The organism is Chroococcidiopsis sp. [FACHB-1243] (genome assembly GCF_014696895.1).
GTDB lineage: Bacteria > Cyanobacteriota > Cyanobacteriia > Cyanobacteriales > Chroococcidiopsidaceae > Chroococcidiopsis.
On record NZ_JACJQX010000004.1, the window covers coordinates 1 to 56,764 of the forward strand.

The following is a 56,764-nucleotide window of genomic DNA, read 5'->3' on the forward strand; positions in this document are numbered from 1 at the left end:
TTCGCTACCACGACAACTGGTTGCGAAATTTTCTGATTGCCTCGTCCCTGAATGGTCGTGGAACCGGAAAACCGGTCAAACACAAACTAGAGTAGAACCAGTCACGTGCATCATTCCCAAAGCCAAAGCCCCATCCGTACCTGGACGCAAGGAAATATGCCAGTCTGACTGATTTGCAGTACGAGTGCGCACCGGGTCAATTGAGACTAATTTTGCCCCGTTTTTACGTGCCTCTTGAATAAATGACCATAAATGTACGTTAGTGCTGAGAGCGTTACAGCCCCAAAGAATAATGTATTTAGAATGCTTGAATGTATCGGGGTCAGTACCGTGAGTTAGTCCGCAAGTCATCATGTAAGCGGTACTGGTGCAGGAAGCGCAGAAGGTACGTTCGCTAATAGTTGCACCCAAGCGATTGAAGAAAGCATCACCCACAGTTAAGCCATTCAGCAAACCTTCATGTCCGAGATAGCTACAGGGCATAATTGCCTCAGCCCCATATTCGTCAATAATTTGCCCAAAGCGGCTGGCAATCTCATCTAAAGCATCATCCCAAGAAATGCGCTCGAACTGTCTGCTACCTTTCGCACCGACGCGCCGCATCGGATAGAGAATGCGATCGCTACTATAAACTCGATCTAGATAATCGCTCACTTTGCCGCAGAGCGTACCACGGGTAAAGGGATGGTCTGGGTTTCCTTCTACCTTAGTAGCGCGACCGTCTTCAACTGTCACCAACATCGCGCAAGTATCGGGACAATCGTGGGGACAAGCACCAAATACTACTGATTTTTCATTGGCTAACTTCTCACTGGCAGTACTAACCATAGATCTATCTCTGCTAGAGCGAATGTTTAATACAGGAGTTACGCACTTGAAAGCTAAGATCTCGATCCCCCCTGGTTCCCCCCTTAGAAAGGGGGGACTCAAAGCCCCCTTAGAAAGGGGGTTGGGGGATCGACTGCGTAAGTCCTGTAATATTTAAAGATCGAATCAGTAATTGTGTCGCGTTATTTGTAAGCAAATTTACAGTTACTTGCTTGTCTGATGGATTCTTGACAAATTTAGAATGGTAATTGGTGATTGGTAATTGGCGAGAGGTATTTTCACGCACCACTCTCCACTGTCAACTGACCCTTATCTGCATCTAAAGTTGCAGAGACACCAACTGGTAAAGCGGCGTTGCAACCATCGTGACCGAAGGGTAAATCTGAAACTATGGGAAGATTTAAATCCCCTAAGCGATCGCATAATACTTCTTCTATAGTTAAGCTGGAAATATTTGCTGGTGCTTCGCAACGGCTAAAACGTCCTAAAGCAATAGCTTTAACTTTAGTAAATGCACCGCTCAAACGCCATTGTGTCAACAGGCGATCGATCCGATACGGTGCTTCGGTAACATCTTCTAAGGCAAGAATAACATCATCAAAATTTGGTTGAATCGACGTACCCAGGAGATGAGTCGCAACAGTCAGATTTGCTGGTAGCAGCACACCCGTCACCACGCCACCACCCCAACCCGTACCCTGGAGAGGCAGTAGGGGACGACCTTCTACCCAATCAAATAATCTTTGTATAGACCAATCTGGTTCTCCTGCTAGCGTCGTCAATACAGGTGCATGAACTCCTGAAATTCCTTCTTTGCAGAGACTCCAGAGTAAAGCGGTAATGTCGGAAAAACCGATCAGCCATTTGGGTAATGATGTAGGGGCGCACAGCTGTGCGCCCCTACCAACCGTCCACGTCCAATCTTCCAAAATCCTCATTCCACCATAGCCACCCCTTGCGCAGAGAATACCGCGACATTCGGGATCTTGCCATGCATCGAGGAGTTGTTGGCGACGGCTTGCATCGGTTCCGGCTAAATATCCAAAAGTGTCGCCGATTATAGGACTAACTTTAACTTGATAACCACGCGATCGCCATATTTCTACACCCCGTTCAAATGCTACCATTTCTCTTAAAGCACCACTAGGGGCAATGACTTTTAATAAATCTCCTGGTTTTAATGGTGATGGTGGTTGGCAAATAGGCATTGCTGCATATAACGAAACTGTAGTTAGCGTAAAATATAGCTGGGAGGGATGCGATCGGGTAAATAACTAAGACAGATTTAATGGGAAGAATTATAACTGCAAAATCTCTCTAAACCACTGCTCAAACCGATCGCCTAACGCCTCTAAAGAAAATTCAGCTTCGGCTTGTTGACGACAGGTATAGCGATTAATTTCATCTAAACGCGCGATCGCATTTACCAAACCCTCTACACTATCTGGTTCGACTAAAAACCCCGTCTTCCCATCTTGAATAATTTCGGCGGGTCCCCCACGGCGATATGATATAACTGGTACGCCACAAGCTAAGGCTTCAATTGCTACATTACCAAATGCTTCTATCCAGCGGGGAGTCATTAACATTGCCCGACACTGACGCAATTCTTGCTGCATTTTTGCTGTCGAAAGAAACCCTAAATACTCAAAAGGTGCATCGGGATAAGTTTGACAAATTTGCTGCCAATAGTCTTCATCTTGAATTTTCCCCATAACTTTTAAGGGGATTTTAGCAATTTGAGCTGCGGCGATCGCATCTTCTAAACCTTTTTCTGGGGCAATTCTCGCTAGCCAAGCTAATTGGTTTTGGGGTTGAGGACAAAACTCGTATAAAGATAAATCTATACCGCTACTGAGATAATATATAGGCGCATCACTCGCCCCTACAAAAGAGAATGTTTCTCCTTGAGAAGGAGTGTAGAAACCAATCGTCCTTGGAAATTGCTCTGCAACTCGTGCCACAATTTCATCCATTGCAGCATAAATCGAACCCATACTGACGAAATGAGCAATGGGAGTTTTAAAAAATGATGTGAGATAAAATGGCAACCAATCGTAAGCAAAATTGACAATTAAATCGTACTCATTCTCTACTTGTCTTGCATATTCACACATATTCGCCAAGACAGAATTTTCCGGCATAGTAATGGGTGCATTTCTTTCCTGGTTCTGGGCAATAACTTGTAGATTACCAGGAATTTCTACAATTGGCATCGACTCAAGTTTCGACCCTTGGGGGGCAAGAATTTGCAGCGTATGCCCCCGCTTTATCATTTCTTGAGCGATATTGTACAGGCTTAATTCTACTCCACCTCCCAATCCTGTGCCGAGGGGTCCCACGGAAGTAGAGATAAATAATAGTTTCAATGGTAGTTGGTAGTTGGTAGTTGGTCATGAGTGAATAGCGCATAGCAGAGATTGTCTCTACATCCTTCTGACTCCTGACTCCTCAGTTTTAACTGTTGACTTTTAGCTTTTGACTTTCATAACTCTGATTCTTTCATAGGAACAGGTACGGACTTTGCTGTTTCCAAAACTTTTTCCGATTCGGATAGATGTGACTCTTTGGCTGTAGATTTCTGAAACAATTGTTCTAATTTCTCTCGCTGATTGACGAGATAAATACTAACTAAGGTGAGAGAAACGCCCGTCCACTGGATGGGGCTGAGAACTTCGGAGAGAATTAAGCTACTAAATAAGAGGGCAAATACAGGCGTGAGAAAGGTAAGGGCGCTAAGACTGGTAAGGTTACCGCTAGAGGCAAAGTAGAAGAATAACCCATAGGCGATCGCACTACCAAAAATCGTGGCATAACTTAGCGATATCCACCCAGATAAACTAATATCTGCCCATTGCCCAGCCTCTAACCCCGCAGAAAGAGCAAATAAGGGAATTCCACCAATAATCATATGCCATCCCGTTGCTGACACTGGATCGGCATGGCGACAGACGTAACGAATCATTACCGTACCAACAGCCATTGATAGGGCTGCGAGTAACATCAGCCATTCGCCGCTTTGGAAGAGGGCGTTTATTGTCGTCGTAGGGGCGCACAGCTGTGCGCCCGTACAGGAATAAGAAATCTCGCCAGAAAATAGGTTGAGAATTAAATCGTCTGGTAAGCCAATTAAACTAATCCCCAGTACGCCAAACATCAATCCCAGCCATCCCCATAAACCGATTCGTTCGCCAAATAACCAACTCGACATTAAAGCCACAGCTAGAGGCTGGGAGTCAATCATGACCGATCCTAAGCCCGCCCCAGTTCTAACTAAACCTTCTGCCAAAAAGCCTTGAAACAGCGATCCATCAATTAAGGCAAATACACTAATCCACAACCACGCCGCCCATCCTTTAGGCTGAGGTCTACCCATCGCCATTGCTGCACCTAATACCAATACGCCAGCAGGTAACAGCCTTACTCCTGCCATGAATAAAGGTGTCGTATGGGGGATAACGCCTTTCATTGCTACCATTGCTGTTCCCCAGAGGAAAAAGGGTGCAATTAATAGTACGGAGGCAAAGGGTAATCTTGATTCAGTCAGTTTCAGATGCATGGGGTGGCTGACAGGGGAGAAGATGACATTTCTCCGATCTTAATCGATTATGTATTTTTGTGAAGCGATCGCCACGCACTGTAACAGAAATCTACAGAGAAAAAATGTTCTATGCTTAAAGTCTAAATTGAGTTACGTCTGGTATATAACTGTACATGCTACGGCTGTTTAAAACCCCTTTTCGCAAACAAATTGCACGGCTAGAAATTACTGGGGCGATCGCGAGTGCGACGCGCAAAAGAGTTCTAGAAGCCCTCAAAACTGTAGAAGAAAGACGCTTTCCCGCCTTACTACTCCGCATTGATAGCCCTGGCGGTACGGTAGGAGACTCTCAGGAAATCTATAGTGCTTTAAAACGACTGCGAGAAAAAATCAAAATTGTTGCCAGTTTTGGTAATATCTCTGCTTCTGGCGGTGTCTATATTGGCATGGGAGCCAGTCATATTGTGGCAAACCCAGGTACGATTACGGGTAGTATTGGGGTAATTCTGCGGGGTAACAACCTAGAACGCTTGCTAGATAAGATTGGTGTTTCGTTCAAAACGATCAAATCCGGTCCCTATAAAGATATTTTGGCTTTCGATCGCGAATTGACAGAACCAGAACAACATATTTTGCAAGAATTGATCGATACCAGCTATCGGCAATTCGTTCAATCTGTGGCTGAAGGGCGCAATTTGACAGAAGAGGCTGTCAGAAGCTTTGCTGACGGACGCATTTTCACCGGACAGCAAGCTTTAGAATTAGGCGTTGTGGATCGGTTGGGAACTGAAGAAGATGCCCGTCGTTGGGCAGCAGAATTAGTCGGACTCGATCCTGAAAAAACCAAGTGTTTCACTCTAGAAGAACGCAAGCCACCATTGCAGCGATTGCTTTCTAGGGAGTCTACGGTAGCATCTGGTTTATTAACTGGGGTAGATTGGTTAGAGTTTGAGCTATCTACCAGCGGCTTACCTTTGTGGCTATATCGTCCGTAATTGAGATGATTTTGGCTGATTCTAGATCCTAGTGGCTAGCGACTAGTGACTAGATCGGAATAAGAATCTAGCCACCAACCACTAGCCACTCATCAACACAAACAACTATTTGGTTAATTTAATTTAAGGAGGAATTGAGCGTGGAGTGGCGATTAAAAGCAATTCGTGGGGCAACAACCGTTACAGAAAATACGGTGCAGGCAATTGACGAAGCCGTGACAGAAATGTTAGACGAGTTGGAGATGAAGAATCAGCTAGATCCGACTCAAATTGTCAGCGTCACTTTTACTGTCACTCGCGACCTCGATGCCATTTTTCCCGCTGCGATCGCCCGCAAGCGCCCTTTCTGGGACTGTGTAGCCATGCTTGACGTACAGCAGATGCATGTAGAAGGTAGTTTAGAACGTTGCATCCGCTGCTTAATCCACGCAAATCTTCCTGCTAATCAAGTCCAGGTTTGGCATCCTTATTTACGCAAAGCAAAGAATTTACGCCCCGATTGGAGTTCTCCCCAACGACTCGTACAACCGGAATCGGTGCAGTCTCATTTAAGGTGAAAAGACAGCTTTCAACTGCAAAATTTTTCCACGCAACGTACAAAGATTTCTACTCCCATACCCAAAGCAGTTTCATCAAAATCAAATCGCGGGTGATGGTGAGGATAAGCTAAGTTTCTGCTAAGATTAGCAGCACCTAAAAAGAAGTAACACCCTGGAACTTCCTGTAGGAAAAATGACATATCTTCACCACCCATTGTCTGACATTCCGGCACAATTCCAAGGGGCGTTTCTACAACTTTTTCAGCTTGCGATCGCACCAAATTCGCTATTTCTGAATTATTGATGACAGGCGGATACAATTGCCAGTAATCTAACTCATATGTCGCACCTTGACTTTGACAAACACCTGCAACAATTTGTTCAAATCGTTGACCAAAATAGCCATCATATTTAGGATTAAAATAACGAATTGTGCCACTCAGATGGGCTGAATCTGCAATTACGTTATGGGCAGAACCAGCATGAAATTCTCCTACTGTGACGACAGCAGAATCAATTGGATCGACATTTCGTGCCACAATTGTTTGTAAGGCATTCACAACTTGACTGGCGACGAGAATTGCATCTACTGTTTGATGCGGCATTGCACCATGTCCGCCTTTCCCCTTAATTTTGAGATCGAATAGTTCTACCGCCGCCATTAGCGCGCCGCTTCTTACTCCAACCGTACCCAAAGGTAAGTTATTCCACAGATGCAAACCGATAATTGCATCGACATCGGGATTTTTCAACACTCCCGCTTCAATCATAGGTTTTGCGCCGCCTGGTCCTTCTTCTGCTGGTTGAAAGATAATTTTTACAGTACCCGCAAAATCTTCTTGGTGCTGAGAAAGATAGTATGCTGTCCCTAATGCGATCGCGGTATGTCCGTCATGTCCGCAAGCGTGCATTACACCATCATGTTGCGACTTATAAGGCACGTCATTTTGTTCTTGGATGGGTAAGGCATCCATATCGGCGCGAATGGCTAGTAGGGGCGCACAGCTGTGCGCCCCTACAGGTTTTTTACCCTTGATTGTAGCTACGATGCCTGTTTTGGCTATTCCCGTTTGATGGTCGATGCCCCATTCTTGCAACTTTTGGGTAATAAATTCAGATGTGAGGTGTTCCCTAAATCCTAATTCTGGACGTTGATGCAGCCGCCGCCGCCATTCTACCAATTGCGCTTGCAATGCTTGAATATCCGAACGAATACGAGAGCGATCGACTGTGAGAGGATTTAAGGAAGTAGAAACCATGCTGAGTAAATAATCTTTTGGGGCAGAATTGCTGACATACCTATACTCAGTTTAAGGTGCTAGAGAGAAATCTGCATCCTGATAGTTAAGTAGTGCGATCGCGCCTTGTATTTAAGGCAGATATTTAATGCAGATACATGTATATAAGTAGTTAAGTTATTTTAGATCTCGTTTCAACTTATCTGATTTACAGCACGATGGCTTACATTGAAGTTCTTGAACAAAGCACAAATAAACTGATTTTTTGTTCTCAAGAACCAATCTGGCGGGCAGTAACGATTAGTGTGTTTTTCTTAATAGGTGGGATTTACTCCTGCTTGCTTGGTTTATTTCTTGTCAAGGATAAACATATTTCTTTAATCTTTTTAAGTATAATTTTAGAATTTCTATTTTCTATTTTTACTCTGTATTTTATCAGACGAAGTTTTGAAGTGACTCCCTGTACTTTTGACAAATCTAAAAATTGTATCTATCTACAAAAAGATGCTCGATTAAGAATGTCAAAAACACAAATAATTGAGGTTCCTTTAGAGCTAATTTTAGGAATTGAGATTGAAACTGCTAGTGGAAATGCAGCAGATTCAGAAATAAGTTACTATCCCAGGTTGATTTTGAAATCAATTTATTGGTGTATTTATCTCAGCGGATTTAATGGTGAATATCAGAATGCTATAGATTTCGCAACAGCAGTTGCTAATTTCCTCAACATACCTTATTTCTTAGTGCGATCGCCAGCACCTAGTCCAACTTTACCTCAGCAAATTTTAGAAAAAGTAGACTCAGAACTATTTTCATGGCGCTATTTACAAGAAGAAGAAATCGATCGCTTGCGACAGCACTTAAATTTATATCCTGATGATGCAGAAGCTCATCTTAGCTTAGGTTATCTACGCTACTATATTAATAAATGGCTGAATCGAAAAAAGGCAATCATCCATTTACAACAAGCAGAAAAATTATTTGAAATTCAGCACAATAGCGATCGTGCTGTTATTGCCAAGGCACTGAAAGCATATATAAGCTGGAATTAAAGCTAGTTTTGACCAAATTGCGATCGCAGTCTTTGGCGAAAATCTTTTGCTGCGGCTAAAGGGTTGGAGTTACTAAGACATTCAGCCAATAAACTAATATCTAAATTTGGTAATATTTCACTTCGTTCTATTCTTTCATAACCAAAATTTTGCTGAAACCGATCGGGCGTTTCTTCACGTAAGTAATAAAGATAGAAATTTTCATTTTGCCAAAACCAAACTTCTCGCACGCCCAATCGCCGATAAAGTTCTAATTTATTAATTCCACCGCCAGTTACTACTACTTCAATAGCTAAATCAGGAAAATCTTTTTCAGTAGCAATACAATAACTTTCATCTGGTTCTGCCCCTGCTTGGCTTTCTTCCTTGCGAAAAGTCGTAGAACCCGTGGGAAAGTACTCTGTATCAGTTTCTAAAAAGTAAATTAGTAGTAAATCTCCAATGCGAGTTTTTCCCTTTTCATGACGGCGACTGGGCGACACAATTTCTAAAACTCCATCTAAATAAGCAACCCGATAGCCAGAATTATCGCCTAAATCGGCGACTAAGGCTTCGTAATGATGCCAACTCACTCCAGTAACAATCCGTTTTTCTTCTGGATCGTCAGCCTGTAGACGTTGAGTTAAATCGTTGAGTAACACCATAGTTGAAAGTCAAAATTCAATCCTAACCCGAAACAGGCTGCGGTTCCCCCACTGCCTCCACAGCAACCGCAGTGCGATCGCGGACGTATTCAACTGCCCATAAAATAGCTTCAGGAGTTGCAGGAGAAGCCAGAGGAACGCAATCAGTATTCCCAAACGCCGCCACTGCTGCCCGAATCGCCTCCCGTACCGAAAGCGCCAACATTAACGGAGGTTCGCCGACAGCTTTACTACCATAAATTACTCCATCTTGAGCTGCCCGTTCTAGCAAATGTAAATTGAAATCTTCCGGTATTTCCCCAATTGTTGGGATTTTATACGTACTCGGTGCATAAGTGCGAATGCGTCCTTTCTCATCCCACACCAACTCTTCCATCGTCAGCCAACCCATTCCCTGCACGAAACCGCCTTCAATTTGTCCGCGATCGACCAGAGGATTTAAAGATTCTCCCACATCATGCACGATGTCAACTTGTCGTAACTTAAAGTTACCTGTAAAGCCATCTACCTCAACTTCACTTACCGCCGCCCCATATGCAAAATAATAAAACGGTCTGCCTTTACCCGTCGCATCATCCCAATAGATGTTGGGAGTGCGATAATATCCTGTAGCAGCAAGACTAATGCGATCGCCATACGCTTGTTTTGTCACTTCTTCAAAATGAACTCGCGCTGAAGGGTAAGTGCGACAATAAATCCAATCGTCAGCAAATACCATCTCTTCGGGTGTATCCAACTTTAATAACCCAGCCGCCACCACAGCCAGCCGAGATTTCAGCGTTTCGCAAGCATCTTTCACCGCTTGTCCGTTTAAGTCTGCACCGCTAGAAGCAGCCGTAGCAGAGGTATTCGGTACTTTTTCCGTACTCGTAGGCATGATCCGCAAGCGTTCGATCTTTACCCCTAACGTTTGGGCGGCGACTTGCAACATTTTAGTATGCAATCCCTGCCCCATTTCCGTACCACCGTGATTCAGTTGAATGCTACCGTCGGTGTAGATAAGGACTAATGCGCCTGCTTGGTTGTATTGCGTTTTATTAAAGGAAATCCCGAATTTTACCGGAGTAATTGCCAATCCGCGTTTTTTATAGGCACTAGCTTGGTTATACTGCGCGATCGCCTCTCTACGTGCGGTAAAATTCGAGCTATCTTTTACCTGTTGCCAAACTTTAGTAATGCGGTTATCAAAAATTTCTTGGTCGTAATGAGTGGTATTCGTTTCCCCTTCACCGTGGTAGAAATTGCGTTCTCTTACCACTTCCGGCGGTAAACCCAAATACCGCGCTACCCGATCCATAATATCCTCAATAACTACCATGCCTTGGGGACCGCCAAAGCCTCGAAATGCCGTATTAGAAACTTTATTAGTTTTGGCAATTTGTCCTTTTACTGCTAAATGGGGAATGTAATAAGCATTATCTACGTGTAACATTGCCCGCAAAAGTACGGGAGGAGATAAATCCAAACTCCAGCCACCATCGGCGTATAAATCTACATCCAAAGCAACGATTTTGCCCTCATTGGTAAAACCAACTTTATACTGTCCTAAAAATCCGTGACGCTTGCCCGTCAAAATCATATCGTGGTGACGTTTTAATTTTACCCGCGCCGGACGACCTGTTTTATATGCTGCGATCGCGGCTACACCTGCGAATGGATTTGCCTGCGATTCTTTTCCGCCAAATCCGCCACCCATTCTGATACAAGTGACGACAACTTGATTTTTAGTAATTCCCAACACGCGGGAAACAACAATTTGTGTTTCTGTGGGATGCTGGGTAGAAGCATAAACTTGATAATTACCTTCCCCATCTGGTATGACCCAACTCGCATGGGTTTCCAGGTAGAAATGATCCTGACCGTTCATTGCCATTTCACCTTCAAGATAGGAATCTACCTGCTGTAAAGCTGTTGCCGGATCGCCCCGCTTGATAACTCTCGGTTTAAGATGAAAGCTATGTGCTGCGATCGCGTCTTTTATCGTCAGAATTGGTTCTAGTGGTTCGTATTCGACGACAATCTTTTCTGCACCCAGTCTTGCAGCTTCATCGGTTTCTCCTGCTACCCAAACTACTGCTTGTCCGTAGTAACTAATTTCCGCGTCGGGAAGCAAGATTTCATCGTAGACAATTGTTCCAGTATCGTTTACGCCTGGTACATCTGCGGCTGTGATGACTGTGACGACACCATCGATTTCGTATGCGCCAGCAGGATCGATTTTTGTAATTCGTGCCTTTGCGTGGGGAGATAGTACGGGGTAGAGGGAAAGCATCCCTGCTGGTAAGCGTTGGTCATCAGTATAAATTGCTTTGCCGCTGACGTGTCCGGCGGCGCTTTCGTGGCTTCTTGTTTTCCCTACTGTCATCTCGTCCCTCTCAAGGTTATGTGATTTTGGTCGCGCAAAGACGCAGAGGCGTAAAGATAAGGAAGTCAAAAGCTAAAAGTTAAAAGTCAAAATCACTAACAACTACCCATTACCCATTACCCATTACCAATTTCCACAAAAAACTTCTCAAACAAGTTGGCAACCAACATCTTGCGATATTCGGCGCTACCTCGCAAATCTGTCAACGGCGTAAAGGCTTGTTTCAATTCTTGTTTTGCTTGTTTTACCGTCTCAGCATTCCAAGGTTTGCCAATTAACGTTGATTCTACTGCTATTGCCCTGGCTGGTGTTGCAGCAACTCCGCCATATGCGAGTCTGGCGTGTTCGATTTGGTTGCGATCGCCTAGATCGATTGTAAATGCAGCTGCGACAATACTAATATCGTCCGTGCCGCGTTTGCCTACTTTATAAGACTGACTCAAGCGGCGAGTCGCACCAGGTGTAATGTTTTTGGGAATTTGAACGGAGACGATGACTTCTCCTGGCTGCAAATCTGTTTTTCTGTAACCTTTGAAGAAATCTGCTAAGGGAAGAATTCTTTCACCTCCACTCCCAGTTATACGTAATTGGGCATCTAAAGCGAGTAATACTGGAGGCAAGTCGCCAATTGGTGAAGCTGTACCGATATTACCTCCTAGTGTGGCTCGATTTCTGATTTGACGTGCCGCAAACCAATGCAGCATCTCATCCATTGCTGGAAAGACACCGCGCAAGTTATCTTCAATCTGACTCAACGGCACTGCTGCCCCAATTTCCACCAATTCTGGTATATTTGTCAGAGTTTTCAATTCTGCTACCGCTTCTAAGGAAATCAGCACTGGAAACTTTTTGCTATGGTGGCTCATTTCCAGTCCTAAATCTGTTGCCCCTGCGACTAAGATAGCGTCAGAATACTGTTGCAGTAATTCTAAAACTGTCTGTAACTGCGTCGGGCGATAAAATTTTTGGTTCTCACAACTGTAGCTAATTTGACTGACTTGAGTTGTTGCTTGTGCTAGTTTCTGACTGAAACAATCGCTGGGTGGCTGCATTTGCATGACTTGTTGGGCAGCACGGCGAATTGACAAATATCCCGTACAACGGCATAAATTCCCCTCTATGACTAGATCGTCAACTTGGCGATCGTAGTAGGCAGCGAACATACTCATAATAAAGCCAGGGGTGCAGTAGCCACACTGAGAACCACCCGTTTCTACCATTGCGGCTTGGACTGGATGTAACTGTCCGTTGGCAACCCCTTCTACAGTAATAATTTCTCTTCCCGCTACTGCACCTAAGGGGATAAGACAGCTATTGACTGCTTGATAGTGGGGTTTTCCATCCGCGCCTTCGCCTACAATGGCAACAGTACAAGCCCCGCAGTCGCCATCGCCACACCCTTCTTTCGTACCAATGCGTCCGCTTTGTCGCAAGTACTCTAACAGCGTTGTCGTAGGTGAGACATCTTTCAGGCGGACTGTTTCGCCATTGATGGTTAAAATTAAGCGTTCTGGTGATAATTGCTGCACTTTCTAAATCCGCTTGTTAAAAAGTGACTTCGCGATCGATCTTAGACGAGTCAGCCACTGGGCTGCATAAAAGTGCTTGACCAATGCGATCGCGCTATCTAATTAAATTTATTTAAGTATACTGTATACAAAAAAATGCCAGAATAAAAGTATTCGGAAATACTTAAATGGGGAAATTGTGGCGATCGCGACCTCTAGTACTTTGCTGAGAGGCGCTTAATCCTACTTCACTATTGTTAAAAATTTTTAGAAAATGCCGCAGCGATCGCAAATTGCAGTAAATTCGTTTTTGGTTGTAGTCTTATATTCATAAGGAATCTAGCAATATGTTTTCAGCATCGTTTTTACCATCAATCCTAGTTCCGCTGACGGTTCTAGTATTTCCTTCCATAGCAATGGCTTTGTTGTTTCTCTACATTGAGCGTGAAGACCCCTCAGGGATCTAGAGAATTCGGAATGCCGAATTAACTCTGTTAACTAGGCAATGTTTCTGAATCCCTAACTAAAAAACCGCTTATCCAGTCTAGGTAAGCGGTTTTTTAGCATTATAGTCAATAACGGTAAACGCGAGCGCGAAAAACTTCAGCTAGCTATTTCAGCATTGCAAAGATCAAGCGATCGCTGAAAATCAGCCAAAAGCCTCGTATTTCAGCTTTTTGACCTTTGACTTTTGACTTTTAACTTTTGCAAGTTCTTACAACGAGGAACCTAAATGAGTGTAAGAACCGTAAAAGAATGTTCCAACAACGACAATCACGCCCAAACCAGCAATAGTTGCTACAACCCAAAGGGGTATTCTTCCACTTCCAGACACAGCTTTTTCTCCTACCTAAATTACACAGTTAGATAAATTAAAGACAACAGCCTTGAATCTAGTTAGTTGAAGAAATAACTAGAAAACAAAATGCCCAGCACGAATATTAGCAGCAAACCCAAGTATAGGGAAGTCCGGTTTAATTCTACAGGCTGGTTATTAGGGTTTTTCGATCTCTCTAATGGCATAAACTTCTCCTATCGCTGAATGAATTGCATAGAAGCGATCGCACCTAAGAAAAATACTGTTGGTACAGCTAAGGTGTGAACTGCTAGCCAGCGGACGGTAAAAATTGGATATTGAATTGGTTGATTGACTTGATTGGTATTCATTTCAAACTACTTTCCTATAAAGTCTTCGATTTGCTTTCTGCTTTCAAAGCGATCGCTCACGATTGGCAACTCTTGCCGTTCTTGAGGATAGTATTCGTTTGGTCGGGGTGTCCCAAATACATCATAGGCAAGACCAGTACTAACGAATAACCAGCCAGCGATAAACAAAGCTGGAATAGTAATACTGTGAATCACCCAGTAACGCACGCTGGTAATAATATCCGAAAACGGACGCTCACCTGTCGTTCCTGACATTTATCTTCCTCCATTAAGAACCATTACTTTCTTACTCATTATCATACGAAACCTTGACCAGTAGTTAGCGATTAGTCGGGAGTAAAGAATGGGTGTGAACATTTGATAATTAGTTGACAGTTGACAGCTATCTGTAGCCAGTGGCAAATAGGGTGTGGGGTGTGGGGTGTTAGGGAATTTTATATTTTGAATTTTGAATTGCTCCCTTGTCCCCCTTGTCTTCCCCCTCTTCCTTGTCTCCCTTGTCTCTTTCTTCCCGACTCTCCAAATACATCAAGCCGATTCTGCTTGACCTTGATAACGCAGCAAAATTCCGCGCTGACCGATAATAAATCCTTTCTCTGGAGAAAGAAAGACGATCTTGTAAAGATTTGAGGGAACTGATTCTATGCCTCGATCTTTTTGCCAAGTTTTCCCGCCATCTGGACTGCAAAGTAGATTACCACTGCCACCAGTCACCCAAATTTCTTCAGGTGTCCGATAAGCCAAATCTAGCAATCCCCAACTAGTAGATAACTCTGGATTTTGTACTTCTTCCCATTCTTCTGTATTATCTGCCTTAGTAAATTGCACTTGACCGCCTCGTGCCAGCATCCAGACACGCCCGTCTTTACCAAATCCCATATTTTGCAGGCGACGGGAACTATTCCGGTTATGACCTTGCCATGCCGTTTGACCTGGTTCCCAGGTTGAATAGAAATTCCCCTTAGCAGAAACAGCAATGTACTTACCATCTTCAGAACGTGCCACGTTTCGCAGCACGCCTACGGCTTCCTGTACCATTGCTTTCCAGTTTTTACCCCCGTCAGTAGTGCGGTAAATTGCCCCTACATCTGTAGTCATCTCCGCTGACTGTTGACCCAGCGCCACAATTGTGTTTGGGTTACCTGGTAGCTTTTCACTTAAAAGAATCCGCGACCAAGTTTCGCCACCATCATTTGTATGTAGCAGTAAAGATGGTTCGCCCACAATCCATCCTTCTTGACCGGAAAAGCTCACGGAAGACAGAATAAAGTTTTTGTCACCTAAATCCAAGCTCTTCTGCTGCCAGGTTTTGCCACCATCCTTAGTTTCAAATAAAGCAGATTTATTCCCTACTAACCAGCCATGTTGGGTATCTTCCGTAAAGCCAACATCTTGCAAGTTAACATCCGTTGGTAAAGTAACTACCTCCCAAGGATTGTAACTAGTAGAGGGAACGCTACTACAGCCGACGCACAGCAAGACGACTGCTACGAGGACAACAATCTTTTGCCAAAATTTTAACGGTGAAAACATGCTGATTTTACGTGCTCTACTTAAACAAATTGAATGTATTGTAAGAATATTTCAGTATGCCGATAGGTCGAATGAAAGCCTATCTACTTGTCAGCATACAGATAGATGGCTTTAGCGATCGCCGTCTGCACCAAGCTTGCCTGACAGCAGATTCACTGTAACCCATATAGGCTGAGAAAAAACAAGACGGCTAATGCTAAAGCACCGAAGATCAAAATGTTCTTCTGACCTGGAGTGAGCTGATTTACGCCAAGCCCGTAGCTGAGATTTTCCTTAAAGCCAGAGGCTTGTCCCACTGGACCAATGTTGGCAAATGCGTTTTTACGCGCTCCACAAACTGGACATCGCCAAGTAGAAGATAGTTCGGCAAATGGTATGCCAGGGGCAATATCGTGCTTATCATCGCCGCGATCGGGTTCGTACACATAGCCGCAAGCCCGACATTCATAGCGGTCTAGCGCTTGGGTATCAATAGCTGGTTCGCTCATAGTAAGGCAAATGAGAAAGTAGAGGCGCAAAACTTAAAATCATGTTAAAAATTATGACGCGAAATGACTTCTTCTACAAGGGGTAAGGGAGCAGTTATCAGTGACCAGTGACCAGTGACTGATTAACATGCACCACTCTCTGTTACAAATTCCGAATTTTCCTCACTCCTCGCTCCTCACTCCTCATCCCTAACTCATGCATAGATTTTTTCAATCACGAGTAGAACTGAATCGAATGATGTCAAGAGTTAGGTTTTGCTAGTGCGTGAAACCCAAATATATATAATATGTAAAGACAGATAACAAAACTATTGACTCTAGCAACGGTAATTATCCATCGTGTTTGTTCTTAGCGGCTACGAGTATTTACTAGGCTTCCTCTTAATCTGTAGTTTAGTTCCAGCGCTTGCCCTTTCTGCATCTAAGCTCCTCCGACCGAGCGGACGCAGCCCAGAACGCCGGACGACATACGAATCAGGCATGGAACCCATAGGCGGAGCCTGGATTCAGTTCAATATCCGCTACTATATGTTTGCGCTGGTCTTCGTGGTTTTTGATGTAGAGACAGTATTTCTCTATCCTTGGGCAGTTGCATTCCACAGCCTCGGTCTTTTGGCTTTTATTGAAGCCCTTATTTTCATTGCAATCTTAGTTGTTGCCCTTGTATATGCATGGCGTAAAGGAGCTTTGGAATGGTCTTAAATATCGATCCAGCCGGACAAAAAGAACGTATCATTAACCCAATCGAGCGCCCTTCAGTTACTCAAGAACTATCTGAGAACGTCATTCTCACTACAGTTGACGATCTCTATAACTGGTCTAGACTCTCTAGTTTGTGGCCTCTGTTGTTCGGTACGGCTTGTTGCTTTATCGAATTTGCAGCTTTGATTGGTTCGCGGTTTGACTTCGATCGCTTCGGACTCATCCCCCGTTCTAGCCCCCGTCAGGCTGACTTAATCATCACCGCTGGCACGATCACGATGAAGATGGCTCCGCAGTTGGTGCGGCTTTACGAGCAAATGCCTAATCCTAAGTATGTGATTGCTATGGGTGCTTGTACCATCACTGGTGGTATGTTTAGCGTGGATTCGCCTACTGCTGTACGGGGTGTCGATAAATTGATTCCTGTTGATGTTTACTTACCTGGCTGCCCTCCTCGCCCAGAAGCCATCATCGATGCCATCATCAAGTTACGCAAGAAAATTGCGAACGAGTCGATGCAAGAGCGGACTCCGATTAAGCAAACTCACCGCTATTACAGCACGACCCATAGCATGAAGGTTGTACCACCTATCAGCGATGGTAAATATTTACAGGTTGCTGCACGGCAAGCGCCGCCGAAGGAGCTGGCAGAGGCAATTGGTATGCCCATACCACCAGCCCTGCAATCAGCTGCCAAAAAAGAGGAGGTGAACCGTGGCTGAGGAAGAAATAAAAGAAGAGACTAAACCCGTACCTGCTGAACAAACAAAAATTGTTGAAGCTGGAAAGACTTCTAAGTGGTTGAAGGACAATGGCTTCGATCATGAAGTTATGGAGCCAGACCACTTAGGTGTGGAGATTATCAAAGTCGATCGCAATTTTCTCCTACCGATCGCCACAGCACTCTATGCTTATGGTTTTAACTATCTTCAGTGTCAGTGCGGCTACGATTCTGGTCCAGGACAAGATTTAGTCAGCATGTATCATTTAATCAAGCTGAGCGATAATGCTGACAGACCAGAGGAAGTGCGGATTAAAGTTTTTCTGCCTAGAGAAGACCCCCGCGTACCTTCGGTTTACTGGATTTGGAAAGCAGTAGACTGGCAAGAACGAGAATCGTACGATATGCTTGGCATCGTCTATGAAGGACATCCAAATTTGAAACGGCTGCTCATGCCTGAAGATTGGGTTGGTTTTCCCTTACGTAAAGATTATGTCTCCCCAGACTTCTACGAATTGCAGGATGCTTTTTAACAGTGACCAGTGACCAGTGACCAGTGACCAGTGACCAGAATAAACACCGATCGCTGATTTAGTTTTTGTAGAGACGTTACGTGTAACGTCTCTACAAATTTTTGACATAAATGCGATCGCAGCGTGCTGTTTCTACCCCTGTTGCAGGTTGGTAGCCACTGCTTTCGTATAGTTTGATGGCTTCTACTAAAACACTAGCGGTTTCGATCCATATTTGTCGAAATTCCTTAGCTGCGATCGCTTTTTCTAACTCTTGTAATAAAAATCTCCCCAAACCCAACCCTCTAGCTTGGGGTAGAAGATACATTTTTCTAATTTCTACAGCTTTCTCACCGCGATGGAAAGGATAGTAGCCAGCCGTTCCCACGATTTGACCTTGGGATTCTACTACCCAAAACTCACCACCGATGGCTAAATAATAATTTTCGACCTCCAACACATCTCGGTCAGCACCTACAGGTTCCCAATCCAAACTATATTCTGCCAACACAGAACCAATAACTGTCGCCACCAGATTGCGATCGCTTGTTTGCCAATCGCGAATGAGAAAATCTTTGTAAATAGCTTGCATAACTGGTAATGAGGAAGTCGGGGTCGAGAGTCGGGAATCGGGAGTAGCAACAAATGACGAATGACCAATGACCAATGACCAACTAACTATGTATCCTCGGTTGAGGATGTAAAGTTAATAATAACTGACTCTCTACTACAGCTAATTCTTCTAGTCTTTGGGTGAACACAGCGCGATCGAAATAAGTCTCTGCCAAAATCCAATACGTCCCAAAATGTCTAGCTTCCGAAGCCATCAAACCGCGATAAAATTTAGCTAGCTCTGGTTCTGGGCAATGGGTGGCTAAAAGTCCTAACCGTTCGTGACTGCGAGCTTCAATCAAACCAGAGACGAGCAAAGAATCCAACATCCGTTCTGGCTCTTTGGCACGAATTTGCGCCTTTAACCCCGCGCCGTAAGGAGGTGGTGCTAAAGGTGCTAGAGGAATTCCCCGCCGTTCCAACCATTGGTTCACCTGCTCGAAGTGTTCCAATTCTTCCCGGGCGATCGCTGTTAGCGATCGAACTAATTTTTGGCTCGAAGGGTAACGAAATATTAAATTTAGAGCTACCCCAGCTGCTTTGCGTTCGCATTGGGAATGATCCAATAAGATGGTATCCAAGTTAGCGATCGCTTGTTCTACCCAATCCTCAGTGGTTGGGACGACTAGAGCGTTAATTCTGGCGAATGTTAAATCGGCTACATTCATACTTACTTAATTTCACTAGAGCTGATTTTTTTGGCTTAAGCCATAATTAAAATGAAAGATTAATATTTTTCAAACATTCTTCACCCATTCTTTAACCAATATCTCCTTGAGTACAGATAGGCTGGAATCAACAAGCGGTATTATTGTTAACCCAAAACTTCTATGAGCGCAGCGCACCAACGTCGCATTATTATCGGTGATGTGCACGGTCACTATGACGGACTGATGATTTTGCTTGAGGCGATCGCCCCTGGCGCAGCCGATGAAGTTTATTTCTTGGGAGACCTAATCGATCGCGGACCGCAAAGCGCACAAGTCGTTGATTTTGTCAAGCAAAGTCCTTACTATTGTTTGCTTGGCAATCACGAACAAATGCTGCTAGATGTGTTGACTAAACGCGCTTCCAATCAAATTCGCCAAGCTTGGCTTTATAGCGGCGGATATGAGACTTTAAGCAGTTACAAAACAGCCACTATTCCTCGCGATCATATCGAATGGCTGCAAACCTTGCCTACTCACCTCGACTTAGGCGATATTTGGTTAGCTCATGCTGGACTCGATCCCAGGCTTCCCTTGGAAGAGCAGTCAGTCGAACAATTTTGTTGGGTGCGGCAGGAATTCCACAGCATGAAGCAGCCCTTCTTTGAAAACAAACTCATTATTGTCGGTCATACAATCACGTTTACCCTACCAGGAGTACGCCCTGGAGAACTTGCCCAAGGACAAGGTTGGTTGGATATCGATACTGGTGCTTATCATCCCAGAAGCGGTTGGCTCACAGCAGTTGATATCAACAATCAGATTGTTTATCAAGTCGATGTCTACGATAAGCTAGTTCGGACATTGCCTCTGTCAGAAGCAGCAATCCGCATCAATCCCGCCCAGGTATTAGCAAGATTGTAGAGACACTCTACCGAACATCTCTACAAATAAAAATTAACGTAATAGCGGGCGAATTCTAGCTCTGTAAGCGGCGCTATCTAACCCATCGCCCTCATCTGCCGCTTGAGAATCGATCGCTTCTCTGAGTCTGGCAATACGGCTCTGAGTGGCTGGGTGAGTACTCAAAACAGCAGGTGTGGAACCACCTTTCTTCAATAATTTCTCCATAAAAGAAACCATTGCTTCTCGATTGTAGCCAGCTCGTCCTAAAATCTCTAGCCCTGTCGTATCTGCTTCGTACTCATCTTTACGACTATTAGGACGGCGCAAAGCCAGATCGACACCAATCGCCACAGCTCGGTTACGGTTTAAGCCAGCCGCAGTTGCCAGTCCCCCGGCGATCGCCGTGCTACGCATTTGCTTAATCAAATGACGATTGGTAATGTGACCGATTTCGTGACCTAGTACGCTCGCTAATTCTGCTTCGTTATCGGCAGTACGCAGCAATTCGGTGGTGACGTAGACAAAACCCCCAGCCGTAGCAAAGGCATTGACGCTGTTATTATCTACAATTTGAAACTGGTAAGGAAGATTAGGGCGATCGCTCTCGGCGGCTACCCGTTCTCCTACCCGTTCTACATAGCGATTGACGCTCGCGTTGCGATAGAGACGAAATTCTTTCCCAACCATCTGTTGGTTAATTTGCTTGCCTAACTCGACTTCCTCTTCCTCAGAAACATCAGACAGTTGGATGATTTGCGCTCCCTGTTGAATGAGATCGAACCAGGAAATGGCTTTTGCCAAGCCAGCCGAACCGATCAGTAAGCCGATGACTACTGATAGTGATATGAGCGGATAAAGCCAGCGACGCTGGATGCGACGAGAGAACGAAAAGAATAGGTTGAACATCGCCGGGAATTGTTGTTTGAAAGACGGAAAAATTTTTAAACTTGCTGTAATGATAGACGGGCAAAAAAGCTTTTGGTTGCCATATCTGGGAATGAGAAAGGGGACTCCGTGGTTCAAGGGGGACAATGGGAAGAAATATAGTCTCCCCGATTCTTGTCTATTCAAATCGTAAAATATCTCTCATCGCAGTAGAATCGTGCTACCCTTTCATTGACCAGCGACCAGCAACCAGTTAATTTTGACTTTTGACTTTTGACTTTTGACTTGTTTCCCCTTGTTCCCTCGTCTCTTCCTCTAAGTATGAAAATTTTAGATTCCCAAGGGCGTTTATTTGGTAAGGTTAGTCTCCTCGATATCGGAGCAGCTTTAGTCATCTTCTTGGTAGTGGTGGGGATCTTTTTCTTCCCTGGCACTTCGGGAGCGCAAATTGGCGTGACTACCAAACCTGTAGAAATTGATGTGATTGTGCGGGGTTTGAGCGTGCGCGATCCGCAACAGCTATTTGAGCAGGGACTAAAGCCAGGTGGAAAAACCAACATCATTATCCGCAATCAGCCTTACGGTCAGGTAGGCGTGAAAGCTGTTAAACAACTACCGAGAACCACCCTCGTACCTCAACCTGATGGCTCCGTGAAAGTTTTGCCCGATCCACGCGAAAATCAATACATCATGGATATGGTCGTCACTTTAGAAGGCAACGCTCAATTAACCAAAAATGGTCCAGTTATTGGTAACAGCAAACTTAAAATTGGCATTCCTGCTCAGCTAGAAGGCTTTAACTATGATTTTACTGGTGGTGTCATCGCTCTAAGATTTCCAGAAAAAGGATGAATGAGAATTCGGAATTGAGAGTGGAGACGCAAGAATTTGCATCCGTAAAGAGTTTATACAACAGCAGCTACAGAGCTAGTTAAGGAAGGTAAAAATTGCCGAATCAGTCCGATTGTTACGGCTGGAAGTTCTAGCTGTGGTGTCAAGCCGACCTCTGGTAATTTTTGAAAAATTTTAATGGCTTGAGGATTGATCTGGGCAAATCGCTGTCCGATTTCTGGGGAAGTGAATTCAGATTTTTGTCCCCAGATGATGGCTGTAGGAACGGTCAGTTGGGGAATATAGAGAGATAAGTCGAAGCACAAGTCGCCACGGACAAAAGATAAGGCGGCGTACTCAGCGTTTGGTTGAGTCGCAGATTCGAGGTAAGCAGCGACTATTTCTTCATAAATCCGATTGGGTTGGGCAAACTGGCGCTGTTCTAAGAAACTACGAATCCCGTTACTCGTAGCAACTCCCGTGCTGTAAAGTAGGCGATCGAGAATGGGAACGCTGACGATCTGGGCAAAGAAACTACGGGAATAGTTTTCGCCAAAATCAGATAGTCCGGCAGGTGTAGTCAAGATTAAAGACTGAAATAATTCTGGACGAGCGATCGCTACTCTAACGACCATCGCTGCTGTCAGGGAGGAAGCAATAACTGTCACCGCACCCTGACAAGTCTGTTCTAAAAATTCCGCGATCGTCGTGAGATAATCTTCAACGCGATAACTCCGTGCTGGATGCTCAGAGCGTCCCCAGCCAATTAAATCGGGTGCGACGATGCGATACTCAGCCGCAAAAGCCGGATAAACCTTCGACCATTCGTAAGCTGAAGACCCGCCACCAAAACCATGTATGAAAACGAGAGTTGGTTTGTCAGTATTATCGGCTCCATCTTTCAACCAAGGTTCTCCAGCATCGGTATAGTAAACCATTCTGCCTAGAGAGGTCATCACAGAACGCTGTTCAAATCCAGGTGGTAAAAACATAATTTGTTATTGGTCATTGGTCATGGGTCATTTGCAAGTAGCTAGCCACCAGCCACTAGTCACTAGTCACTGATAACTAGTCACTGATTCACGGGTTCTGCTTTTTCTACTGATTTATCGGTGACTCCCAAAGTCAGTTTTAGGGGCGTGCGCGTGGGGTAAGCTTTGACCACTTGGCGATAGACTTGATAGTTTGTCGGTAAAGATACTTGGCGATCGCCTTGGGGATAACTAAATTGATACTCCACAGATTTGATTAACTCTGGAGTACTCGCTCGTTCACCCGATTTCTTTCTTTGTTCTACCTCATCTACTGTAGGGCGTGGCGGTAGAGCCGCCCACCACAGTCCTCGGTCGTCGGGACCAGTCACCGCACCCATTGGTTTAATTCCATTACGATTGATTAAGGACGTGGAAGCAAAAGTTTCAAATCGAGGTGATTTGTTATTAAGGTCGATGGCATACTTGACTTGCCAAGTGTAAATTGTTTTTGCAGTAGCTTCGTATTGGTCAATTGTTAGATTAGAACAACCACTTAGGGCGATCGCGATCGCACCCCCCACTACCATTAGTCGATACCAAGAATTGCTCATCAGTTATCAGTTATCAGTTATCAGTTATCAGCGAGTCGGGAAATTTTAACTTTTGACTTTTGACTTTTAACTTTCCCTACTCCCTACTCCCTACTCCCTCATTAATGCAGCTAGCGCCCTTCTTACCCCTAATGTATCGAATTCTCAAGCCGTCGTTTCCTAGTTGCTTGTGGTCTGGTCACGATCGCGCCCGCTCGATTGCTTTGACTTTCGATGATGGTCCCCATCCTTCCCATACGCCTAAGTTACTAGAAGTTTTAGACCGCTATGCCATCCCTGCTAGTTTTTTTTGGCTGGGTGCTTGCGTTCGACGCTCTCCTGAGCTTGCCAAAGCAATTTACCAACGAGGACATTGGATCGGTAATCACGGCTACGATCATCGCTCTTTTCCCATGCTGACACCTACCGAATTGCAACACAGCCTGGTAGCTACCCAAGAGGCGATCGCGACTGCTTGTGACTTGCCTACTGCTCGCGTGCGTGATGTCCGTCCGCCAAATGGTTTATTTACGCCTCAAACCTTAAACTTGTTACATCAATGGGACTACAGACCCGTAATGTGGAGTGTGGTTCCTGAAGATTGGGTTCGTCCTGGGGTGGCTGTTGTCGTTCAACGGGTCATGCAGCAGGTACAAAACGGTTCGCTGATCGTACTGCATGATGGTGCTTGTGGTGGTGCAGATGTTGCCGATATTGCTGCTCTCTTAATTCCTCAATTGTTAAGCATGGGTTACGAATTGGTCACGATCGATACCTTGTGGCAACAATCTCTATCCCTTACGAGTCAAGGTTTTTCGTCTTCTTTAACTAGTGGCGATCGATCTTTTTGACACAAATTTAGTGAATTTCTCGTGAGGGAAGCTGTCATCTGCCTTCAGTATTAATTACAATGACAGAGAAAAGTTTATTAGTTTGTCAAGAACACGTAGGTTGAAATATCCGTACAACCTCAGTTAACTTGTGATTATGATTGACGATCGAATCAGTTGCATCTCAATCAAAATTAGAACATTTGCACTAAGTGGTAAGTTTGATGTTTTGGAAAATGCCAAAACCTATTTCCGCACCAGTGCAGAGTTACTGGTACTACTATTGTCAATCGCGCTTAGGGGACACATGAACGACTAAACAAGGCTGAATAGGTGGTCTAGACTATTTTTCCTCGCAAAACACGCAATGACAAAAAATGCTCTGCTCCTGTTGTCTTACACTACTAAGCATTGCACTTCACCATCAATTTGCACTCTGCAACCTGGGTAGATCTACGCGATTTTTCTCCAGATTACGGAAGACAAATTTAAGATGTAATTCGTAGGTGTAAATACAAATTGGGAAACGATTGAACTTGTCTTGACCTTCTGACTTCAAAATTAGAACACTAAATCTGCCCAAATTTTGTGAAACAGGCTACAATCGGAACGGTCTTCATTACCTAAGAGATAAATAGCTATTGGTGCATCTATCCAAGGCTATGTCTATTGAATTGAGCAGAGCTTATTTTAGACCAATCGGTTAATCTCAAAGTATGTTTTCAGGCAAGAATCCTACCACCATATCGTTCGGATCTGCCCATGAATCTTCCCGACAGAGAATCTTTTTGCAGCCAGTCGCTAGCTGATGCAATGAGAGCAATTTTTAAGTGACTAAATGTTTGTTGAATCAAGGAGCATGAGGAACGCGGCATGAACCAGGCTAACAACGTACTACTCGAAAATATTCAACAGTCTGAACCCCAAATGGCTCGCCAGTCTGATTTCGAGCGTGATTTTGACTTTTCATTAGAAGAAGCAGAAGAGTTACAAAGCTTAGAAGTAGATGATAGTGACGGATTTTTAGAAGTTCAGCCTGACGAGGATGACGCTAAGCCTGGGAAAGGTGGAAAAACCCGTCGGCGGACGCAAACAAAGAAAAAACAATATACCGAAGACTCGATTCGCCTTTACTTACAAGAAATCGGTAGAATTCGCCTCCTGCGGGCAGACGAAGAGATTGAATTAGCACGAAAAATTGCCGATTTACTAGAACTAGAGCGAATTCGAGAAAAGTTATCCGATCGATTAGATCGCGAACCGCAAGACAGTGAATGGGCGGAAGCAGTTAAGCAGAATTTACCTGCATTTCGCTATCGTTTGCACGTCGGACGGCGGGCTAAGGACAAGATGGTGCAGTCAAATTTGCGCCTAGTGGTTTCGATCGCTAAAAAATATATGAATCGCGGGCTGTCGTTCCAAGACTTGATTCAGGAAGGTTCTTTAGGTTTGATTCGGGCAGCTGAGAAGTTCGACCACGAAAAAGGCTATAAGTTTTCTACCTACGCTACATGGTGGATTCGCCAAGCAATTACTCGCGCTATTGCCGATCAATCTCGTACTATTCGCCTGCCAGTCCACCTCTACGAAACTATTTCCCGCATTAAAAAAACCACTAAATTGCTATCGCAAGAAATGGGTCGCAAGCCAACCGAAGAGGAAATTGCTACCCGCATGGAAATGACAATTGAAAAGCTGCGGTTTATTGCTAAATCAGCTCAGCTACCAATTTCATTAGAAACGCCCATCGGTAAGGAAGAAGATTCCCGACTGGGCGATTTTATTGAATCGGATGGAGAAACGCCAGAAGATCAGGTTTCTAAGAATTTATTGCGCGAAGACTTAGAAAAAGTTTTGGATAGTCTCAGCCCACGGGAAAGAGACGTGTTGCGTTTGCGCTATGGCTTAGATGACGGTCGAATGAAAACGCTAGAAGAGATAGGTCAGATCTTTAACGTGACTCGCGAAAGAATCCGTCAAATCGAAGCAAAAGCTTTACGTAAACTTCGCCATCCCAACCGTAATAGCGTGTTGAAAGAATATATTAGATGAAGTCGGAAGCCAGAAGTCAGAAGTCGGAATTAAAGATTTTTAGATGTATCTAGACTAACTTCTGGTTTTGAAGAGAAGAATGCATGATTGGTGTGAAGATAGTTGTGGATTATCTTCACATAAAAAAAGACTTGGAAATGCCTGTTTCCAAGTCTTTTTGTTGCTTTAAATCTAACACCACAGATTTACAGAATTCCCCAGAAGTGAAGGAAACCTTGACCTGAGAACAATTCGATCGCAACAGCTGCTAGGAAACCGATCATTGCTAAACGACCGTTCCAAATTTCAGCTTGTGGTGTGAAACCCCAACGCCATGCGTTGCGATCGTCAATGATTGGTGTGGTAACTTTAGTTGTGTCTTGCATGATTGATGCTCCTAAATTGGTACTTCAGTCAGAAAAATGTAACTTTTTATTTACTTATATAAACTAATATAACAATTACTTGATGGAGATGCAACAGCTTAAACGAAATTTACTGGCAAAAAGTCGGACTGAAGCAAAGAAAATCTAACCAAAATCAAAAAATCAGCTAGCGTACATTCAAATCGCATCGTGCTGTCCGAGCGGACAAGATGCCCACTCCACAAAAGCCAGAACATTCGCTAACCAAAAACGAGTGGTTGCCTAGCCTTACACTATCGGTAAAGAAATAAAGCAATAAAAAAGCCCACCATTGCCAAGCGACCATTCCAGAGTTCTGCTTGAGGGGTGAAACCCCAGCGCCATGCATTGCGATCTTCCATCGCTGTAGTGGCAAGTTTTGTAGTATCTTGCATACTTCTATCTCCAGTTAGCCCTGACTCATTAAGAATTACAACAGAATATGTAAATTAATGTAAAAAATCAAGATTCTGCTGCGCTCTATCTTAAGGAGGAGATAGGTAGTTGTCAGTTATCAGTTATCAGTTATCAGTGACCAGTGACTAGTGGCTGGTGACTAGCAAAAAGTCAAGCTACTGGTTCCACCAGCCACTAGCCACTCACTACTCTCTACTGACTACCAGATTAGTTGCTGGATCGAAAAAGTGAATTTTTTCTGGGTGAAGCGATAGCCACAATTGTTCACCAATGTTCACCGTCCGCTCTGGTGGAATACGTACTTGTAACGGAGTAGGAGTAGCATTAGCCGCAGCCGTAGTGGTGACAAAGAGGTAGGTTTCGTTGCCCAAAGCTTCCACTAGCTCGACTTGTACGGGGAGATTATGAGGTGCGGCGCTACTCAAATTTAGGTGTTCTGGTCGAATGCCCAAAATTAAATCTCGTCCATCATACTTCTGTAAAGTAGATGCCCAAACTTCGGGAAGATTGAGACGAAATAGGGGATGGACGATCGCCGAAGCTTGAAAGTGAACTGAGAGAAAGTTCATTGGTGGCGAACCGATGAATTCAGCCACAAACTTAGTCGCAGGGTGATTGTAAAGCTCTAGCGGACGAGCGACTTGCTCGATTTGTCCTTGGTGCATCACAGCAATGCGATCGCCCATTGTCATTGCTTCTGTTTGATCGTGGGTGACATAGATTGTTGTCGTTCCCAGCTGACGTTGCAGTTTGACAATTTGAGCGCGGGTTTCTGCTCGTAATTTTGCATCTAGATTGGAAAGGGGTTCGTCCATCAAAAAGACTTGGGGGTTGCGGGCGATCGCTCTACCGAGAGCTACCCTTTGCTTTTGTCCCCCCGATAGCTGTTTTGGCAAGCGCTGCAAAAAAGATTCAATTTGTAACAATGTTGCAACACTCCTGACTCGCTGGTCGATCGCCCGTTCCCTTGCCGTCATGTAACGCAATCCTTTCGGCAATCTGCTCGTCATCCCTACTAGGACATTTTGGATCTGAAGCGGAATTTTTGTCCCCTCTGCTCCTTCAGCTCCCTCAGCTTTAGTACGTCGCAGTCCAAAAGCAATATTGTCATACACCGACATATGGGGATAGAGAGCGTAATTTTGAAACACCATCGCGATGTCTCGTGCTTTAGGCGGAAGTTGGTTGACCAAACGATCGCCAACCCAGATGTTGCCTGAACTTAACTCTTCCAACCCGGCGATCGAGCGCAACAGCGTACTTTTACCGCAGCCTGAAGGTCCAACCAGCACCATAAACTCGCCATCCTCAATAGTGAGGTTAATTGAGCGCAAGACATCGACATTTTCTGCTTGCTTTGGTACTTTCTCCACCTGCGACTTAGATGGAACTTCCATTGCAGGTGTAACCTCAACCGGAGCGAGTAGATCTGCTGTCATTGGGACTACAGCGCGATCGCCAGGACGAGAGGGAAAGCTTTTGTAAACGTTTTCTAGTGTGACTGCTGCCATGGGTGAGGGAATCGGGAGTCGGGAGTCGGGAGAAGAGAGAGTCGCGGAGCAAATCAAAAGTCAAAATTCAAAAGTCAAAATTAATTCCGTCCCCACACCCCACGCACCACACCCCACACCCTGTTCACTGATAACTGATTAAGCATCGCCGAATACTGTAAAGTGCCAGGGTTTTTTGACTGCGCCGCTGAGGTCGAACATAACGTGTTTGGCAATTGTATATTCATCAAAAGCGTAACGTGAGAGGTCTTTGCCGAAGCCGGACTCTTTAAAGCCACCGTGGGGCATTTCAGAAGCCAGGGGCAAATGGTCGTTAATCCATACCGTGCCAAATTGTAGCGCACTCGCAACGCGCCATGCTTTAGCAGAGTCTTTCGTCCACACAGAGGCAGCCAAACCGTATTTCACGTCATTAGCAACTGCGATCGCCTCTGCCTCGGAGTCAATCGAATTTACCACAACGACAGGACCAAATACCTCTTCTTGCATAATTTCGCTTTGAGTGGCAGCTTGGCAAAATATCGTCGGCTGGTAGAAAAAGCCTTTACCTTCAGGTATTCCACCTGGTAAGTGCGCGGTAATTCCATCCGCCCTGGCTCTTTCTACAAATCCATGCACTCGTTGGCGTTGGTCAGATGAGATTAATGGACCCATATCTGTTGTTTCTGCTTGTGGCGTTCCCAGGCGGATCTGTTGTGACAGTTCGGTAAAAGCCGATAAGAAATTTTGATAGCGAGAGCGTTCTACTAAAATTCGCGTGGCTGCCGTACAATCTTGTCCTGTATTAATATAAGCGCCAACGACTGCACCTCTAGCTGCTGCTTCGATGTCTGCATCAGCAAACACGACAAAGGGAGCTTTTCCGCCTAATTCTAAATGCACTCGCGTCACTTTCTGGGCTGCTAGTTCCATAATCCGCTTACCCGTGCGGGTAGAACCAGTAAACGAAACCATTCGCACGTCGGCATGATTGACCAGAGGTTCTCCTACCCCTGGACCTTTACCTGTTACGACATTGATGACTCCTGACGGAAAGCCAACTTCTAAAGCTGTTTGAGCCAGCATTATAGTTGTTAGAGGAGTTTGGGGTGCGGGTTTGATGACAACGGTATTACCCGCTGCAACTGCTGGGGCAATTTTCCATGCTGCCATCATGATTGGATAATTCCAAGGGGCAATGGAAGCAACTACACCAATTGGTTCGCGACGGATAGCAGAAGTGTAGCCAGGAACGAACTCTTTAGCCGCAATTCCCTCTACTACTCTGGCTTGTGCGGCAAAGTAGCGAATATTATCGATCGCAAAGGGAATATCGCCGTTAGCTGCTAGTTTTATTGGTTTACCGACATTAAGGCTTTCAGTTTGTGCTAGTGTTTCTGCTTTTGCTTCTAAAGCATCGGCAAGTTTGTACAGCAATGCACTCCGTTCGCCTGGAGAGAGGCTAGACCATGAAGGAAAAGCTTGTTTTGCTGCCTCTACAGCTTTATTCACATCAGCATAATCTGCTTGCGGGACTTCCGCGATCGCTTCTTCTGTGGCAGGATTGATGACCGTTTCCCAGTTAGCACTCACCGCTGCCACTGCTTCCCCGCCGATAATCATCTTATGTTGTTCCATAATCCCCTCAGTTATTCAGTTATCAGCAAAGAGCGGGAGTCGGGAGTCGGGAATTGGTAATGGGTAGTTTCTTCTCCCTTGTTTCCCTTGTCTCCCTTGTCTCCCTTGTCCCCTCACTCCTCACTCCTCACCCCTAACCACTGGCTCAACAGCACCAAACCGACTGAAAATAAAAGAATTAGTGTTACTGTAGCGTTAATTTCTGGGGTCATACCAAAACGCAGTCGCGCCCATATTTCCATTGGTAGTGTATTATCCTGCCCTGTGAGGAAGATTGTCACGACGATCTCATCAAAACTTAGGGTAAAGGCAAGTAAGGTGGCTGAAATCAGAGCCGAACGTAACCCAGGAAATACCACTTTCCAAAACGCTTCCCAAGGGGAAGAACCTAAATCGGCGGCGGCTTCTTCCAAACTGCGGGGTAGGCGGGCAATTCGGGCGGCGACAGTGTTAAATACAACCGGAAAGCCAAACGTGGCATGACCGATGATGACAGTCATTAATCCCAAGGGTAAGTCTATTGCCGAAAAGAAGCTGAGCATGGCTACCCCCGTGACAATTCCAGGCAGAACAATCGGTAAGATAACTGCGGCGCGGAAGAAGTTTTTGCCAAAGAATTGATATCGCTGGATGGCTAAAGCTGCCAAAGTTCCTAAAGTTGCAGCAATAGTACAAGATGCGATCGCCACTTTTAAACTATTCAATAATCCTATTTGTAGTTGTTCGTCCTGCAAAGCCTTGACGTACCAATCTAGCGTCCAACCGTGAATTGGTAGAGATAGCACTCTCCCCTGACTGAAGCTAAAGATAGCGATCGTCAGGATAGGCAAATACATGAATAAATAGATTATTAGTGTAACTGTGCCAAAAATTAGTTTAGGGAGTCGTAGGGGCGGGTTCACACAGAATCTCTATTTAGTACGAAGTTTTTTGGTAAGATCGCCCGTACAGGAGTCGGGAGTCGAGAGCGTTCAATTCCGAATTCCTTTATGTCTCCTACTAACTTCATAAGTTTTCTAAAGCACCTTTGCGGGAGACGATCGCTATCAGTCCAAATATTAACAACAATACTACCATTGCTAAAGCAGAACCAAGAGGCCAGTTATCAGCGACACCAAATTGATTGGCGACAATATTACCAATCAAAATATCTCCTGCCCCACCCACTAAGGAAGGGGTAATATAATCTCCCATTGTCAAACTGAATACTGATAGCGAACCTGCTAAAAACCCTGGCAAAACTAGAGGAAAAGTAACTCTACGAAAAGTGTATAAAGGATTTCCTCCTAAATCTGCCGATGCTTCTAGTAAGTTACTAGGTAATCTTTCAAAGGCAGTTACCAAAGGTAAGATCGTAAATGGTAGCCATACGTAGCAGAGAGTCACAACCATCGAGAATTGATTGTAGAGAAATAGAGAAGAAGGCTGGGACAGTATACCTAGAGATATTAGTAAGCTATTGAGTACGCCGTTGTAGCCTAAAATAATTCGCCACGCAAAGACGCGCACGAGATAACTAGACCACAGCGGCAAGAGAATTAAGATTGTTAGTAATTGTTTATATTTTCCTGCATACTTAGTCAGAAAGTAGGCAACTGGAAAAGCTAATAAAGTATCAATTATAGTGACAGCGATCGCAACGTATAGAGTACGAATAACTGTATTGCGGTAGCCAGAATTAGTTACGATTTGGGCAAAATTTTCCCAGGTGAAACGAGGAATAATCTCCACATATTGGTGCTGCATGAAAGCATAACTGAGGAGTATGGTTAGGGGAATGAAATAAAACCCTAACATCCATAAGCAAGGAGGCAAAAAATTGACCCAAAAATTTGCTGGTTTAATAGCAGTTTTTGATTGGACTGTTATGGTTGCGTCCATTAAGAAAGTCAAAAGTTAAAATTCAAAAGTCAAAACTAATTGGTCGCTATTCACTTTTCGCTATTCGCCGGTCACTGATAACTGATAATTGATAACTGTCAGCCGCCACCAACAATTGTAACGACTTCTAGGCGATCGCCTGCTTGCAGTTGCGTATTCTCCCAAAATTGACGGTGCAAAATTTCGCCGTTGTATTCTACTGCGACCAAGCGCGGGTTAAAACCGAGTTGTTCTAGCGCCTCTGGAAGTCGAGCAGTATTAGCACAATTACGAGTTTCTCCATTCACTTGTAAGCTAATTTGTTCGGTCATAAATCTCGATTAACTCCTATTTATGGAGTCTTTATTTATGGAGTTGTACGTGGTTGTACGCGGGCGAGCTGTGCTAAAAAATACTGCGTTACTAGAGTGGGTTGCTCGGCTCGCACGATCGCTCTTACGACTGCAACTCTCTGCGCCCCTGCGTTTAGCACTTCATTCACATTGTTAACGTCTATGCCACCGATCGCAAACCAGGGAATGGAAACATTTTTAGCCACATGGCAAATATATTCTAATCCTACTGGGGTTTTGCCTGCTTTTGTCGGCGTTTCGTAGACCGGACCTACACCAATATAATCGGCTCCTTCCTGAATTGCCCGTTGCATTTCTTCTGGATTTGTGGTAGAGCGTCCGATAATTTTCTGGGGTCCAAGGAGTTGACGGGCGATCGCGATGGGCATATCCTGTTGTCCTAGATGCACTCCATCGGCATCTACTGCCAAAGCAAGATCGATGCGATCGTTGACTAAAAAAATTGCCCCGTATTGGTGACAGAGTTGACGTAATTGTCGAGCAGTCTCCAGGCGATCGAGATCTGCGGTATCCTTATCGCGGTACTGTACGAGGCTCAGTCCTCCTTGTAGTGCTGCTTCTACTACATGAAACAGCCCCTCTATCGGAGAAGTCACTAAATATAAGTACGATTGCGCTAGTCGTTGGTGTCGTTGATAACCTAGTAAGTGACTTTCTAGGATATAAACTCGATAACGCATCTGTTTAAAGGCAGCTCCCATTTTCGGATTGTAGAGCTTGCTATATTCTTCTACAACCCGCAAAGCTTCTTCTACTCGGCAGAAATTGGCTTGCAGCAAAGTTCCCAAGCCAGATCGTCGCTCCTCTTGGGGATGAGTCAGTTCTGTCCCGGGATCGTCAGGAGTGTTTCGTGCCGAGCGTAAATCTAGAGTATGCCAGCTGGCTAGCTCTTGGCGTAACTGCTTGCATTCGTCGCTGAATTGGCTGCTATTCAATCCAAATCGACACCATTCTTCTACAATCCGCAAGCCTTCACGGGCGCGGTCTAAATTTGCATCCAAAATTCGGCAGACAGCTGGCTGCACTTGTCCTCTCCCGTTTCGTAGCTACTTGACTGAGAACAGACCATTTGATGTTCTAATCGTAACAGTCCCTTCTCAGTTTACGACAGTCGGGAATCGGGAATTGTGAAGTCGGAGGACAAGGGGGACAAGGGGGAGAAGAGGGACAAGGGGAACAAGGGGGACAAGGGAGCAACTACCAACTACCAATTACCAATTACCTCTTGACTTTTAGACTCTTTAGATATATAAGGAGGCAGAACAAGTCAAAAAAGAAAAAAGCTAAACTTTGTTGCCATTGAAAATTTGGTGGTAGGGTTCTGCGTCTGTGTGAGAAGGAGTGCCGTGAGTATGAAAAGTGTCCGAGGCGATCGCCATCCCTATTTATCCATCCCGACGATGGCGCAGAAATCTTGCATTCACGGTTTATTCTTAAGTGCCACTAGAATTAGTCTAACTATATTTTTCTGGCTGTGTTTCAGTCATGTAGGTGTTGCTATTCCACCGCTGCAACTGACGCAAACCCCTACTAGCGAATCTCAAACTGCGAAGAAAGTTATATTTGTCAATCCTACAGCTGGTGAGAATGGCAATGGCAGTGAAAGCAGTCCTTTTAAAACGATTGCTCAAGCCCTTCAACAAGCTGAATCCAATGCCATCATTAAACTAGCGGCGGGAACTTATAGCAGAGAATCTGGTGAGACATTTCCGCTTAGACTTAAACCAGGAGTTACTCTTGAAGGTGACTCTAGCAGCCAGGGTAGCAATATTGTTATCAAAGGTGGGGGAATGTACATGAGTCCTACCTTTGCGCGTCAGGATGTAGCAATTTTAGGGGCGGATGAAGCCGGATTGACGGGAATAACAGTCACGAATCCCAACCCACGCGGTTATGGATTATGGATTGAGTCATGCAGTCCGGCGATCGCGGATAATACTTTTACTGGTAGCAGCCACGATGGAATTTCCATCACGGGTGATAGTGTGCCCATCATCCGCAACAACCGCTTTATTCAAAATGGCGCGAATGGAATTACAGTTTACGGAATTTCCAAACCAGAGATCCGCGCTAATGTCTTTGAGCGAACTGGTTATGGCATTAATGTTGCTCAACGAGCTGCACCATTAATTATAGAGAATCAAATTATTAATAATCGGGCTGGTGTCGTGTCTCAAGCTTTCACAAAACCAGTCTTACGCAATAACATTATCGAGGGTAATAAAGAAGATGGTGTCGTGGCGATCGCCAACAGTCAACCCAATTTAGGCACACCAACCGAACCAGGTAACAATCAATTTCGCCAAAATGGTCGTTATGACATCAATAGCAGCGCTGCCAAGCGAGTTACAATCTCTGCGGTAGGCAATCAAGTTACCGCAGCTCGTTCCATTGGTAATATCGATTTTGCAGGAACGAGTAATGTTGCCTCAAATTCGGGAGTCGAGAATCGTAGGGGCGGGTTTAGCGAAAGTGCCACCGATGAAGCGATAAATCTTGGTTCAAAACCCGCCCGCACAGGAGTCGTAGGGGCGGGTTTACCAGAAGATCCTGTGCGCAAACCTACAATTCCATCAAACCCGCCCGCACGAGAGTCTTTGATTCCGAATTCCGAAGTCAAGCAGGCGGATGACGAGGTTTCCTCGTCATTAAAGCCGCGTCGAATTCCGAATTCTCCTCCAGCTTCTCAACCAGCATTACAAGTTGTAGAAATTCCCGTACCGCTACCGGAGTCGGAATCAGCGCCAGTTCAAAAGAAGCCCGATCAAAAGCCAAAGAAGCCTTCAGCATCTAAGCCTAGCAAACCTGCATCACAAAACCAATCTCCAAAAGTAGCGATAGCAACGACAAAACCTAAGCCCGAAGTAGCAAAAGCTCCTGCAACTAAACCCAAGCCTGAAGCAACAAAAGCCCCTGCTACAAATAAGAAGCAACCACTTGCTGCCAACCCTCAAACTGAAGTGGAAATTCCTGTCAGCCGATCGCAGCCACTAGCAAAAGGCGATACGATAACTCAAGGCTTACCAACTTTAAAACCAGCTGCCGTCAATCCTAACGAATTGTTACCCGTTCCCGATGGTGACATACCTTCTAGTAGCGATCGCCCTGCCCGAATTGCTGCGGTATCGTCGCAGTCTAACTCTTCTCAGGTGGAAAGTTTGCGCTATCGAGTCTTGGTAGAAGCAGCAAACGCACCTACACAAGAAAAAGTGCGATCGCTCGTTCCTGGTTCGTTTCGGGTTGTTGCTAAGGGTAAAACAATTATGCAAGCGGGCGCGTTTAGCGATCGCTCTAAGGCTGATGAAGTCGCGCAGTTACTTACTAGCAATGGGTTAAAAGCTAAAGTTGAGCAGATGAATTAATTTAACACTAGGATATATAGCAATCCAAATTGATTTGCGATCGTTTTCCGTGTAGAGACGTTACAAGTAACGTCTCTACACGGGCTAATGCTAAAAGGATAAGAATAAGATTCAAAACTATGTAATAGAAATCTTCAATTTTTACAATAATTGTATTTCACCTATTGCCCATTCAATTACTTCTAAAAATTGTTTTAAGATACTTTCTTCTGTTAGTACTGATAACGGAATATACCAATAGTACGGGTTGACAGACAGTGCTTTACCTACAATAGAAGTCAGACGATTAAGCAGTTCATTCTTGGTTTCTGGCAGATTGAACGGAGCTTCATTTGCAGAAATTTCAACTGTGCCACTTGTCCAAACTACAAAAAACTTCTTCTTTTCTCCTTTGGGAGTGACAATTCTTGGTGTGAAAGAACCAGATTGATTTCCTTGACCCCATGTATGAGATAAATTTTTACAGCTCGCCCAATCAAGGATTGTTTGAGTAGTCTTTGCTATGTCAACTCCTTGTTTTATTTCTATTTCTTCAATAAAATTTGTTTCATTCCACTGTCTAACCTCTCGCGCAAAACTACTAATTTTCTTACCTTTTACTGCTGTTGTCTGACCGATAACTCTAGGAATGAGAACTTTTAAATTTTGCCCTTCAAATTTCTTAATCTCAACTCCTATAACCTCTACTGGGTTCATCTGCTTATTTAAAAATTCTATAATTCGCTGAAGTTCAGATGGAATTTTATCAGCTACAAATAATAAACGAATTTTACCTATCTGCAAATTATTTTTAACTCTTTGCCAAAAACTAGAGATTTGAATATCATCTTCAATAAGATCGAATAATGTTGGGCGATCGAGTACAAGGAAATGCGATAACAATGTGTTAGGTTCTAAACCTCTAATCTGACAATTTGCTTCAAACTGAGCAATGATTTTTTCAATTGACCAATAAACTACAGCATGAGATGCATAATCTAGCATCTGACCGACAACCTCTCGCCGAATCCGAGTATCACAACTGCGCTTGACTTCCACAATTGTAGGAATTCCGTCTTGGTCGAGAAACAAATGATCGACAAACCAGCGTCTATATCCATCTTCTTCTGAAGGAACTTCCATTTCTGGTTTTATTAATAACCAGCGTCGCGGTGTCGTGCTGTCTATTTGATCTCCAGCCAGAAGGCTGGGATAATCTACTAACAATTTTTGTAGTAAAGCTTCTGAGTTATAGGCTTGTTCCGTCATTTCTACTAATCGCTCGTCATCCTGAATTAAATAAATGCCACCAGTCATAAAAATTCTTCTGTGTTGACATATATATAATTCCCACTCTCATAAAGCGAAATATAAATATTAACAACGTGCAATTCCCTCCTGACGGGCGGCGCGTTGCACAGCCGCCGCTACAGTAGGAACAACTCTAGCGTCAAATATAGAGGGAATAATAAGTTCGCGGTTGAGTTCTGTGGGTGTTACTAAAGAAGCGATCGCCTGTGCTGCTTCTAAACACATCATGGTAGTTATTGTCTTAGCACGACAGTCTAAAGCACCGCGAAATATCCCAGGAAATGCCAGAATACTATCGATCTGATTTGGGTAGTCGCTGCGCCCCGTTGCTATGACTGCAACATCATCAGTCACAAGTTCTGGCTGTATTTCAGGGACGGGATTTGCCATCGCCATCACAATTGGATTTTTTGCCATCGATCGCACCATATCTCGCGTTAATATACCTGGGGCGCTAACACCGATAAATATGTCAGTACCGACTAAAGCACCTGCCAAACTTCCCATTTGACTGACAGCAAATTCTTGCTTTTGGGCAGTTAAATCTTGACGCTGCGTGGAAAGAATCCCTTTGGAATCGCACATTAAAATGTGGACAGCACCAGCGTTTTTCAAAAGACGCGCGATCGCGACTCCCGCCACCCCTGCACCGTTAATAACGATCCTCACTTCCGCTATTGACTTATTAACTAACTTTAAAGCATTAATCAACGCCGCTAGCGTTGCGATCGCCGTTCCTTGTCGATCGCCGTGAAACACGGGAATGTCTAATTCTTGCCGCAGCCGTCGTTCGATCTCAAAACAGCGCGGGGCAGTAATATTCTCTAAGTTTACGCCACCGAATACCGGAGCAATTTTTTTCACAGTAGCGATCGTTGCTTCTGTATCCTGAGTCGCCAAACAAATTGGAAAAGCATTCATCCCAGCAAATTCTTTCAAGATCGCGGCTTTGCCTTCCATGACAGGTAATGCCCCCGCTGCACCCAGATTTCCCAATTCTAAAACTGCACTCCCATCTGTGACGATCGCCACGGTATTCTGTTTAATTGTCAGACTGTACACCTGTTCTGGATCGCGGGCGATCGCCAAGCAAACTCGCCCCACTCCTGGCGTGTATGCCATTGCCAAATCATCTTGACTTTTGAGCGGAATTCTGCTGTTGACGGAGATTTTGCCACCACGGTGCAAATTAAAAGTGCGATCGTAGACATTAATCACTTCAATTTCTGGTAATACCCGTACTGCCTGCACGATCGCCTCAGCCTGTTCCGCGCTAGAAGCATCTACAGTCAAATCGCGAATTGCCTGCGATCGCGTGCGTTCCACCAGATCGATTTGACCGAGAGTTCCACCAAAAGAGGCGATCGCTTGAGTCACGCTAGCCAACATCCCAACGCGATTGGGAATCTGCAAGCGTAGCGTCAAACTGAAACTAGGATTTGGAGTTGGGTTAACCATAATGAGGGGGACAAGGGAGACAAGGGGGACAAGGAAGACATGGGGGACATGGGGAATAACTACAACCACCAATTACCAATTACCAATTACCAATTACCAACTACCCTGATAACTGCAATCGGGAACCAAGAAATATAACTTCAGTCATAGCTAACCAGTTATTGTACTTATAACCTGCATTTAGCCTGCGTTTGCCAATGCCTAAACGGAATCTCCAACAGCCAAAGCCAGAGAATTTGTGGATAGAGGGACTGAAAACTGTAGGTCTGAGCTTGTTTTTAGCATTTGGAATTCGTGCTGGTGTCGCCCAGTCTTTTTTTATTCCTTCTGGTTCGATGGAACCAACTCTAGCAGTTGACGATCGCCTGATGGTAGATAAACTCAGCTACCGCTTTCAAGCACCTCAAAGAGGCGACATTGTAGTATTTCAACCACCCCCTGCTGCAATCTCTGCGTGTGGATTGCCATCTAACTCGCAAGACTCGTTTATCAAGCGAATTGTGGGACTTCCTGGGGAACGAGTCGCAGTAAAAGCGGGACAAGTGTATATCAACGATCGCCCTCTAGCAGAAAACTATATCGCCAGCAAACCAGATTACGAGCGATCGGTTCGAGTTATCCCGCCGAATTCTTACTTGGTACTGGGAGATAATCGTAACAATAGCTGTGACGGACACGAATGGGGCTTCGTCAAGCGCGATCGCATTATTGGTAAAGCGATCGTCCGTTTCTATCCTTTCGATCGCATTGGTATTTTTAGTCGCAATCGCTCTTGAGTAGTGGGTGATGAGGCGGGAGTTGGCAGGGGCGCACAGCTATGCGCCCCTACCGACAACTGAATTAGTAGACAGCAATGCTTGTGTCCTAACTTAATAGCTCAAATGCATCTATCGCAAGGTAAGTTGTATGTATACAGGACTGCCAACGAACTTTACCAGCGATTGAGTTTTGTCGCACGAGTTATGTCGCACAACCGCCCCTCTAACTTCTATTTCAACTTAACCGAGCGAGAACGCTCGAATTTAAAACGCACGGTCGATTATTCCAGCGTGCAGTCACTACCAGAAATTTGGGCGATCGCGGTTAAAAAATTCGGCAATACCGTGGCGCTGCACGATCCCCACGTCGAGCCAGAGACTATTTTTACCTACAATCAGCTGTACCAGCACATTCAAATCTTTGCCGCAGGGTTGCAAGCGCTAGGGGTAACAGCAGGCGATCGGGTGGGACTCATAGCTGATAATAGTCCGCGCTGGATGATTGCCGATCAAGGAATATTAACCGCTGGGGGAGTAGATGTCGTGCGTAGCTCCCAAGCGGAAAAACAAGAATTACTATACATTTTGGAACATAGCGGCAGTACAACACTGGTAGTAGAAGACCGCAAGACTTTAAGTAAAGTGCGCGAAGGCTTGGACAGACTACCGATTCATTTGGTGGTGTTGCTGTCAGACGAAATCCTAGACGAAAGCGACTCGCTCAAAATCATGAATTTCTCTCAACTGATGGCGGTGGGAGAAAATCAACCACTCCAACCAGTGGCGCAGAATCGGGATACCCTTGCCACCCTGATGTACACTTCTGGGACGACAGGTAAGCCTAAAGGTGTAATGCTGTCTCACGGAAATTTGCTGCATCAAGTTACGTCATTTGGCGCAGTCGTACAACCAGAAATTGGCGATCGCATTCTCAGTATTTTACCTGTCTGGCACTGTTACGAGCGAAGTGTCGAATATTTCCTCCTTTCTCAAGGTTGTACGCAAATATACACGAATATTCGTCACGTCAAAGCAGACTTAAAAGCATTTAAACCTCGCCTCATGGTCGGCGTTCCTCGATTGTGGGAATCGATTTACGAAGGGGTGCAAAAACAGTTCCGCGACCAACCCGTTAAAAAACAACGTCTGATTTATTCCCTGTTGAATATTAGTCAACGTTACATAAAAGCACGGCGAATTGTTCGAGGATTAGCATTAGATAACCTCTATCCTTCCCCCCTGCAACGCCTGCAAGCGGGGATTCAAACCGCAGTTTTAGCACCGATTCACAATCTTGCAGATCGTTTAGTCTACAAGCAGGTGCGGGAAGCAACGGGAGGACGGATTAGGCAAGTGATTAGCGGTGGTGGTTCCCTTGCCATCCACCTGGAAAACTTTTTTGAAATTGTTGGTGTCGAAATTTTAGTAGGTTACGGTTTAACTGAAACCTCCCCCGTTACCCACGTCCGCCGTCCTTGGCGCAATCTGCGCGGTTCTTCTGGATTGCCAATGGCAGGCACGGAAGCCAAAATTGTCGATCCTGAAACGCGCCAGACCCTAAAACCAATGCAGCGCGGCTTGGTATTAATCCGAGGACCCCAGGTGATGCAGGGTTACTACAAAAACCCAGAGGCGACAGCCAAAGCGATCGATCCCGAAGGTTGGTTCGATACTGGAGATTTAGGTCTAATTACACCAAAAAACGACATCGTGCTGACAGGTAGAGCAAAAGATACGATTGTCTTGTCTAACGGTGAAAACATCGAACCGCAGCCAATCGAAGATGCGTGTCTGCGCAGTCCTTACATCGACCAAATTATGGTAGTCGGACAAGACCAGCGATCGCTCGGAGCCTTAATCGTCCCTAACTTAGAAGCATTGCAGCAGTGGGTAGTCTCTCAGAATTTGCAATTGGCTTTACCAGAGGTAAAACAAGGGGGGCAAGGGGGAACTCCCGACTCCCGTACGGGCGGGTTTGGAAACCCGCCCCTACAACCAATCGATCTCAACCATTCAACAATCCAAAACCTATTCCGCCAAGAGTTAACGCGGGAAGTCCAAGACCGTCCAGGGTATCGTCCCGACGATCGCATCAGTACATATCAGCTGATTTTAGAGCCATTTTCAATTGAGAATGGAATGTTAACCCAAACCTTAAAAATTCGCCGACCCGTTGTCATGGAGCGCTATCACGATATGATTGACGGGATGTTTGGGTAATCTTAGGATTACCGCGAACTATGTAACAAATACCAATCATCAACTATGGATGCCGCAAACCCTCAACAGATGTTGTTAAAGCGCCCGATCAACGTCAAAGCAGTCGTGACTCCCCGTTGGAAAGATGAAGTCCAGCAGCAGCTACAATCGCAAATTAACGCCGTTGACCAGCAATTGCAACAACTAGAAAAACAAGGACAACGGGCGATCGCTGAGATCCAAAAACAAAGCATACAGCCTCCAGGTCCAGAAACTCGCCAGCAGATCGAAAGCATTCAACTGCAAGTCAACGAGAAGAAAAGCGAACTGTTGGAGCAAAAAAACCAGAGTTTGCAGAACCTTCAGCAAGTGCAACTGCTCGAAATGAATCAAGAAGTCAGCCAATTTCAATTAGAAGGGATCTTCAGCGTCCAGCCAGGGGACAACCTGATCGCCAAACTCCAAGTTGAAATTCTGTTGCGTGATGGAATTGTAGAAGAAATTCGCGGTGAAATTTAAGTATGGGTAATGGGTAATGGGTAATGGGTAATGGAAAATGTCGATCGTCAATGGTTAATAGTTGATGAAAGTTAACTACCAACCACCAACTACCAATTACCAACTACCAATTACCATCTCACTAAAGGTAAAATAACCTTCTAGTTTATTTCTAAAAACTAATCGATCGCGCTCTGTTGGGAAACCACTCCATGACTCTACACGAAGTTTTCATGCCCGCTCTCAGTTCTACAATGACCGAAGGCAAAATTGTCTCTTGGGTCAAATCGCCTGGTGACAAGGTAGAAAAAGGCGAAACAGTCCTAGTGGTTGAGTCCGATAAAGCAGACATGGATGTGGAATCCTTTTACGAAGGATACTTTGCTACCATCCTCGTCCCAGCTGGAGAAGCTGCCCCTGTAGGAGCCACAATCGCCTTAATTGCCGAAACAGAAGCAGAAATTGCGATCGCGCAACAACAAGCGCAGTCGGGTAGTCAGGCAACGTCAACACCTGCTACAACTTCCCCAGGACAAACGGCTGATGTAGGGAATACAACCCCTACCCCAACTCCAGTCAGCGCGGTTGCAACTGATTCTCAAGCTGAGTCTCAAAATGGTGCAAGTCGTAGTGATGGGCGGGTTATCGCTTCACCCCGCGCTCGCAAGTTAGCAAAGGATTTAAAAGTCGATCTGAATACTCTTAAAGGTAGCGGTCCTCACGGTCGGATTGTAGCGGAGGATGTGGAAGCTTTTGCAGGCAAGACTACAGCCCCATCGGTTCCAGCACAACCTCAAGTAACGACTCCCAGTGCAGCCCCAGCACCTCAACCAGCTGCTGCTCCTACCCCTGTAAGTACCGTTGCTGGCTCCGTGCAGCCCCTCACCACATTACAAAACGCTGTGGTACGGAATATGGTTGCTAGCCTGCAAGCACCTGATTTTCGGGTGGGTTATACCATCACTACCGATGCATTAGATAAGCTTTACAAGCAAATTAAGTCCAAGGGCGTAACAATGACAGCTTTATTAGCTAAAGCTGTAGCGGTGACACTACAAAAGCATCCCTTGGTGAATGCTAGTTACTCAGAACAAGGAATTGTCTATCACCCTAACATTAATATTGCTGTGGCTGTAGCAATGGATGACGGTGGCTTAATTACGCCAGTGCTGCAAAACGCCGACAAATTAGATATCTATTCACTTTCCCGCAATTGGAAGTCTTTAGTAGACCGTGCCAGAGCCAAGCAGTTACAACCAGAGGAATATAACAGCGGCACGTTTACGCTGTCAAATTTAGGGATGTTTGGCGTAGACCGTTTCGATGCTATTTTACCCCCAGGACAAGGAGCAATCTTGGCGATCGGTGCGTCGCGTCCCCAGGTTGTAGCTACATCTGATGGAATGTTGGGCGTGCGCCAGCAAATGCAGGTCAATATGACCAGCGACCACCGGATTATTTATGGCGCTCATGCAGCAGCGTTCTTGCAAGATTTGGCGAAGTTAATTGAAACGAACGCTCAGTCTTTAACAATGTAGTCATCTCGCACTCTTGCGACTGTAAGTCGCGGCTACACAAACTAAGTCTGCCTGCGCAGACTGATGTGATAGCAATTCTTGATTGCGTGCGTGACAGTAGTAGGGGCGAGCTGTGCGCCCCTACTTATTATGTGTTGTACCCAATTAAAAACCTCTATAAAATGGCAGATTTAACCCGCGCAGGCGGGTTTTGTCTGTGTAGCAGCGAATTCTATTCGCTTAAACTCTTAACATTATTTACCGATCGCTAACCACTCCAAAGTAGAGACAATCTGGCATTCATTATTCAAAATAGTGAAAGTGAACCAAGAAGTAGGGAACAAAATCAAGTCACAAGTCGCAATTAATTCCGAATTCCGAATTCTCTCTCCACGCACCACGCACCGCTCATATGTTAGATCTGATTAGCTCGGGGTTGGTTGGTTTTTGGCTAGGTGTGGCAGGGATACACCCTGAAGCATCAGCAGCATGGGAATTATTGGCGCTACAAACTGCTCCGGCACTAGTGCTTAACTCAGCACCGGATGGTGTGGCGGCGACAACCTTGCAGCAGTATTTACAAGGGCTGAAAACCAAAGGAATAACCAGCACAGAGCAGGGAATTTGGATACAGTCGGGACCTTTACTGCTGAGCGAAAATAACGGTCGAGTTCCCTTACCGGCTGCCTCGCTGACAAAAATAGCTACATCCCTAGCTGCGTTAAAAACTTGGGGCGCAAACCACCGCTTCCAAACGCTGATTAGTGCCGCAGGACCAATTCAAGCAGGAGTTCTAGAAGGAGATTTAATCGTTACAGGTGGGGGAGACCCGCTGTTTGTTTGGGAGGAAGCGATCGCCCTGGGGAACAGTCTGAATCGATTGGGAATTTCTCGCGTTACGGGCAATTTGGTAGTGACTGGTAATTTTGCCATGAACTATCAATCCGATCCCCTCAAGGCTGGAGAACTGCTCAAACAAGGACTGGATGCCTCTACCTGGAAAGCTGCTGCTAAAATGCAATACTCTACCTTACCCCCAGGTATACCAAAACCGCGTGTGGCGATCGCCGGAACCGTACAAGTTGCTGCGATCGCCAATCCCAAGCAAATCTTATTACTACGTCATCATTCTTTATCTTTGGCACAAATTCTGAAGGAAATGAATGTTTACAGTAATAACGAAATGGCGCAAATGTTAGGGCAAATGTTAGGTGGAGCGCCAAGCGTGCGCCAAATAGCGGCAACAACCACGGGAGTGCCAGACTCAGAAATTTTGTTGGGTAATACTTCTGGACTAGGAATGGAAAATCAGATTTCTCCCAGGGCAGCGTGTGCGATGTTTATGGCAGTGCAACGAGAATTACTTCCCTATAAACTGAGCGTTGCCGACTTGTTTCCCGTATCGGGACGCGATCGCCGAGGTACGCTCGAACTACGCCACGTCCCTGCGGGTGCTGTCGTCAAAACCGGAACCTTGAACGAAGTCAGTGCCTTAGCAGGAGTTTTACCCACCCGCGATCGCGGTTTGGTTTGGTTTGTCATCATCAATAGAGGATGGCAGCTTGAAAGTCTACGCGCAGGACAAGACAAATTCCTGCAAAATCTCCTCCATAAATGGCACGCCTCCCCCGTCATTCCTACCGCGATCGCTCCCCATGCGATCGGCGTTACCCCTACTCCCCTGGGTGCAGCGAGTCGAAATGAAATTTTGTACAAGGGATGACAGGTATCAGTTATCAGTTATCAGTGTAGAGACGTTACATGTAACGTCTGTACTTATCAGTTATCAACGACCAATGACAAATGACAAATGACAAATTTAACAATCAACTTTTGTAACTATTTCAGCTCAATCTTGTTTTAAATTTGCAAACAAACCTTAATTTTATGTAATTCTGCTTTAGGATCGGCTTGAGTGCAGGTGAGAAGTAAGAGAGCTGAGGGAGCAGAGGGAGCTGAGGAAGCGGAGGGAGTGAAGAGAGCAGAGGAGCAGGGGAGTAGAGGGGCAACTACCAACTACCAACTACCAATTTCCTACACCCCACACCCTACACCCTATTCATCACGCATCACGTACCACGCACCGCTGATAACTGATAACTGACAACTGATAACCGATCGCTAGACAATGCGCATTTTAGTTGTAGAGGATGACGAGTTTATCGCTAATGCCTTAGATTTGGTGCTATCCGAGCAAAATTATGCTGTAGAAATAGCAGCCGATGGCGAATCAGGGTGGGAACTAGTTCAAGCTTACGAATATGACCTGATCCTGTTAGATGTCATGCTGCCAAAGTTGGACGGAATTGAGCTTTGCCGTCGCGTGCGATCGCAGGGTTACAAAATGCCAATTTTGTTGCTGACCGGACGAGATAGCAGTCACGATAAGGCAATCGGCTTAGATGCTGGTGCAGATGATTATCTGGTCAAACCCTTTGACCAAGAAGAATTATTTGCCCGCGTGCGAGCTTTATTGCGACGTGGAAATACGAGTGTTTCGCCAGTATTAGAGTGGGGAGAGCTACGCCTCGACCCGAGTAGCTGTGAAGTGACTTATAGCGGGCGATCGCTACAATTGACTCCCAAAGAATACGCCTTGCTAGAACTGTTTTTACGGAACAATCGCCGGGTTTTCAGTTGCAGCGCCATCCTGGATCGTGTTTGGTCGTTTGATAAAACCCCAGGGGAAGAAGCCGTAAGGACGCAAATTAAAGGACTGCGGCAGAAATTAAAAGCAGTTGGCGCACCCGCAGATGCGATCGAAACTGTCTACGGGATCGGCTATCGCCTCAAGTCGCCATCGGTCAATAAACTCACACTACCATCATCTGAAGAGCCAAGCGAGCAGACGCGACAACAAACTCTTACAGCTTTAGCAGGAGTATGGGAGCGATTTCAGGGTAGGGTGAACGAGCAGGTAACGCTATTAGAACAAGCTACCACTCAAATCTTGCCAGCTCAACTGACGACAGAGCAACGTCACCATGCAGAACAAGCTGCTCACACTTTAGCAGGTTCTTTAGGAACTTTTGGTTTTGCCACAGGTTCGCAACTAGCACGGAAAATCGAACGTAGTTTGCGAGCCAAAAAGCCGATGAGTCAAACAGAAACAAAAAATTTGCGAGAACTCGTAGCGGCTTTACGCCGCTCGATAGAACTAACTCCTCCCGAACTGACAACACCTGTCACAGTTAAACAAGAGTTGCCGCAATTGTTAATCTTCAATAGCGATCGCCATTTAGCAGAGCCATTGATCGCAGAAGCGGGAGTGTGGGGCATTCAAGCAGAAATAGTCACTCACCTAGAATCAGCTAGGAAAGCGATCGCTTTATCGCCACCCCAAGTCGTATTACTCGATCTTGATGGCAATACAGCAGACAGCTTAGCACTCCTAGTCGAACTCAAACATCGCTATCCCTCCTTGCCCGTTCTCGTCCATAGCGATCGAGATAATTTGATGACGCGACTAGAAGTCGCCCGTTGTGGCGGACATGCCTTTTTACCCAAGCCCGTACCGCCAGCCCAAGTTTTACAGGCAGTCACCCAATTGCTACCAAAGGAAGCGACAGCAGCTAAGGTGATGGTAGTGGATGACGATCCTCAGATCCTTGCTACCCTACGCAGCCTGCTGGAACCCTGGGGCTTGAGGACGATTTGTATCGAAGATCCTCGCCGTTTTTGGGAAACTCTAGAAGCCTCAGCCCCAGATTTGCTCATTTTAGATATCAATATGCCCCATCTCAGCGGCTTGGAGCTGTGTCAGATCGTGCGCCAAGATTCGCACTGGTGCGGATTGCCAATTTTATTTCTGACTGCCTACAGCGATGCCAATACAGTAAATCAGGTATTTGCAGTTGGGGCGGATGATTTTGTCAGCAAGCCAATTGTCGGACCGGAACTCGTAAACCGAATCATGAATCGGCTCGACCGGATCGAACTTTTGCGCAACTTAGCAGAAATTGACCCGCTGACGGGAGTTGCTAATCGCCATAAATTTACTCAAGACTTGGAACGCTTGCTAAATCTAGCAAAGCGGCATCATCAACCCCTCTGTTTGGCAGTTTTAGATATCGATCGCTTTAAGCTAGTCAACGATACCTGCGGTCATGCAGTGGGCGATGCGGTGTTACGTCAGCTGGGACAGTGGTTACTGCATTCGTTGCGTCGAGAAGATATAGTAGCTCGTTGGGGTGGTGAAGAATTTATCTGCGGTTTGTACGGCATGACCAGCCAAGAAGGAGTACAGCGATTGACAGATATCTCGATCGGATGGCAGCAACAGCAGTCTACACACCCTCAATGCAACATACCCATCACCTTTAGCGCTGGAATTGCCCATTACCCGCAACACGGTGCAGATCTAGAAACTTTGTATCGTGTGGCAGATAAAGCCCTCTATCGTGCTAAGAACAACGGACGCGGGCGCGTGGTTGCAGCTGAGGAGACAGTGACCAATGACCAGTTATCAGTGGCTAGTGATTAGTGACTAGTGACTAGACTCAATTCTTGTCACTAGCCACTAGCCAACAGCCACCAGCCACTCACCAATGACCAATGACAGCCAAACGCATATTAGTAGTTGACAACGAACCATATATCCAAGAGGTTGCCCAAATTTGTTTGGAGATGGTAGCGGGTTGGCAAGTTAGCACGGCTAGTTCTGGTAGCGAGTGTTTACTCAAAGCCGCAGCCGAACAACCCGATGCTATCCTCCTTGATGTGATGATGCCTGAGATGGATGGATTAACAACTTATAAAGAGTTGCAGGCAAACCAAGCAACAAAACATATTCCCGTGATTTTCTTGACTGCCAAGGTACAACCAGCCGATCGCCGCCGCTACGCTCTGTTAGGTATGAAAGATGCGATCGCTAAACCCTTCGATCCGCTTCAGCTAGCCTCTCAAGTCGCTACTACTTTGGGCTGGAATTAAATCATTACCAATTCGCCACTACTCGTCGATAACTGACAACTGTACGGGCGGGTTTAGCAAGCTAGATTGACCACCAAAGCGATAAATTTTGGCTCAAAACCCGCCCGTACGATAACTGATAACTGTTTCCTCACAAGTTCCTCAAATTGTCAGCTTATTCTAACAATAGGAGCAGATCGGTTACCCTCAGACACGAGAAACCGAATTCTGCTTGCTCAGCACCAATCCTGTAAGAACAGATTTAACAAACTCATTCGCAATTTTTCACAATTTATAGATATTTCAGCAAGACCCAACAACTAACAACCAACAACTAATTTTGGAGACTTGCCCATGAGTACGCGAGAAGAAGCAAGAGAGGCAATGACGCAGCAGCGCCAGCAAAAAGAAAATTTGCAGCAGTCTATGTTGCAGCGTACAGAAGCAGAGTTAGCTGACTCTGGAGAGTCGGAAATCCAACAAACAGCCAGAGAGCGCATGACCGAACAAAGGCAACAAGAAGAACATCTCCAGCAGTCTATGTTAAGCCGTTCTGCTGCTGAGGTAGGTCTACCCACCCAAACAGACCCATCTGTTCAAACGCAATAGCTTGCTAGTGAATTTTAGTTGAATTAGGAGGAAAAAATATGTCGCTCAGTAGAATATCACGGCAAGTCGTACAGTTTGTATGGAATGCTTTAGCACAACTGGTAACTTATTTAGGAGCTGCGGTTAAGCGAATTTTTGCTCCGAACGACGACCAGTATCCAAATACAGGAGTTCAGCCTTTTGAAGGTGATATCAACGATAAAAAACACCGTTCTAAAGCATAGTAAATGCAGAGATATTAAAGGTTAGAAATTAGGGGTTAAGACGATAAAAATAATTCCTGTACAGACGAGTTTTGCAGGAAGATTATTATCACTAACCATCGAGACTTTACTAAACCCGCCCCTACGGTTTCTGACTGCTGTACGGGCGGGTTTTGCAGGAAGATTATTGCTGTAAACTGTCAATTTTTTGCTAAACCCGCCCCTACGATAACTGATGCGATCGCCTAACAAATTTAGGTTTTTGTATGCAAACTAACAGACATCCATGCGGTTTTCATTATATTGTGTCAATCTATCTTTAGATAGAGAATCTCTTGACCAATGGTCGAGATGCAACTAACTAACAGGCTTGATTACAAGAAGAACGGTTGAAGCAAAATAGTTGTGATTATTTGCCATCGCTTAGCCAGAGTGAATTGTGCTGCCACAATTATGAAAACTAGTTTACATCAGTTCATGTTTTTGTTAACAAACTTAACTAGAAATTGTGAAAAATTTTTATTTTCTCACAAGTTCCTCATATTTATCACTTAGATTAAAACTACGACGATTTAGGCAGATTTTAGAGATTGATAGATTGAGGTATAAAAAATGACTAAAGCAGTTGTGAACTTAACATTACCCATGGTTGTCGAACACATTGAAACTGCGTTAGAGGATTATCCTCATTACCCCTATCAAAAAGCTTTTGCAATTCCAGACTTACGCCAAAAATTGATCGCTTATATTTTAAGCAGAGTTGCTAACTCCTATACAGTTTTAGAAGAAGGAGAAAATTGCACTACTTTCGGAGATTGTAGTTCTTACCGAAAATTGCAGATCGAAAACTTAGCAAAGCAAGGAATTCAAGAGATATTACAGCAATATTGGGAATGGATCGTTCATCATATTCCCTCAGAAACAGAATCTGGATTAGCACCTTCCCACTGGTTTGGTTAGAGTGAGTTCTGAATTCTAAATTTTGAATTTGGAATTGTGACGATGTGCCTCCGAATAGATCTGCATAAATAGACTCAATCTTGCTTCTGTTATAAGTCAGTTTCCACACTTTCACCCCAATCATTAGCTATGTCTACACCAACTTGTCCTTGTTGTTCTCAAACATTACTACGCCACATTAGTGCTAAAGGCATTTATTGGTTTTGTCCGGCTTGCTATCAAGAAATGCCAACCTTAATTACAGAGGTTCTCGCAAGACGAAATCGAGAATTAGTGACACTCAAAGTCTAATCGTCATTTCAACCGAGTTGAACTTGACTCAGAAGGAAATATTTTTTGAATCTGCTCTTTAATTCCAGCTAAATCGATGTAGAGATCGGCAACATTGATCAGACTATCACTAGTCATAGACCGAAGACTGACGACCTCTACACGTACACCTTGATAAGAAACTGCATCAACTGCATAGGCAAGATCTCCATTTCCACTGACTAAAACGGCTGTATTATAACAGCTAGCTAGGGTCATCATATCAACGGCTATTTCTACATCTAACTTTGCTTTTTTAGAACCGTCAGGAAATTGAATTAAGTCTTTACTAACGACGCGATAACCATTACGACGCATCCAAAGTAAGAAACCTTGTTGTTTATCGTTGATCGGATCGACACCCGTGTAGAAGAAAGCACGTAAGAGAGGGGACTCTGCTGTTAACAGGCACAGCAGTTTAGTATAGTCTATTTCAATTCCTAGTTGTAAAGCAGCATAGAAGAGGCTAGAGCCATCGATAAAAATAGCGACTCGACCCCGACTGAAGGTATTTAATAGCTCACCGTTAGGGTGTGTGTTAGCCTCCTCGTAGGGGTCGATCTCTTTCTTCATCTGTCTGGTTAAGATTTTGCTGCGATCGAGAACTTCATCTTGTGTTATCTCTTGATAAAAAGTCATTGATACCTCAGAATTTTGGAGATTGAGTTTGACTAGAACGATAGCAAAGTGAAAATGTAATAACTGACTTATACTAAAACTACCTGTATCGAACCAGCTTACTAGTACAGGCATTGCTAATTTGGATTAAATTGTAACAAGCTAATCTGACTTGGTTAGCACGGTCATAATATATAAACACAAATGTAAGAGCGTAACTGTCTAGTAAAATTTACAGACTTTAAATCTAATCTGAAACTTTAACAATTAGCAGGCTCAATCCATTGTCATTTAATACTCTTAGTTATTAGGTATATCTAATTCAAAACGAATTGCTACATACGATACATAATCGAGCGCTACAAGCGAGACAAAATTAACAGTTAAGGATAAAAAGTTGAATATTCATATAAATAAAACAATTTCTTTATTTCTTTATTCATAAATTAAAATGGCTTAATCTTTCTTAAGAATAAAGGCTGAGTTTGTCTTCAAAGGGAGCAGATCGCCTTTTAGAGATTGCTACTTAAATCTTGTCGTCGGAAAATTATCATATCTTTGCCCACAACTGGACTACGAGCGATTATATTTCCTTTGGGATCGATCGCCTCCAAGCGACTGAAATCGAGTTCTCTGGATCTTTCTAGCATTTGAGCTGCTAATTTGTCTTGTTCGGAAGACTGGAGATCGTACCAGTCATCGCCAAGCGTGAGTACCAAATTGCTACCCCCAAAATTGGGTTGAATAGATTGTATTAATCCATCCGCAACGCGATCGCTAATTTCTTCAACTTGTTTTTGAATTGTGGCGACTAAAATCTCTTCTGGTGTTAGTTGTGCAACTAGGGTAGGCATTGACTTAGGAACTTTTACTGGCTGAGGTGCAGCGGGTGCAGTTAACTCACTAGGGATTGTTATTTTTGGTTCCACTTCCACTGCGGGAGAGGGTTCATTCGTAGGGGAAGGAGTGGAAGGAGGCGTTGTAGCGATTGGTATTTCCGGTTCAGAAGCAGGAGTTGTAGTAACTGCTGAGGGTTCCGGTGTTGTAGGAGAAGGAATTGCTGTAACTACTGGTAGTTCCGATCTGGGAGTAGGAGCAACTGCAACCTCTGTAGGTTTACCTGGAAATAGATTTGAGGTTGTCAGCACCAAAACTACTACAATTCCTGCCATAATTCCGGTCAAAGCAGAGTTAGACAGCTTACCTGAAAGATTTGCTGGTAGCACAGAGCGAATTTTTCCCAAAACAGAACTCCAGCCATCTTGTAAAGGTTCCCACCAACTTGCTTCAGTCGTGGTTGTGGGTTCTGCTTCTAGTTGAGCGATCGCTCCTTCTATAACTCCGATTGTGCCACGCAGCAGTTTAATTGTTTGTGTTTTTACCGCCGCTTGAAAGGAATTTGCTTTTGGCTTACGTTCAGGGGAAGGTGACTTTTGGGAATTAGACGGTTCCTGTGACATAAATTTCTTCCTCCCAGGCAGCGAAACGATCGAAGATAAGTTAAATTCTTAGCGGGTGCTGCACCTAGCTTATCAGGGAACAGGGAACAGTGTAGAGACGTTACATGTAACGTCTCTACACTGTTCCCATTACCAACTACCAATTACCCATTACCAATTACCATTCTTTATGAATCTCAAACGCCGTAAATTTCTATTCCTGAGTACATTGAGCTTTTTTGGTGTGGCGCTGTGGAACAAAATCCACGGACGTGAATCTCCGACACAGGAGAAATCGGCAATTGCTTCTGGTGCTGACGATCTAAAGCCTAAGCCATCTACAAAACCTTTGTTGCGATTTATCTCGGTAGCAGATACGGGAACGGGCGATCGCGGACAATATGCTGTAGCTGAGGCAATGGCTGCCTATCACCGTCAAAACAAGTTTAACTTAGCAATTTTGGCGGGAGATAATATTTACAACAACGGCGAGATCGAAAAAATTCAAGCTGTCTTCGAGCGTCCTTATCAACCTCTGCTCAAACAAGGGGTAAAATTTTACGCCTGTCTTGGCAATCACGATATTCGCACTGCTAACGGCGATCCGCAAGTTCAGTATCCCGGCTTCAATATGCAAGGACGATTCTATACTTTCCGCCGCGATTCAGTACAGTTTTTCGCTCTCGATACTAATAGTAATGCCGATTGGGATACTCAACTAGCTTGGTTAGAAAAAGAACTCAGTCGCAGCGATGCGCCTTGGAAAATTGTATTTGGACATCATCCGGTTTATTCTTCCGGTCATTACGGCAATAATCAAACTTTTATTAAACAATTTACGCCACTATTTCAAAAGTATGGCGTACAACTCTACATCAACGGACACGATCACAATTACGAGCGATCGCGTCCTATTAATGGTACGACATATATGATTACTGGTAGTGGTGCGGGAACTCGTCCGGTAAATCGTTCCGAGTGGACGGCGCTTTCTGCAAGCAAGTTGAGTTTTGCCACTTATGAAGTGTATGCCGACAGAATAGAAGTAAGTGCGATCGGTACAGATAATCGGGTTTTTGATAAAGGTAATATTAAATTGCGATCGGCTTAGGTGAAACTATGAGAGTTAAGCAACTGAAAATGCGATCGTTCCGTGGGATTGGCGATCTGACGTTAGATTTTGATGAAACCGAACCGACTGTTCTTATTGGAATTAATGGTGTAGGTAAATCAAGTATTCTTGATTGTCTTTCTCTCTTGCTTTCTCGTTTCATGGAATGGATGGGAGGAAAGTTTCCAAATGAAGAACTAAGAAGATTTAGTGAAATTGATATTTTTAATAATGATACGTTCACACGCCTAAATATCCTACTATCTGACAATTCTTATTGGGAAATTAGTCGAGTTCGTAACGGCGTATCCAAAGATTCGATGCACGAAGCTACCAGTGCTGCTGCTAATGCGTTTTGGCGACATTGGCAGAATGAGCCTGATTACAATATACCTCTTGCAGTGTATTATCCAGTGAATCGAGCAGTTCTTGATGTTAGCCTGGAGATTCCCACCAAAAATCAATTTAAACAAATAGATGCTTACGAACAGGCACTTACAGGAAGAAGAATTGATTTTACTAGTTTTTTTCAATGGTTTAGAAACAGAGAAGATCTAGAAAGCGAGTTACTACGAGATAACTATAACTTCACAGATTCACAGTTAGAAGCAGTGAGAAAAGCAATTATCTCTTTACAACCTAATTTTTCAAATCTAAGAGTAAGGCGATCGCCTCTCCGAATGACTGTCAATAAAACTGGTCAAGAACTTATAGTAAATCAGCTATCTGATGGGGAAAATGTTTGTTAGCAATGGTGGGAGATTTAGCTAGACGATTAGCGATCGCAAATCCATCCTTAGAAAATCCGCTAGAAGGTAGTGGCGTAGTTTTAATTGATGAAATTGAATTACATTTACACCCCAAATGGCAACGAGAAATTATTCCGGCTTTGACTAGAACATTTCCCAACTGTCAATTTATTGTGACTACCCACTCACCACAAGTAGTCAGCCATGTAAAACCAGAGGGTATCTATATTTTAGAAGCAATAGATACAGGTATTATTGCCAAACGTCCAACAAGTTCTTATGGAAGAGATAGCAATCGTATCTTAGAAGATTTAATGGGTGTCCCAGAACGTCCTCTAGAAATCAAAAATCGTCTGCGTGATTTATTCAGACTTATTGATGAAGGAAATATTGACGGTGCGAGAGAGTTACAAAAAGATTTAGTAGCAGAAATTGGTGCTGACGAGCCAGATTTTGCTAGCGCAGAGGTATTGATTCGGCGAAGGGAAATTTTGGGTAGGTGAAATATATTAGAAAGGGTGCGGAACCACAAAGTTTCTCCGCCTGAAAAGCGTTATCGAATCATGAATGGCAGCCAAATTGGGAGAATTTTAGTAAACCACAGAAAACAGATGTACATGAAGCTTTGCTACGAGAGCAAGGATACATATGTTGCTATTGTGGAATGCGGATAAATATCACCAGCAGCCATATCGAACATTTTAAACCGCGTAAATTATTCTCAGAATTTGCATTAAAATACTCTAATCTTCTTGCTTCCTATCCAGGGGAAGGTGAAGAAAGATCGACCGAACAATTACCCCAATTACCTCTGAGGTCGGAACACTGCGGACATCAAAAAAGTGAATGGTATAATCCAAATTTGACTGTCTCTCCATTACAAGAAAACTGTGCTGAATTCTTCAGATACACAGCTTTTGGGGAAATTCTCCCCACAGATGACTCGCTCATGCAGACGGCTGGACAAGAAACTATTGAAAGATTAGGACTAAATAATTCTAAGCTAGAGGCAACAAGACGCAGGCAACTTCAGAGAAGTTTACCACTGCTTGAAGGACTCACGGATGCAGAAATTCAAAAATTAGTTGAAGGTTACGAGCAACTCGATTCTAACGGACATTACACACCGTTTTGTGCTGCGATTATTTACATTCTCAAACAGTACTTTGTTACTTAACTTGAGTGTATCTACGCGCACCTTGTTGGTATGGTTCTATAATTTCTCATGTAGTATCTTTGTCCTGTAGCGATCGCACCTACATTTACCTATTCGTCTTCAAAAGAAAAGAATGGTTATCATCTCAGCAAACATTTTAGCCAAAAGGCTATTATCCTAGAAAGCTAAAGCGCGATCGCTCACATTATGGCTTCTAGTAAACTTTCATTAACATCTGGTCGGCAGTGGCTGACGGGGTTAGCCTCAAGCGAAATATTTATTTATCTTATCAAGCGACTAGCACAAGCCCTCTTGACATTATTACTAGCATCTGCACTGTCTTTCTTTATTATTCAGCTTGCTCCAGGAGATTATTTGGATACGCTACGGCAAAACCCCAAAATCTCCCCAGAACGAATCGAGCAATTGCGACAACAATTCGGATTAGACCGTCCCTGGGTCGAACAGTATTTCCGTTGGTTGTGGCGGATTGTGACTCAGGGTGATTTTGGTACGAGTTTCGTCTATCAGCGTTCCGTGTCTTCTTTGTTGTGGGAGCGGGTTGGAGCCACCTTACTACTGGCAATTTCATCTTTAATTGTCACCTGGGCGATCGCCATTCCTTTAGGAATTGTCGCCGCCGTGAAGCAAAATCAATGGAGCGATCGCGTTTTACAAGTTATCAGCTACACCGGACAGGGATTTCCCAGCTTCATCACTGCCTTGTTACTCCTGATCTTCGCTCAAAACGTCTCTCCCCTATTTCCCGTAGGAGACATGACGAGTATCAACCACGCCGACCTCACCCCTTTAGGTAAAATCCTCGATGTTGGCTGGCACATGATTTTACCCACCATAGCTTTAAGTATTACCAGCTTTGCAGGCTTGCAACGGATCGCCCGTGGCGAACTTCTCGACGTACTCCGTCAAGATTATATTCAAACTGCCCGCGCTAAGGGACTACCAGAAAACCGCGTGATCTACGTCCACGCTCTGCGTAACGCCATCAATCCCCTAATCACCATCTTAGGATTTGAACTGGCTGGGTTGTTAAGCGGTGCGTTTATTGCTGAATTCTTCTTCAACTGGCCTGGATTAGGGCGCTTAATTTTGCAAGCAGTCTTAGCTCAAGATTTGTATCTCGTCATGGCAAGCTTGGTCATGGGAGCCGTAATGTTAATTGTGGGCAACTTAATCGCCGACCTGCTACTCAAAATCGCCGATCCCCGGATCAAATTGGAAAACCCCTAATCAGTTATCAGTGACCAGCTACTTACGACTTACGACTTCTCATT

At 44.7% G+C, this 56,764-nt stretch carries 59 protein-coding genes and 2 pseudogenes; 29 read left to right on the forward strand and 32 right to left on the reverse strand.

Translation table 11 applies throughout. The annotated features are described in order from the left end of the window. Positions 1–102 precede the first annotated feature (102 nt). The 4 genes and pseudogenes from H6G17_RS03770 to H6G17_RS03785 all read right to left on the reverse strand — a co-directional run. Positions 103–828: pseudogene (locus tag H6G17_RS03770) on the reverse strand (molybdopterin-dependent oxidoreductase); the annotation flags it as partial. Positions 829–1,106: 278 nt separating this feature from the next. Then, a complete protein-coding gene (locus H6G17_RS03775; protein WP_192154307.1) occupies positions 1,107–2,036 on the reverse strand; it encodes an LD-carboxypeptidase in 930 nt (309 codons plus the stop codon). A 90-nt stretch (positions 2,037–2,126) separates the two neighbouring features. Continuing rightward, positions 2,127–3,197, reverse strand: coding sequence for a glycosyltransferase family 4 protein (locus H6G17_RS03780; protein WP_192154309.1), 1,071 nt, complete (start codon positions 3,195–3,197; stop codon positions 2,127–2,129). Between the two features lie 116 nt (positions 3,198–3,313). Continuing rightward, positions 3,314–4,387 carry a DMT family transporter gene (locus tag H6G17_RS03785; protein ID WP_192154311.1) on the reverse strand — a complete coding sequence of 358 codons (1,074 nt, stop codon included), beginning with the start codon at positions 4,385–4,387 and terminating at the stop codon, positions 3,314–3,316. Between the two features lie 155 nt (positions 4,388–4,542). On the opposite strand from H6G17_RS03785, the gene sppA reads away from it, so the two are divergent. Together sppA and aroH are read left to right on the forward strand one after the other, a co-directional pair. Then, positions 4,543–5,364 carry a signal peptide peptidase SppA gene (gene sppA / locus H6G17_RS03790; protein WP_015153997.1) on the forward strand — a complete coding sequence of 274 codons (822 nt, stop codon included), beginning with the start codon at positions 4,543–4,545 and terminating at the stop codon, positions 5,362–5,364. A 140-nt stretch (positions 5,365–5,504) separates the two neighbouring features. Next, the gene (gene aroH, locus H6G17_RS03795; RefSeq protein WP_192154313.1) at positions 5,505–5,921 is read left to right on the forward strand and encodes a chorismate mutase; all 417 of its coding nucleotides are present in this window, start codon (positions 5,505–5,507) and stop codon (positions 5,919–5,921) included. A gap of 11 nt (positions 5,922–5,932) precedes the next feature. Here aroH and H6G17_RS03800 read toward each other — a convergent pair whose 3' ends face one another. Then, the gene (locus H6G17_RS03800; RefSeq protein WP_192154315.1) at positions 5,933–7,162 is read right to left on the reverse strand and encodes a M20 family metallopeptidase; all 1,230 of its coding nucleotides are present in this window, start codon (positions 7,160–7,162) and stop codon (positions 5,933–5,935) included. A 497-nt stretch (positions 7,163–7,659) separates the two neighbouring features. On the opposite strand from H6G17_RS03800, the gene H6G17_RS03805 reads away from it, so the two are divergent. Further along, positions 7,660–8,193 (forward strand): hypothetical protein, encoded by a 534-nt coding sequence (locus H6G17_RS03805; RefSeq protein WP_192154317.1) that lies wholly within the window; start codon positions 7,660–7,662, stop codon positions 8,191–8,193. Between the two features lie 2 nt (positions 8,194–8,195). On the opposite strand, the gene H6G17_RS03810 is transcribed toward H6G17_RS03805, so the two are convergent. From H6G17_RS03810 to xdhA, 3 genes are all read right to left on the reverse strand, one after another. Then, complete coding sequence (locus tag H6G17_RS03810) at positions 8,196–8,837, reverse strand: Uma2 family endonuclease (protein ID WP_192154318.1); 642 nt, start codon at positions 8,835–8,837, stop codon at positions 8,196–8,198. A 22-nt stretch (positions 8,838–8,859) separates the two neighbouring features. Continuing rightward, the gene (gene xdhB / locus H6G17_RS03815; RefSeq protein WP_192154320.1) at positions 8,860–11,202 is read right to left on the reverse strand and encodes a xanthine dehydrogenase molybdopterin binding subunit; all 2,343 of its coding nucleotides are present in this window, start codon (positions 11,200–11,202) and stop codon (positions 8,860–8,862) included. Between the two features lie 116 nt (positions 11,203–11,318). Beyond that, entirely contained in the window at positions 11,319–12,731 is a 1,413-nt protein-coding gene (gene xdhA, locus H6G17_RS03820; protein WP_192154322.1) for a xanthine dehydrogenase small subunit, read from the reverse strand. 326 nt (positions 12,732–13,057) lie between these two features. Between xdhA and psaI the strand changes: the two genes are divergently transcribed. Beyond that, positions 13,058–13,177 carry a photosystem I reaction center subunit VIII gene (gene psaI / locus H6G17_RS03825; RefSeq protein WP_192154324.1) on the forward strand — a complete coding sequence of 40 codons (120 nt, stop codon included), beginning with the start codon at positions 13,058–13,060 and terminating at the stop codon, positions 13,175–13,177. Between the two features lie 248 nt (positions 13,178–13,425). Here the strand turns inward: psaI and H6G17_RS33880 are convergent, their stop codons facing one another. The 6 genes from H6G17_RS33880 to H6G17_RS03855 form a co-directional block, all read right to left on the reverse strand. After that, a complete protein-coding gene (locus H6G17_RS33880) occupies positions 13,426–13,545 on the reverse strand; it encodes a photosystem II reaction center protein J (RefSeq protein WP_015154004.1) in 120 nt (39 codons plus the stop codon). A gap of 62 nt (positions 13,546–13,607) precedes the next feature. Beyond that, positions 13,608–13,733 (reverse strand): photosystem II reaction center protein L, encoded by a 126-nt coding sequence (locus tag H6G17_RS03835; protein WP_015154005.1) that lies wholly within the window; start codon positions 13,731–13,733, stop codon positions 13,608–13,610. A 9-nt stretch (positions 13,734–13,742) separates the two neighbouring features. Continuing rightward, a complete protein-coding gene (psbF, locus tag H6G17_RS03840; RefSeq protein ID WP_015154006.1) occupies positions 13,743–13,877 on the reverse strand; it encodes a cytochrome b559 subunit beta in 135 nt (44 codons plus the stop codon). Positions 13,878–13,883: 6 nt separating this feature from the next. Beyond that, positions 13,884–14,132, reverse strand: a complete 249-nt coding sequence (gene psbE / locus H6G17_RS03845) for a cytochrome b559 subunit alpha (protein ID WP_039716502.1) — start codon at positions 14,130–14,132, stop codon at positions 13,884–13,886. A 273-nt stretch (positions 14,133–14,405) separates the two neighbouring features. Next, positions 14,406–15,410, reverse strand: a complete 1,005-nt coding sequence (locus H6G17_RS03850; protein WP_192154326.1) for a photosynthesis system II assembly factor Ycf48 — start codon at positions 15,408–15,410, stop codon at positions 14,406–14,408. A gap of 152 nt (positions 15,411–15,562) precedes the next feature. Then, entirely contained in the window at positions 15,563–15,898 is a 336-nt protein-coding gene (locus H6G17_RS03855) for a rubredoxin (protein WP_192154328.1), read from the reverse strand. Between the two features lie 339 nt (positions 15,899–16,237). Here H6G17_RS03855 and ndhC point away from each other — a divergent pair, with 339 nt between their 5' ends. Genes ndhC through H6G17_RS03870 form a run of 3 tightly spaced genes read left to right on the forward strand, consistent with a single transcriptional unit; the run spans position 16,238 to position 17,854 of the window. Next, the gene (ndhC, locus tag H6G17_RS03860; protein ID WP_015154010.1) at positions 16,238–16,600 is read left to right on the forward strand and encodes a photosynthetic/respiratory NAD(P)H-quinone oxidoreductase subunit C; all 363 of its coding nucleotides are present in this window, start codon (positions 16,238–16,240) and stop codon (positions 16,598–16,600) included. Continuing rightward, positions 16,591–17,322, forward strand: a complete 732-nt coding sequence (gene ndhK, locus H6G17_RS03865; RefSeq protein WP_192154334.1) for a photosynthetic/respiratory NAD(P)H-quinone oxidoreductase subunit K — start codon at positions 16,591–16,593, stop codon at positions 17,320–17,322. Before ndhC ends, ndhK begins: the two co-directional genes overlap by 10 nt. A 7-nt stretch (positions 17,323–17,329) precedes the next feature. Further along, positions 17,330–17,854: an NAD(P)H-quinone oxidoreductase subunit J gene (locus tag H6G17_RS03870; protein WP_192154654.1), complete on the forward strand. Its 525-nt coding sequence runs from the start codon at positions 17,330–17,332 to the stop codon at positions 17,852–17,854. Between the two features lie 91 nt (positions 17,855–17,945). Here the strand turns inward: H6G17_RS03870 and H6G17_RS03875 are convergent, their stop codons facing one another. Together H6G17_RS03875 and miaE are read right to left on the reverse strand one after the other, a co-directional pair. Then, entirely contained in the window at positions 17,946–18,425 is a 480-nt protein-coding gene (locus H6G17_RS03875; RefSeq protein WP_192154336.1) for a GNAT family N-acetyltransferase, read from the reverse strand. An 82-nt stretch (positions 18,426–18,507) separates the two neighbouring features. Beyond that, positions 18,508–19,113: a tRNA isopentenyl-2-thiomethyl-A-37 hydroxylase MiaE gene (miaE, locus tag H6G17_RS03880; RefSeq protein ID WP_192154338.1), complete on the reverse strand. Its 606-nt coding sequence runs from the start codon at positions 19,111–19,113 to the stop codon at positions 18,508–18,510. A gap of 162 nt (positions 19,114–19,275) precedes the next feature. Here miaE and H6G17_RS03885 point away from each other — a divergent pair, with 162 nt between their 5' ends. Then, positions 19,276–20,016, forward strand: coding sequence for a metallophosphoesterase family protein (locus H6G17_RS03885; RefSeq protein WP_015154015.1), 741 nt, complete (start codon positions 19,276–19,278; stop codon positions 20,014–20,016). A gap of 33 nt (positions 20,017–20,049) precedes the next feature. Here H6G17_RS03885 and H6G17_RS03890 read toward each other — a convergent pair whose 3' ends face one another. Then, a complete protein-coding gene (locus H6G17_RS03890) occupies positions 20,050–20,904 on the reverse strand; it encodes a M48 family metallopeptidase (RefSeq protein WP_192154340.1) in 855 nt (284 codons plus the stop codon). 300 nt (positions 20,905–21,204) lie between these two features. On the opposite strand from H6G17_RS03890, the gene H6G17_RS03895 reads away from it, so the two are divergent. Beyond that, the gene (locus H6G17_RS03895) at positions 21,205–21,735 is read left to right on the forward strand and encodes a DUF4330 domain-containing protein (RefSeq protein ID WP_015154017.1); all 531 of its coding nucleotides are present in this window, start codon (positions 21,205–21,207) and stop codon (positions 21,733–21,735) included. Between the two features lie 53 nt (positions 21,736–21,788). Here the strand turns inward: H6G17_RS03895 and H6G17_RS03900 are convergent, their stop codons facing one another. Next, the gene (locus tag H6G17_RS03900) at positions 21,789–22,706 is read right to left on the reverse strand and encodes an alpha/beta hydrolase (protein ID WP_192154342.1); all 918 of its coding nucleotides are present in this window, start codon (positions 22,704–22,706) and stop codon (positions 21,789–21,791) included. Positions 22,707–22,786: 80 nt separating this feature from the next. Next, the gene (locus H6G17_RS03905; RefSeq protein ID WP_192154344.1) at positions 22,787–23,299 is read right to left on the reverse strand and encodes a hypothetical protein; all 513 of its coding nucleotides are present in this window, start codon (positions 23,297–23,299) and stop codon (positions 22,787–22,789) included. 104 nt (positions 23,300–23,403) lie between these two features. Between H6G17_RS03905 and H6G17_RS03910 the strand changes: the two genes are divergently transcribed. Then, the gene (locus H6G17_RS03910) at positions 23,404–24,129 is read left to right on the forward strand and encodes a polysaccharide deacetylase family protein (protein ID WP_192154346.1); all 726 of its coding nucleotides are present in this window, start codon (positions 23,404–23,406) and stop codon (positions 24,127–24,129) included. 701 nt (positions 24,130–24,830) lie between these two features. Here H6G17_RS03910 and H6G17_RS03915 read toward each other — a convergent pair. Then, the gene (locus tag H6G17_RS03915; RefSeq protein WP_192154348.1) at positions 24,831–24,983 is read right to left on the reverse strand and encodes a hypothetical protein; all 153 of its coding nucleotides are present in this window, start codon (positions 24,981–24,983) and stop codon (positions 24,831–24,833) included. On the opposite strand from H6G17_RS03915, the gene rpoD reads away from it, so the two are divergent. Further along, entirely contained in the window at positions 24,982–26,160 is a 1,179-nt protein-coding gene (rpoD, locus tag H6G17_RS03920; RefSeq protein ID WP_192154350.1) for an RNA polymerase sigma factor RpoD, read from the forward strand. The two genes, H6G17_RS03915 and rpoD, sit on opposite strands and share 2 nt — an antisense overlap. A 185-nt stretch (positions 26,161–26,345) precedes the next feature. On the opposite strand, the gene H6G17_RS03925 is transcribed toward rpoD, so the two are convergent. From H6G17_RS03925 to H6G17_RS03960, 8 genes are all read right to left on the reverse strand, one after another. Beyond that, a complete protein-coding gene (locus H6G17_RS03925) occupies positions 26,346–26,525 on the reverse strand; it encodes a chlorophyll a/b-binding protein (RefSeq protein WP_015154022.1) in 180 nt (59 codons plus the stop codon). 272 nt (positions 26,526–26,797) lie between these two features. Then, positions 26,798–26,938 carry a chlorophyll a/b-binding protein gene (locus tag H6G17_RS03930; protein ID WP_192154352.1) on the reverse strand — a complete coding sequence of 47 codons (141 nt, stop codon included), beginning with the start codon at positions 26,936–26,938 and terminating at the stop codon, positions 26,798–26,800. Between the two features lie 207 nt (positions 26,939–27,145). Continuing rightward, the gene (locus H6G17_RS33885; protein ID WP_192154356.1) at positions 27,146–28,471 is read right to left on the reverse strand and encodes an ATP-binding cassette domain-containing protein; all 1,326 of its coding nucleotides are present in this window, start codon (positions 28,469–28,471) and stop codon (positions 27,146–27,148) included. 138 nt (positions 28,472–28,609) lie between these two features. After that, complete coding sequence (locus H6G17_RS03940) at positions 28,610–30,088, reverse strand: gamma-aminobutyraldehyde dehydrogenase (RefSeq protein WP_192154358.1); 1,479 nt, start codon at positions 30,086–30,088, stop codon at positions 28,610–28,612. A gap of 113 nt (positions 30,089–30,201) precedes the next feature. Next, positions 30,202–30,924, reverse strand: a complete 723-nt coding sequence (locus H6G17_RS03945; protein WP_242038226.1) for an ABC transporter permease — start codon at positions 30,922–30,924, stop codon at positions 30,202–30,204. Between the two features lie 169 nt (positions 30,925–31,093). Beyond that, on the reverse strand, positions 31,094–31,969 hold the full coding sequence (locus H6G17_RS03950; protein WP_192154362.1) for an ABC transporter permease: 876 nt from the start codon (positions 31,967–31,969) through the stop codon (positions 31,094–31,096). A gap of 98 nt (positions 31,970–32,067) precedes the next feature. Next, on the reverse strand, positions 32,068–32,280 hold the full coding sequence (thiS, locus tag H6G17_RS03955) for a sulfur carrier protein ThiS (protein WP_192154364.1): 213 nt from the start codon (positions 32,278–32,280) through the stop codon (positions 32,068–32,070). A 35-nt stretch (positions 32,281–32,315) separates the two neighbouring features. Next, the gene (locus H6G17_RS03960) at positions 32,316–33,347 is read right to left on the reverse strand and encodes a thiamine phosphate synthase (RefSeq protein WP_192154366.1); all 1,032 of its coding nucleotides are present in this window, start codon (positions 33,345–33,347) and stop codon (positions 32,316–32,318) included. 327 nt (positions 33,348–33,674) lie between these two features. On the opposite strand from H6G17_RS03960, the gene H6G17_RS03965 reads away from it, so the two are divergent. Next, the gene (locus H6G17_RS03965) at positions 33,675–35,684 is read left to right on the forward strand and encodes a DUF1565 domain-containing protein (protein WP_192154368.1); all 2,010 of its coding nucleotides are present in this window, start codon (positions 33,675–33,677) and stop codon (positions 35,682–35,684) included. Between the two features lie 141 nt (positions 35,685–35,825). On the opposite strand, the gene H6G17_RS03970 is transcribed toward H6G17_RS03965, so the two are convergent. Both H6G17_RS03970 and H6G17_RS03975 read right to left on the reverse strand, forming a co-directional pair. After that, a complete protein-coding gene (locus tag H6G17_RS03970; RefSeq protein WP_199316483.1) occupies positions 35,826–36,932 on the reverse strand; it encodes a hypothetical protein in 1,107 nt (368 codons plus the stop codon). A 108-nt stretch (positions 36,933–37,040) separates the two neighbouring features. Beyond that, the gene (locus H6G17_RS03975; RefSeq protein WP_192154372.1) at positions 37,041–38,432 is read right to left on the reverse strand and encodes a malic enzyme-like NAD(P)-binding protein; all 1,392 of its coding nucleotides are present in this window, start codon (positions 38,430–38,432) and stop codon (positions 37,041–37,043) included. 197 nt (positions 38,433–38,629) lie between these two features. On the opposite strand from H6G17_RS03975, the gene lepB reads away from it, so the two are divergent. From lepB to H6G17_RS04035, 12 genes are all read left to right on the forward strand, one after another. Continuing rightward, entirely contained in the window at positions 38,630–39,208 is a 579-nt protein-coding gene (lepB, locus tag H6G17_RS03980; protein WP_192154374.1) for a signal peptidase I, read from the forward strand. Between the two features lie 186 nt (positions 39,209–39,394). Then, on the forward strand, positions 39,395–41,410 hold the full coding sequence (locus tag H6G17_RS03985) for a long-chain fatty acid--CoA ligase (protein WP_192154656.1): 2,016 nt from the start codon (positions 39,395–39,397) through the stop codon (positions 41,408–41,410). 45 nt (positions 41,411–41,455) lie between these two features. Further along, positions 41,456–41,908 (forward strand): YlqD family protein, encoded by a 453-nt coding sequence (locus tag H6G17_RS03990; protein ID WP_192154376.1) that lies wholly within the window; start codon positions 41,456–41,458, stop codon positions 41,906–41,908. Between the two features lie 191 nt (positions 41,909–42,099). Then, positions 42,100–43,425: a dihydrolipoamide acetyltransferase family protein gene (locus H6G17_RS03995; protein ID WP_192154378.1), complete on the forward strand. Its 1,326-nt coding sequence runs from the start codon at positions 42,100–42,102 to the stop codon at positions 43,423–43,425. 391 nt (positions 43,426–43,816) lie between these two features. Beyond that, positions 43,817–45,127 (forward strand): D-alanyl-D-alanine carboxypeptidase, encoded by a 1,311-nt coding sequence (locus H6G17_RS04000; protein ID WP_192154379.1) that lies wholly within the window; start codon positions 43,817–43,819, stop codon positions 45,125–45,127. Positions 45,128–45,325: 198 nt separating this feature from the next. Then, positions 45,326–45,508: a hypothetical protein gene (locus H6G17_RS04005; protein ID WP_192154381.1), complete on the forward strand. Its 183-nt coding sequence runs from the start codon at positions 45,326–45,328 to the stop codon at positions 45,506–45,508. A 24-nt stretch (positions 45,509–45,532) separates the two neighbouring features. Then, positions 45,533–47,887 (forward strand): response regulator, encoded by a 2,355-nt coding sequence (locus H6G17_RS04010; RefSeq protein WP_192154383.1) that lies wholly within the window; start codon positions 45,533–45,535, stop codon positions 47,885–47,887. A gap of 71 nt (positions 47,888–47,958) precedes the next feature. Beyond that, positions 47,959–48,336 carry a response regulator gene (locus tag H6G17_RS04015; protein WP_192154385.1) on the forward strand — a complete coding sequence of 126 codons (378 nt, stop codon included), beginning with the start codon at positions 47,959–47,961 and terminating at the stop codon, positions 48,334–48,336. Positions 48,337–48,669: 333 nt separating this feature from the next. After that, a complete protein-coding gene (locus tag H6G17_RS04020; RefSeq protein WP_192154387.1) occupies positions 48,670–48,924 on the forward strand; it encodes a hypothetical protein in 255 nt (84 codons plus the stop codon). A gap of 38 nt (positions 48,925–48,962) precedes the next feature. Further along, a complete protein-coding gene (locus H6G17_RS04025) occupies positions 48,963–49,148 on the forward strand; it encodes a hypothetical protein (protein ID WP_192154389.1) in 186 nt (61 codons plus the stop codon). 591 nt (positions 49,149–49,739) lie between these two features. Next, the gene (locus H6G17_RS04030; RefSeq protein ID WP_015154042.1) at positions 49,740–50,087 is read left to right on the forward strand and encodes a hypothetical protein; all 348 of its coding nucleotides are present in this window, start codon (positions 49,740–49,742) and stop codon (positions 50,085–50,087) included. 129 nt (positions 50,088–50,216) lie between these two features. Then, positions 50,217–50,378, forward strand: a complete 162-nt coding sequence (locus H6G17_RS04035) for a hypothetical protein (RefSeq protein WP_181245401.1) — start codon at positions 50,217–50,219, stop codon at positions 50,376–50,378. Between the two features lie 3 nt (positions 50,379–50,381). Here the strand turns inward: H6G17_RS04035 and H6G17_RS04040 are convergent, their stop codons facing one another. Both H6G17_RS04040 and H6G17_RS04045 read right to left on the reverse strand, forming a co-directional pair. Further along, positions 50,382–50,969 (reverse strand): NYN domain-containing protein, encoded by a 588-nt coding sequence (locus H6G17_RS04040; protein WP_347276408.1) that lies wholly within the window; start codon positions 50,967–50,969, stop codon positions 50,382–50,384. A 557-nt stretch (positions 50,970–51,526) separates the two neighbouring features. Beyond that, positions 51,527–52,474, reverse strand: coding sequence for a hypothetical protein (locus H6G17_RS04045; RefSeq protein ID WP_192154391.1), 948 nt, complete (start codon positions 52,472–52,474; stop codon positions 51,527–51,529). A 169-nt stretch (positions 52,475–52,643) separates the two neighbouring features. Between H6G17_RS04045 and H6G17_RS04050 the strand changes: the two genes are divergently transcribed. The 5 genes and pseudogenes from H6G17_RS04050 (at position 52,644) to H6G17_RS04065 (ending at position 56,720) form a co-directional block, all read left to right on the forward strand. Further along, entirely contained in the window at positions 52,644–53,564 is a 921-nt protein-coding gene (locus tag H6G17_RS04050) for a metallophosphoesterase (RefSeq protein ID WP_192154393.1), read from the forward strand. 8 nt (positions 53,565–53,572) lie between these two features. Further along, positions 53,573–54,313: an AAA family ATPase gene (locus H6G17_RS32410; RefSeq protein WP_199316484.1), complete on the forward strand. Its 741-nt coding sequence runs from the start codon at positions 53,573–53,575 to the stop codon at positions 54,311–54,313. Between the two features lie 2 nt (positions 54,314–54,315). Continuing rightward, positions 54,316–54,816: an AAA family ATPase gene (locus tag H6G17_RS32415; protein WP_199316485.1), complete on the forward strand. Its 501-nt coding sequence runs from the start codon at positions 54,316–54,318 to the stop codon at positions 54,814–54,816. An 83-nt stretch (positions 54,817–54,899) separates the two neighbouring features. Then, positions 54,900–55,490: pseudogene (locus tag H6G17_RS04060) on the forward strand (retron system putative HNH endonuclease); the annotation flags it as partial. A gap of 186 nt (positions 55,491–55,676) precedes the next feature. After that, positions 55,677–56,720 carry an ABC transporter permease gene (locus H6G17_RS04065; RefSeq protein ID WP_192154395.1) on the forward strand — a complete coding sequence of 348 codons (1,044 nt, stop codon included), beginning with the start codon at positions 55,677–55,679 and terminating at the stop codon, positions 56,718–56,720. Positions 56,721–56,764 lie beyond the last annotated feature (44 nt).

Bases quoted from the DNA above. Each gene is read 5' to 3' on its own strand.
- H6G17_RS32410 (WP_199316484.1), top strand. From the start codon at position 53,573: ATGAGAGTTAAGCAACTGAAAATGCGATCGTTCCGTGGGATTGGCGAT.
- H6G17_RS04000 (WP_192154379.1), top strand. From the start codon at position 43,817: ATGTTAGATCTGATTAGCTCGGGGTTGGTTGGTTTTTGGCTAGGTGTG.
- H6G17_RS04020 (WP_192154387.1), top strand. From the start codon at position 48,670: ATGAGTACGCGAGAAGAAGCAAGAGAGGCAATGACGCAGCAGCGCCAG.
- H6G17_RS03930 (WP_192154352.1), bottom strand. From the start codon at position 26,938: ATGCAAGATACTACAAAACTTGCCACTACAGCGATGGAAGATCGCAAT.
- H6G17_RS03965 (WP_192154368.1), top strand. From the start codon at position 33,675: ATGAAAAGTGTCCGAGGCGATCGCCATCCCTATTTATCCATCCCGACG.
- H6G17_RS03950 (WP_192154362.1), bottom strand. From the start codon at position 31,969: ATGGACGCAACCATAACAGTCCAATCAAAAACTGCTATTAAACCAGCA.
- H6G17_RS03905 (WP_192154344.1), bottom strand. From the start codon at position 23,299: ATGAGCAATTCTTGGTATCGACTAATGGTAGTGGGGGGTGCGATCGCG.
- sppA (WP_015153997.1), top strand. From the start codon at position 4,543: ATGCTACGGCTGTTTAAAACCCCTTTTCGCAAACAAATTGCACGGCTA.
- H6G17_RS04035 (WP_181245401.1), top strand. From the start codon at position 50,217: ATGTCTACACCAACTTGTCCTTGTTGTTCTCAAACATTACTACGCCAC.
- psbF (WP_015154006.1), bottom strand. From the start codon at position 13,877: ATGAATACCAATCAAGTCAATCAACCAATTCAATATCCAATTTTTACC.
- H6G17_RS03775 (WP_192154307.1), bottom strand. From the start codon at position 2,036: ATGCCTATTTGCCAACCACCATCACCATTAAAACCAGGAGATTTATTA.
- H6G17_RS33885 (WP_192154356.1), bottom strand. From the start codon at position 28,471: ATGGCAGCAGTCACACTAGAAAACGTTTACAAAAGCTTTCCCTCTCGT.
- H6G17_RS03910 (WP_192154346.1), top strand. From the start codon at position 23,404: ATGCAGCTAGCGCCCTTCTTACCCCTAATGTATCGAATTCTCAAGCCG.
- H6G17_RS03875 (WP_192154336.1), bottom strand. From the start codon at position 18,425: ATGCAAGCTATTTACAAAGATTTTCTCATTCGCGATTGGCAAACAAGC.
- H6G17_RS03835 (WP_015154005.1), bottom strand. From the start codon at position 13,733: ATGCCATTAGAGAGATCGAAAAACCCTAATAACCAGCCTGTAGAATTA.
- H6G17_RS04010 (WP_192154383.1), top strand. From the start codon at position 45,533: ATGCGCATTTTAGTTGTAGAGGATGACGAGTTTATCGCTAATGCCTTA.
- H6G17_RS03800 (WP_192154315.1), bottom strand. From the start codon at position 7,162: ATGGTTTCTACTTCCTTAAATCCTCTCACAGTCGATCGCTCTCGTATT.
- H6G17_RS04045 (WP_192154391.1), bottom strand. From the start codon at position 52,474: ATGTCACAGGAACCGTCTAATTCCCAAAAGTCACCTTCCCCTGAACGT.
- miaE (WP_192154338.1), bottom strand. From the start codon at position 19,113: ATGAATGTAGCCGATTTAACATTCGCCAGAATTAACGCTCTAGTCGTC.
- H6G17_RS03900 (WP_192154342.1), bottom strand. From the start codon at position 22,706: ATGTTTTTACCACCTGGATTTGAACAGCGTTCTGTGATGACCTCTCTA.
- H6G17_RS03925 (WP_015154022.1), bottom strand. From the start codon at position 26,525: ATGCAAGACACAACTAAAGTTACCACACCAATCATTGACGATCGCAAC.
- H6G17_RS03885 (WP_015154015.1), top strand. From the start codon at position 19,276: ATGAGCGCAGCGCACCAACGTCGCATTATTATCGGTGATGTGCACGGT.
- H6G17_RS03975 (WP_192154372.1), bottom strand. From the start codon at position 38,432: ATGGTTAACCCAACTCCAAATCCTAGTTTCAGTTTGACGCTACGCTTG.
- H6G17_RS04015 (WP_192154385.1), top strand. From the start codon at position 47,959: ATGACAGCCAAACGCATATTAGTAGTTGACAACGAACCATATATCCAA.
- xdhB (WP_192154320.1), bottom strand. From the start codon at position 11,202: ATGACAGTAGGGAAAACAAGAAGCCACGAAAGCGCCGCCGGACACGTC.
- lepB (WP_192154374.1), top strand. From the start codon at position 38,630: ATGCCTAAACGGAATCTCCAACAGCCAAAGCCAGAGAATTTGTGGATA.
- H6G17_RS03850 (WP_192154326.1), bottom strand. From the start codon at position 15,410: ATGTTTTCACCGTTAAAATTTTGGCAAAAGATTGTTGTCCTCGTAGCA.
- H6G17_RS04050 (WP_192154393.1), top strand. From the start codon at position 52,644: ATGAATCTCAAACGCCGTAAATTTCTATTCCTGAGTACATTGAGCTTT.
- H6G17_RS32415 (WP_199316485.1), top strand. From the start codon at position 54,316: ATGGTGGGAGATTTAGCTAGACGATTAGCGATCGCAAATCCATCCTTA.
- H6G17_RS04030 (WP_015154042.1), top strand. From the start codon at position 49,740: ATGACTAAAGCAGTTGTGAACTTAACATTACCCATGGTTGTCGAACAC.
- H6G17_RS04065 (WP_192154395.1), top strand. From the start codon at position 55,677: ATGGCTTCTAGTAAACTTTCATTAACATCTGGTCGGCAGTGGCTGACG.
- H6G17_RS03995 (WP_192154378.1), top strand. From the start codon at position 42,100: ATGACTCTACACGAAGTTTTCATGCCCGCTCTCAGTTCTACAATGACC.
- H6G17_RS04040 (WP_347276408.1), bottom strand. From the start codon at position 50,969: ATGAAGAAAGAGATCGACCCCTACGAGGAGGCTAACACACACCCTAAC.
- H6G17_RS03890 (WP_192154340.1), bottom strand. From the start codon at position 20,904: ATGTTCAACCTATTCTTTTCGTTCTCTCGTCGCATCCAGCGTCGCTGG.
- H6G17_RS03945 (WP_242038226.1), bottom strand. From the start codon at position 30,924: ATGTATTTGCCTATCCTGACGATCGCTATCTTTAGCTTCAGTCAGGGG.
- H6G17_RS03985 (WP_192154656.1), top strand. From the start codon at position 39,395: ATGTCGCACAACCGCCCCTCTAACTTCTATTTCAACTTAACCGAGCGA.
- ndhK (WP_192154334.1), top strand. From the start codon at position 16,591: ATGGTCTTAAATATCGATCCAGCCGGACAAAAAGAACGTATCATTAAC.
- thiS (WP_192154364.1), bottom strand. From the start codon at position 32,280: ATGACCGAACAAATTAGCTTACAAGTGAATGGAGAAACTCGTAATTGT.
- H6G17_RS03915 (WP_192154348.1), bottom strand. From the start codon at position 24,983: ATGCCGCGTTCCTCATGCTCCTTGATTCAACAAACATTTAGTCACTTA.
- rpoD (WP_192154350.1), top strand. From the start codon at position 24,982: ATGAACCAGGCTAACAACGTACTACTCGAAAATATTCAACAGTCTGAA.
- H6G17_RS03810 (WP_192154318.1), bottom strand. From the start codon at position 8,837: ATGGTGTTACTCAACGATTTAACTCAACGTCTACAGGCTGACGATCCA.
- H6G17_RS04025 (WP_192154389.1), top strand. From the start codon at position 48,963: ATGTCGCTCAGTAGAATATCACGGCAAGTCGTACAGTTTGTATGGAAT.
- H6G17_RS03855 (WP_192154328.1), bottom strand. From the start codon at position 15,898: ATGAGCGAACCAGCTATTGATACCCAAGCGCTAGACCGCTATGAATGT.
- H6G17_RS03940 (WP_192154358.1), bottom strand. From the start codon at position 30,088: ATGGAACAACATAAGATGATTATCGGCGGGGAAGCAGTGGCAGCGGTG.
- psaI (WP_192154324.1), top strand. From the start codon at position 13,058: ATGTTTTCAGCATCGTTTTTACCATCAATCCTAGTTCCGCTGACGGTT.
- H6G17_RS03805 (WP_192154317.1), top strand. From the start codon at position 7,660: ATGTCAAAAACACAAATAATTGAGGTTCCTTTAGAGCTAATTTTAGGA.
- H6G17_RS03970 (WP_199316483.1), bottom strand. From the start codon at position 36,932: ATGACGGAACAAGCCTATAACTCAGAAGCTTTACTACAAAAATTGTTA.
- H6G17_RS03785 (WP_192154311.1), bottom strand. From the start codon at position 4,387: ATGCATCTGAAACTGACTGAATCAAGATTACCCTTTGCCTCCGTACTA.
- H6G17_RS03895 (WP_015154017.1), top strand. From the start codon at position 21,205: ATGAAAATTTTAGATTCCCAAGGGCGTTTATTTGGTAAGGTTAGTCTC.
- H6G17_RS03990 (WP_192154376.1), top strand. From the start codon at position 41,456: ATGGATGCCGCAAACCCTCAACAGATGTTGTTAAAGCGCCCGATCAAC.
- psbE (WP_039716502.1), bottom strand. From the start codon at position 14,132: ATGTCAGGAACGACAGGTGAGCGTCCGTTTTCGGATATTATTACCAGC.